Consider the following 56,655-nt stretch of genomic DNA (forward strand, 5'->3'; position numbering starts at 1 on the left):
CTTTCCCTCCAAGGGAAGTCGGGGGCCCGCGTGGGGTTGGGGCCCGTGAGTCGCAGTCAGGGGCCCGACCGGATCCGAATACGCATGCCCCTGACAAGCGCTGAGGGGGAGTATTCGGCCGAACGGCCGGTCGGCACAAGGGGGCCTTTCGGCCGTCGGCCCGGAACGGCCCGAACGCCTTGGAACCGCCCGTACCGGCCCGGTGGACCCCGGGCCGGCTCAGGTGGTGCGGCCCCGCCTCGACCGCCGCCTCCGGCATGTCGACGGGGGTGGGTTCACCGGTGGGGTCGAACCCGCGCGCGGCCGTCCGCGCCGCCGGCTCCCGCGGCGCGAGACCCCGGAAATGTCCGGAAGTCGCCCTTCCGGATAGCTCCCGAGCCGGTGCGTCACGGTCGGCGCGAGCGGTCCGGGGGGCGCCGGGGCCGCCCCGTGCGCTTCTCCTGCCACCGTTCGCAGACCTCGGGTGCGTCCAGCGCCATGCCGTCGGATCCCTTCATCAGCGGCCAACCTTCCCATACCGGACGCGCTCTTCCGGGGTCCGCCCCGCCCTCCGGTTCTCGCTCATGCGTACTGGTCGGCGGGGCGAGTCAGGCCCAGGTGCTCGCGCAGGGTGCTGCCCGGGTAGAAGGTGCGGAACAGTCCGCGGTGCTGGAGCAGCGCCACCGTGCCGTTGACCAGCCGCTCCAGATCACGGCGCGGTACGACGGGGACGAGGTGGAAACCGTCGGTGACACCGTCGGCGTGCCAGCCGGCCATCAGCTCCGCGAGGTCGACCGGGCCGCCCCGGTACAGCGGGCCCCGCACGGTGGGCCGGGGCCCGCCACCGCCGTGTCCGGCCTCCGCCGCGTACTCGCCGTCGCCGAGGTCGACCAGCAGGCTCACCAGGACCAGCAGCGCGTCCGGTCTCCGCCCGAACGAGCGTGCCAGCTCGCGCAGCTCGTCGCGCGCGCCGGCCGCCTGGGCGGGGGACGCGGCCCGCAGCAGGACGACGTCCGCGTACCGGGCGGCGGCCGTGCGGGTGTGGCCGTCGGTGGCATCGGTCACGCGGACGGGGTGGCCGTGCGGCGGCCGGGGCACGGTCCACGGGCCCGGGCCCGGTAACGCGTCGATCCGCCAGCCGGCCCGCCCGCGGCTGAGCCGGTCCAGGGCGGCCACGGCGGCCGGCGCCCGGAAGGGCTCGGCGTGAGTGGCGGCGACCGTCGGCACCAGCCCGATCCGCCGGGTCGCGGACGCCATCCGGCACAGGGTCCCGAGCCCGTCGGGCGCGGAGCGGTCGTGGGAGTCGTCCAGCGTCACGAAGTCCAGCCCGCCCCGCTCGGCGAGCCGGGCCAGTTCGACCGGGGAGCCGGCGTCCAGGCCCCCCGACGGATCGACGGCGGCGGCCAGGTGCAGCAGGCTGCTCATACCCGGCGCCTCCCGGACCCCTGTCCCCGCCCGGCCGGCGGGCACCCACGGCGCCCCGGGGGCCCCTGACCCGCCGCTCGGGCCGTCGGGGAGGTGCCCGGTTCGCCGCTGCCCACGGTCACGGTCCCCACCCTCACAGCACCTTCGCCAGGAACGCCCGGGTCCGCTCCTGTCGCGGGGCACCCAGTACCTGCTCCGGCGGCCCCTGCTCCACGATCCGCCCGTCGGCCATGAACACCACCGTGTCGGCGACCTCCCGGGCGAACGCGATCTCGTGCGTGACGACGATCATCGTCGTCCCCTGGGCCGCCAGGTCCCGGATCACGTCCAGCACTTCGCCCACCAGCTCGGGATCGAGCGCCGACGTCGGCTCGTCGAAGAGCAGCAGTCTCGGCTCCAGGGCGAGCGCCCGCGCGATGGCGACCCGCTGCTGCTGCCCGCCGGACAGCTGCCGCGGATAGGCGTCGGCCTTGTCGCCGAGCCCCACCCGATCCAGCAGCCGGCGGGCGCTCTCGCGGGCCGCGTCCCGGGGCCGCTTCAGCGCGTGCACCGGCGCCTCCACGACGTTGTCCAGCACGGTGAGGTGCGGGAAGAGGTGGAAGTTCTGGAAGACGAACCCGATCCGGGTGCGCTGTTTCAGCACCTCCCGCTCGGGCAGTTCGTACAGCTTGTCACCGACCCGCCGGTACCCGATCAGCGAGCCGTCGACGCTGATCGCACCCCGGTCCACCTTCTCCAGGTGGTTGATGGTGCGCAGCAGCGTGGACTTGCCGGAGCCGGAGGGGCCGAGCACGGCGGTGACCTCGCCGGCGCGCACCTGGAGATCGATGCCCTTGAGCACGTCGAGGGAGCCGAAGCTCTTGTGCACCGACCTGATGTCGACCATGACGCTCATCGCACGGGTTCCTTTACAAGTGAGGTGGTCAGGAAGGACAGCACCGCCCGGGCGGTGGCGTCGTTCTGCCGGAAGGCGGGTCCGCCGGTGCGGGGGCGGGTGAACGCGCCGGCGGTACGGGTCTCGGTGGACGGGCCGAGCGCGAAGCGCCGGGGGTGCGGACGCCCGGCGGCGTCGAGGATCCGGCCGTCGCCGGGGTCGACCCGGAGCAGTCCGTCGGAGGTCTCGGCGGCACCGTCGGCGTGCAGGGCGCGCAGCAGGCTGTCGCGGGCGCGCCCGACGGTGGGCTCGGGCAGGCGGGCCTCCACCAGGGCCCGCGCCTCCACGGCGAAGCCCGGCACGGTGGGGCTCGTGGCCCGGAACACCCCGCGCTCGGCGGTGACGGTCATGCCGGCCCCGACGAACCTGAGCAGTCCGGCCCGGGACAGCGCGAGCATCTGCCGCAGCCGGGGTCCGGGCGGCCCGGACGCCAGGAAGCTGAAGAACCCGTGCCACCAGGACGTGACGTCCCCGAGCCGCACCAGCTGCCCGTAGACGGAGAGAAGTCCCAGGAAGACGGCGAGGTCGGTGCTGTGCGCGGGGTCGTGACGGCGGGTCAGGTCGGCCTCGATGCGGTCCCTGAGCCCGGCCTGGAAGTCCTCGTGGGAGGCGTACCGCACGCCGTCCAGCGGGTGGTCGAGCGCGGCGAGGTCGAGCCGGTCGGCCGGGTCCGGCACGGCGGCGGCGACCAGCGCCCCGGTCTCGGCCGGGCCGCCCGCCGCCGCGTACTTCTCCTCGAAGTCGGCCCAGGCCATCGCGGTGCGGCCGGGGTGCGCGGTGAACAGCCGGTGGTAGTGGGCGAAGCCCAGCTCCTTCTCGATCAGGGGCCACACATCGCGCCGGAAGTCGTAGCCGCCGGGCCGGGCGAGCAGTTCGTCCACCTCGGCCGGGCCCAGGAAGCGGGGCAGCGGGGGCCGCTCGCCGGTCCAGTCGTAGCCGATCTTCGAGTGGTACGGCACACCGCGCCGCGAGCCGACGTACAGCACCGGCTCGCGCCCCGAGGGGTGGTACGCGTCCCCCTCGTACCGTCCGCCGCGTCCCTCGGTGAGCAGCACCATCAGGTCGACGAAGGCCAGTCCGAAGCCGCGTACCAGGACGGGTGCGCCGGGCGGCAGCGCCGAGAGGTCGCTGTCGGCGGTGAAGTCGGGCGGCAGGTGCACGAGGCCGTGCCGCCGGGCGTACTCGGCCAGCCGCGTCTGCTCCGCGTCGGGTTCGGCGTCCAGGTGGCCGAGGGCGAGGATCACCGCGTCGGCCGGGAGCGGGCGGGAGCGGCCCTCGAGCCACACCTGCTGGCGGCCGTCGCGGGGCCCGGCGAGCCGGAGGGCGCGCCGCGGGTGGTGGTGGACGGTGACGTGCGGGGGCAGGTCGGCGAGGATCCGTTCGTACACCCAGCGCAGGTAGCGGCCCTGGAGCCGGCGGTCGGCGAAGGTGCGGCCGTCCAGGCCGGCCCACTCGTGCAGGGTGGGGCCCTCGCGCACCGGGCCGGCCATCGTCACCGTCTCGTCGGTGAACATGGTGACGTCCTCGGCGTGCGAGTTCATCCACAGCAGCGGCGACTGCGCCTGCCGCCAGATGCGCCCGCCGCCCGGCGGGTGCGGGTCGACCAGGTGGATGTCGAGGCCGGGACCGCCGGCGTACAGCTCGGGTGCGTTGGCGGCGATGCGTTCGAGGATGCCGGTCCCCCGCGGCCCGGCTCCCACGATGACCAACTGCTGCCTCATCGGGCGCTCTCCGTGCCGCGCGCGTAGTGCCGCTCGACGAAGGTCTGGCCGATGCCGAGCAGGGAGGTGACCACGGCGTACCAGAGGGTGGCGACCATCAGCAGGGGGATCACCTGGTAGGTGCGGTGGTAGATCAACTGGGCGGAGAAGAGCAGGTCGTTGACGGCGATGACGCTGACGATCGAGGTGCCCTTGAGGGTGCCGATCAGCATGTTGCCGGCGGGCGGCACGATGGAGCGCATGGCCTGCGGCAGCACGATCCGCCACCAGCGCCGCCACCGGCTCAGACCGAGTGCCTGGGCGGCCTCGATCTGCCCGCGGTCGACGGAGAGAATGCCGCCCCGGACGACCTCGGCGGCGTAGGCGGCCTCGTGCAGGGTGAGTCCGATGACGGCGACGGCGACCGGGCTGAGCAGGTCGACGGTCTTCACCCCGAACACCTGCGGGTACAGCGCCCCGATGTTGAACCACAGCAGCAGCTGGACCAGGATCGGGATGGACCGGAACAGCCAGACGTACCCCCAACCGACGGCCCGGAGCACCGGGTTGGCGGACAGCCGGAACGCGGCCAGCAGGGTGCCGAGGGCGAAGCCGAGGACCATCACCACCGCGGTCAGCCACAGCGTGAGCCACAGTCCGCGCAGGACGGAGTCCGAGGTGAAGTAGTCGCCGACGACGTCCCATTGGAACGCCTCGTTGTGGACGACGGAGTTGACGGCGAGCCCGAGCAGGACCAGGACGGCGGCGGCTGCCGCCCACTGCCCGTACCGGCGTCGCGGGACGATCCGCGGGGCGTCCGCGGGCTCCGGGGCCTGCGACGCGGCGGGGATCTTGGCGAGGGTGTCGGATGACATGTGAAGGCTCCGTGACGTGGGGGCCCTCCCGCCCCGGGTGCAGCCGGAAGCGGGGGAGCGTCGTCAGAGACGGGGTGTCGCCTTCACACGGGCAGCGCCGGAAGCGGCGCGGACACGGCCGAGCCCCTCAGCAGGGCCGTGCACCGAGAGTACGGGGGCGTTTCCCTGCGCTGTCAAGGCTGTCCGGACTGTGAGCCGTACATCTCACGGCAGTTGACGCGGAACCGGATGCCTGTTCCACTTGGCCCATGCATCCGCAGCAGTGGCTGGTCACCCGCTCCCACATCGACTTCGGTCGCGTGTGGTCCTGTTCGTGTTGAGCTGACCCCCTGCGCACGCCTGCCCCCGGGGCGGGCGTCCTCGCGTTCTCTTGTTCTCTCGGCCTTCACACGCGCCCCTCCCCTCGCGTTCTCGCACACCCTTCCGTCTCAGGAGACCGCCGTCCGATGCGTACACCCTTTTTTCGCCATTTCATTCCCTTTATTGCCATCAGCTCGGCCGCACTGCTGCTCACCGCCTGCGGCTCCGGGGACGGTGGCGCGGTCGGCACGGACGCCTCCCGGGTGGCGGCCAGGTCCGGTGAGGTGCCCACCACGGACGTGGTCTCGGCCGTGCGGAAGGACGACGCCGTCGCGAGGCTGCTGCCCGCCGGCACCACGAGCCTGACCGTCGCGGTCAGCGTCGGCGGCACCCCGCCCGGCACCACCTACCTCGACGACGGCACGACGCTGACCGGCCAGGACGTCGATTTCACCAAGGCGGTCGCCCGGGTGCTCGGCATCAGGCTGAAGGTGGAGCAGGCGAGCTTCGAGGCGATCCTGCCGGCCCTGGACAGCGGCAAGTACGACTTCGGCGCGAGCAACTTCGGCGTCACGGACGAGCGCCGCGAGACCATCGACTTCGTCACCTACATCAACGACGGCCAGGGCTTCGCCACCCGTGCGGACAGCGAGCTGTCGAAGATCACCGACCTGAGGCAGCTGTGCGGCTTCGACGTCGCGACCGCCGCCGGCACGACCTTCGAGGCCACGCTGGAGGCGAACAAGCACGTGTGCGCCGACGCCGGGAAGAAGGCGTACCAGGTCCAGACGTACTCCGAGTCGAGCGCGATCTGGTCCTCGCTCCAGCAGGGCCGCAGCGACATCGTGATGTCCACGATCAACGGCCTGCGCTACGCCGTCGCGCACCAGCAGGGCCTGAAGTTCCTCAACGAATTCCACCGCCTGGACGTCGGCTTCGCCTTCAAGAAGGGCACGAAACTGGCGCCCGCCTTCCAGGCGGCGGTGAACAAGCTGCTTTCCGACGGCACCTACGACCGGATTCTCAAGAAGTGGGGAACGTCGGGCTCGGCGATCAGCACCTCGCGGATCAGCCCGCCGGAACTGAAGAACTAGGGGGTTTCTCAACAGCCGTCGCACGGGCAGCAGCAGTCACAGCCGCCGGGGCAGGAACAGTCGCACCACTGGCAGCAGCCACTGCGCTTCTTCCGGGACCACGGGCCCTCGTATTCCTCGGCGCAGCACATTCTGCACGTGCAGAACAGGGTGAGGAACATCCCGCAGCCCGCCCAGAAACCGCGCCGGCCCTTGGCGGGCCCGGACCCGGGACCACCCCCGAAACCGCCGCCGTCCCCGCCGAAGCCACCGCCGCCGAAGCCGCCGCCCCCGCCGAAGCCGTCGTTCCCGCCGTAGTGACCGCCACCCCCGTGGGGATGACCGCCCGTATACGGATGACCGCCCGCGGGGTAGGCGCCTCCGGCCTGGGGGTGGCCGCCGGAATGAGGGGCACCGGAGCCATACGGGTTCCCGCCGTACGGGTTCCCGCCGTAGGGATTCCCGCCGCACGGGTTCCCGCCGTAGGGATTCCCGCCGTACGGGTTCCCGCCGTACGGCCCCTGCGGCGTTCCGGCGCCGTGGCCTTCCGGCGAGGGTCCCGGCCGGTGTGCCGCGCACACCGGTGCTGTGCCGAACGCCCGGTCCACCGAGCGCCGCAGCTCGTGGACGAGGAGGAGGTGGACGAGCCTGCCGTCGGTGAACTCGGCCTCCCGCAGGGCGAGCCGGATGCCGTGCAGGGCGTCGTCGGCGAGCCGGCGGGCCTCGGCGAGGGACGTGCCGGTGGCGGTGAGCGGGTTCCAGGCACCCGACAGGGCGTCAGACCCCCGGTCCTCCACGGCGTCCAGCAGGTGCGCGAGCCGTCCGAACAGCCGCCCGGCCTCCGCCAGCGGCTCGGCGTTGCCCGGCCGCCCGGCCAGCACCGCGGTGTGCGCGAAGGCCGCCGCGGTCGCGGTCTCGGTCGGCTCGGTGACCGTCAGGACCGGGGTGCCGGGCCCGGCCAGGGACTCCAGGCCGAGCTGCCGGTCGACGGCGTCGACCAGGACGCCGGTGTCGAAACCGACCGCCGCGCCGCCGTGCTCCCCGGCCCGGCCCCAGCTCGCCGCGACCCGGCGCGCGGCGGCGGCGAGCGGCCTGCGGGCCAGCGCTCCGTCGCGGTCGGCGACGTGGTCGCGCACCTTGGCGGAGGCGAGCACCAGCGAGACGGCGGCGGCGAGCCGCGCCCCCTCCCCCTGGGCGACGGAGGCGGTCCGCATGCCGCGCAGCGCGCACGGCCCGGCCGTGCGCCGGGCGCCGCTCACCGCCCCGGTCTGAGCCTCTGTCAGAACCGATATGAGAAGCCCGTCGTAGTTCGTCACGATCCGCGCGAACTGGCCGTGGTCGCGGCGCAGGGCGAGGCAGAGCCCGCACAAGTGCGCCATCCACTCGGCCTTGAGGCCCTCCCCGAGCCGGTGCGAGCAGGGCCTGACGATTCCGAACACGACATCCCCCGTACTGTGATACGACGTTGATACGGCGTGGACGTTCACCCGTACGCACCGCGCATCACCCGTCCGCCGCGAACAATCATATTTCACTCTCAGTCAGCAGCCGTATGAGTCGGCGCCCTTGGGGCACAAGGACTCTCGACGGATCCGCTGTGCACCAGTACCGTCACAAACCCCCCGCGCGGCGTCTATCCACTTGGCGAGGCGTCCGCATCATGGATGACCATAGGGATGCGGAAAGCAAGAAAGACCGCTGTGAGAGGAGGCGTCCATGGGATCGGTACGCAAGGCGAGTGCGTGGCTCGGCCTCGTCGACGACAACGATGACGAGCGCTACTACGACGACGACTACTCCGAGGGCACCGAGTCCGGGGACGCCTGGGTCACCGACCCGCGGGTGAAGGTGGCCACGGACACGGCCGAGGAGAAGGGCCGCCGGATCGGCACGGTCACCCCGGACAGCTTCCGGGACGCCCGCGCCATCGGCGAGCTGTTCCGGGACGGCGTCCCGGTCATCATGAACCTCACCAACATGGAGCCCGGCGACGCCAAGCGGGTCGTGGACTTCGCGGCGGGGCTCATCTTCGGTCTGCGCGGCTCGATCGACCGGGTGTCCAACCGCGTGTTCCTGCTGACCCCCGCCGACACGGAGATCATCAGCGGTGAGGCGTCCGCGCACCGCTCGGACGGCTTCTTCAACCAGAGCTGAGGCAGGGCCGCTCACCCGGCCCTGCCCCGACGGGGCTCACCGGAAGGCGTCGAGCCCGGTGAGCGCCTTGCCCAGCACGAGCTGGTGCATCTCGACGGTGCCCTCGTAGGTGAGCACCGATTCCAGGTTGGTCGCGTGCCGCATCACCGGGTACTCCAGGGAGATCCCGTTGGCACCGAGGATCGTCCGCGCCGTACGGCAGATCTCGATGGCCTCGCGGACGTTGTTGAGCTTGCCGAAGCTGACCTGCTCGGGACGCAGGCGGCCGGCGTCCATCCGCCGCCCCAGATGGTGGGCGAGCAGGATCCCCTTGTGCAGCTCCACCGCCATGTCGGCGAGCTTGGCCTGGGTGAGCTGGAAGCCACCGATGGGCCGCCCGAACTGCTCGCGCGACTTCGCGTAGTCGACGGCCGCCTCGAAGCTGCTGCGCGCGGCGCCCATGGAACCCCAGACGATGCCGTAGCGGGCGTGCGACAGACAGCTGAGCGGTCCGCGCAGTCCGGTGACCCCGGGCAGTACGGCGGTGGCGGGCAGCCGCACGTCGTCGAGGACGAGCTCGCTGGTGACGGAGGCGCGCAGGGACCACTTGTGCTTGATCTCCGGTGCCGAGAAACCGGGGCTGCCGGCCGGCACCACGAAGCCGCGGATGCCCTCCTCGGTCTGCGCCCAGACGACGGCCACCCCGGCGACCGAGCCGTTCGTGATCCACATCTTGCGGCCGTTGAGCACCCAGTCGTCGCCGTCCCGCTTGGCGTGGGTGCGCATCGAGGCGGGGTCGGAGCCGTGGTCGGGCTCGGTCAGCCCGAAGCAGCCGATCACCTCGCCGGCGGCCATCCGCGGCAGCCACTCCCGCTTCTGCTCCTCGCTGCCGAACCGGTGCAGGGCGTACATCGCGAGGGAGCCCTGCACGGAGACCAGCGAGCGGATGCCCGAGTCGGCCGCCTCCAGTTCCAGGCAGGCCAGTCCGTACTGCACGGCGGTCGCGCCCGCGCAGCCGTAGCCGGTGAGGGACATGCCGAGGGCGCCGATGGAGCCGAGTTCACGGGCCAGGTCCCGGATGCCGGGCAGCTCGCCCTTCTCGTACCAGTCGGCGACGTACGGCAGGACGCGGTCGGCCGCCCAGCTGCGGACGGTGTCCCGGACGGCCAGGTCCTCCGGCTCCAGCAGGTCGTCGATCCCGAGCGGGTCGGCGGCATCGAACGGGGGCAGCTTCGCGGACGCGGACATGGAACACCCTCCGGGACTCAGCAAAACTAGCAGCGCTAGTTACGGCTCTCCGGCCGACGTTACGGGGCAGTGTCCCGCACGTCCAGAGGAGGTCAGGCGGTGACCCGCGGCTTGCCGGGGGCGGGCTCCGCCTCCCGCGGTGCCGGCAGCTCCACCTCGGCCCCGGCCGGTTCCGCGCCGCACTGCATGATCCGCGGCAGGCGCAGCGCCATCACCGCGCCGAGCAGCAGCAGCCCCGCGCTCACCAGCAGGGTCACGTGCAGGCCGTGCACGAAGGAGTCCCGCGCCGCCCGGCGCAGCGCCGTCCCGGCGGACCCGCCGAGCCGGCCGGCGACCTCGTAGGCCTCGCCGAGCGAGTGGCCCGCCGCGTCCGACGCCTGCCGCGGAACGCCGGGCACCGAGCGCAGCCCCGGCGCGTAGGCCGCGTTCATCACGCTGCCCAGCAGCGCGATGCCGATACCGGCCCCCAGCTGGTACGACGTCTCGCCGATCGCCGCCGCGCCGCCGGCCTGGTCGGCCGGCGCCTCGCTGAGCATCGACTCGTAGGCGCCGAAGAGCGTGGTCTCCAGACCGAAGCCCAGCAGGACGAAGCCGGCCAGCAGCAGCGTCGTGTTGTCGCTGCCGCCCATCGCCGTCAGGGTCAGCACCGCGGCCGCCGTCAGGCAGAAGCCGAGGCTCACCATCCGGCGCGGCCCGAAGCGGCGCAGCATCCGCGCGCCCGCGAGGCCGGCCGCCATCGCCGCGACGGTCAGCGGCAGCAGTCTGAGGCCGGTCTCCAGCGGGGACAGGCCGAGCACCAGCTGGAGGTACTGGGCGGCGATCAGCTCCAGGCCGACCAGCGCCAGCATCGCCAGCACGATGCAGCCCACCGAGGTGCTGAACGCCGGCCGGCGGAACATCCCGAGATCCACCAGGGGGTGCGGCAGCCGCCGCTGGCGCCGTACGAAGAAGAAGAGGAGAGCGGCGCCGCCCAGCAGGGGCAGCAGGGTGAAGGGGCTCGCGGCCGCCTCGCCGCCGCCGAGCCGCTTCACACCGAGGACGGCACCGAAGAGCCCGGCCGCCGCCATCAGCGCACCGGCCACGTCCCAGGGTCCCTGGCCCGCGCCCCGGGACTCGGGCAGCAGGGCCCTGCCCACCGGGAGGCTGACCAGCATCAGGGGGATGTTGACCAGGAAGACCGCGCCCCACCAGAAGTGCTCCAGCAGGAAGCCGCCGAGCAGCGGGCCGACCGCGGCGCCGACCGCGGCCACCGCGCTCCAGACGCCGATGGCGAGGGCGCGCTCGCGCCGGTCGGGGAAGACCTGGCGCAGGATGGACAGGGTGGCGGGCATGATCATCGCGCCGCCGACGCCGAGCAGCGCGCGGGCGAGGATGAGCGTCTCGGCGGTCTGCGCGAAGGCGGCCACGGCGGAGGCGACCCCGAACAGGCCGTAGCCGAGCAGCAGGACGCGTCTGCGGCCGACCCGGTCGCCGAGCGTGCCGAAGAGGATCAGCAGCGAGGCGCAGACCAGCGGATAGACGTCGACGATCCAGAGCAGTTCTATGGCGCCGGGCTTGAGGTCCTCGGTGACCGCGGGAACGGCCACGTGCAGCACGGTCGCATCGACCGCGACGAGCAGCAGGCTGACGCAGAGCACGACGAGGACGACCCAGCGGTGGGCACCCGCCCCGGGCTCCCGACGGCGCGGCCGTACGGCAGCCGTGGTCGTCCCGGACATGTACGTACCTCCCAGATGATCCCTCGCGTGGGGCGGACCGACGGGGCGGGGACTCCCTGTCGTACGGCCGGAGAGGAGCGGTGTCTCCGGCCCGCGCGAACCCACTCGGGTGACTCGTCAGCGTACGCGAGTTCACCGCACGGTCACGTGGCGGACCTCTCACACGCACGAGGGAACCCGTGTGGCGTACGCCACGTCGCCCCCTCTTGACCAGGCCCCGGCCGGCGGTCCCGTTCGGCGGGCCCTCGATAATCGAGCCCGTGACCGAACTCGACACGCGCGTGACCGCGCCGGACACCCCCCTGCTGCGGCGGGCGGTGCCGGCCGTCCTGGGCTACGCCGCGGTGCGCGCTCTGGGCCTGGCCGTCCTGGCGGTGTGGAGCACCGCCCGCGGCACCAGCGCGTACACCTTGCTGACCGCGCGCTGGGACTCGCTGTGGTACACGCGGGTCGCCGAGCTGGGCTACGGCTACGAGGTGCGGCTGCCGAACGGGGACGTCCACTCCAACCTGGCGTTCTTCCCCCTGCTGCCCTGGCTGGAGCGGCTGCTGCACGCGGTCACCCCGCTGTCGTACGCGGACGCCGGCTTCGTGGTGAGCCTGCTGGCCTCGCTCGCCGCGGCAGCCGGGATCTTCGCGGTGGCCGACCGGGTGTACGGGCCCCGGGTGGGACTCACCGCCGTACTGCTGTGGGCGGTGCTGCCGGTCGGGATCGTGCAGTCGATGGCGTACAGCGAGTCACTGTTCACGGCGCTGGCGGCCTGGTCGCTCTACGCGGTGATGACCGGGCGGTGGCTGAGCGCCGGCGTCCTGGCCGCGCTGGCCGGGCTGACCCGGCCGGTGGGGGCGGCGGTGGTCGCGGCGGTGTGGGTGGCGGGCGTGATCTCGTTCGGGCGAGAGCGCGGCGCGAGGCACACGCCGGGCGCGCACATCGACTCCCACGCCCCCGCGCCCGCTCCCGGCGGAGCCACCCCTGACCGCGCGCCCTCCTCCGCCCCACGCGCCCCCGCCTGGCGCCGCGCGCTCGGCATGCTGCTCGCCCCGCTCGGCGCCGCCGGGTACGTCCTGTGGGTCGGGCGGCACACCGGCGGGGGCCCGCTCGGCTACCTGGACGTGCAGGCCGGCTGGCGCAACGGGTTCGACGGCGGTTACGCCTTCGCCCGCTTCGTGGCCGACAAGTTCACGTCATTCCCGTCCGCCCTCGCCGGTCTCGGCCTGGTCGCCGCCGTCGCGCTGCTCATCTGGCTGTACGTCACCGGGGTCCGCGGGCGGCAGCCGGTCGAACTCCTCGTGTACACAGGGGTCGTCCTGGCGCTGGCCCTGTGCGCGTCGAGCTACTTCGGCTCCAAGCCCCGGCTGCTGATGCCGGCCTTCCCGGTGCTGCTGCCGCTCGCCGTCGCCCTGGCCCGGCCGCGCCCCTCCCGATCGGCCCTGGTCACGGCGGGCCTGGCGGTGGTGGCGGCGGTCTATGGGGCCTTCTGGCTGAACGGTTCCGGTCCGCCATGATCGACTTCTCGCCCGGTGACACCCGGGAGAATTCCGCACCAGGACCGGGTTAACGCATTCATAAGCGCCATATAAACAACACCCGGCATGATCAAAGGAATTGACCTGAACGGCCTCCCCCGATTGCGGAATCCCGGGAATTCTGGGCGCCCTTGAGAGGTTTCCCACATCACATCGTCATCACAAAGCCCCTGTTTCGACCGGGAACAGAGCTCACTCGCTGTAACGTCGATTGGGTGCGTACCGAACGAAACCTCACCCGGCGTCTGGACCGGGTGTTCGCCAGACTGGACCGTGAGCCGGAACGACCGGCCCACATCGATGTGCCGAGGATGAGCCGGCACCGGGTCGTCCTGTTCTCGGCGACCCTGGCTTTCTACCTGGCGATCGTGTGGGCCGTGGTGACCACCTCCTGGCTCGTCCGGCTGGACTGGCAGGTCATGTTCTTCCGGCCGTACCAGCAGTGGCCGCGGATCCACGCGTTCCTCGACTACTACGTGGTGCTCGGCCAGCGCGGTCCGACCGCCGTGATGGTCGCGGCCTGGCTCGGCTGGCGCTCCTGGCGGCAGCACACCGTCCGCCCGCTGCTCACCCTGGCCACCTCGCTGCTCCTGCTGAACATCACGGTCGGCGCCGCCAAGATCGGCATGGGGCGGCTCGGTCCGCACTACGCGACCGTCATCGGCTCCAACGAGATGGGCCTGGGCGGCGATATATTTCCCAGCGGCCACACCGCCAACGCGGTGGTGACCTGGGGCATCCTGGCGTACCTGGCCTCCACCCCGAGAGCGCGCCGCTGGCTGTCGGCGCTCTCCGCGGTCACCTCCCTGGGCGTCGGCCTCACCACCGTCTACCTCGGTACGCACTGGCTGAGCGACGTGCTGCTGGGCTGGGCCGCGGGACTGCTGATCCTGCTCGCCCTGCCCTGGTTCGAACCGCTGATCGCCAGGACCGAGCTGGCGCTGTTCGACCTGCGCGACCGCTGGCGCTCCCGCCGCGGCCTGCCCGCGCCCGAGCCGGCCGCCGTCCCGGTCACGCCGGTGGTGCTCGCCTCCCGCGGCATCGCGGCGGAGCCGCCGGCGCCGGCCCGCGAGCCGGTCTCCTCGACCCGGGCCTCCCGGGGTCCGGCGCACCTGGCGCCGGGACCGCACACGGCCCGTTCGGAGCGCACCCCGGTCACTCCCGTGGGCAGCCGCCGGCCGCCGCACGCCGACCGCCTCCCGCGCGGCGCCTCCCAGCCGGCCCGCCCCCTGACCGGCGGCTGACGGCGGGGAGAGGGCGGGACCCCGGTACGCACGACCGACCCCCGCGCCCGAGGAAGGCCCCGCTCCCGACGAGGGAGCGGGGCCTTCCCCATACGCGGACGCGGGCGGGCGGCTGGCGGCTGGCGGCTGGCGGCTGGCGGTGGTCAGCCCTTCCAGGCGCGGGCCACCCGGCCGCCGCGCACCTCGAAGTTCAGCCGTCCGGCGCGGTACTCCATGGTGATGACCGTGCCGGGCGGCAACGACCGCACGGTCGACCAGCCGCGCTGCCGGGCGAGCCGCTCGGCGTCCCCGGCGTCGAGGCCGACGTACCCGTCCGGACTGTCCTGGGGCTCCGCCGGCGGAGTGGGAATCTGTGCCATGCGATCACGCTAGGCCGCAACCGGCGGTGACGGAAGCCGGGCACAGGACGGTAAGAGCCGTATCCGTCTCCCGTCACACTTCTGTCACAGCTCCCCCGGTCCCGTTTCGCCCCGCCGGCATCGTCCGCCGCGGCGACGGGCCGTCACACGTACGGGCGTTTCCGTTCCGCCCACCGGGGTAATCGAACAGAATTCACGCGTGTCGGAGGGCCGCTTCCAATTCCCCGGCGGAAAGTGCCGCAGTGGGGATCGGGGCGGGCCCGGGGCGCGATTCCCCGCGCAATCCGGTGCGGTGCCACGGCAGCTGACACCGCATGGGAATTTCACGTTTTCAGCACACAACCGCCGGACGCCCCCTGACGGAGCACACGCCCCCCGGCGAGCATCGTGACGACGGCTCGCGGGTACGCGTGCCGCGGGTCGCGGGGCCCGGGCGCGAGGGACGCGAAGGGGCGAGCGAGCGATGGGGACCGAGACCGCAGGGGCGACGGCAGGGCCGGTGCGCGACAGGCCGCGCGGCGGCCGGCTGGTCGTGGACTGGCTCACCACCACCGACCACAAGAAGATCGGTCACCTGTACCTGATCACGGCGTTCGGGTTCTTCCTGGCCAGCGGGGTCATGGCACTGCTGATGCGCGCGGAGCTCGCCCGGCCGGGCCTCCAGCTCCTGGACAACAACCAGTACAACCAGCTGTTCACGCTGCACGGCACGATCATGCTGCTGCTGTTCGCGACCCCGAGCTTCGCGGGCTTCGCCAACGAACTGATGCCCTTGCAGATCGGCTCGCCGGACGTCGCCTTCCCCCGGCTGAACATGCTCTCGTACTGGCTGTTCACCTTCGGCGGGCTGATCGTGCTGGGATCGCTGCTGGTGCCCACCGGGCCGGCCGCCTTCGGCTGGTTCGCCTACGCGCCGCTCAACGACCTCGCGCACTCCCCCGGCATCGGCTCGGACCTGTGGATCATGGGCCTGGCACTGTCCGGCTTCGGGACGATCCTCGGCGCGGTCAACTTCATCGCCACCATCATCGGGATGCGCGCACCGGGCATGACGATGTTCCGGATGCCGATCTTCACCTGGAACACGCTGTTCACGTCGATCCTGATCCTGATGGCCTTCCCGGTGCTGGCGGCGGCGCTGCTGGTGCTGGAGTCGGACCGGCGGTTCGGCTCGCAGGTGTTCCAGGCGGCGAACGGCGGGGCGCTGCTGTGGCAGCACCTGTTCTGGTTCTTCGGACACCCCGAGGTCTACATCATCGCGCTGCCGTTCTTCGGGATCATCACGGAGATCATCCCGGTGTTCAGCCGCAAGCCGATCTTCGGCTATCTGACGCTGGTCGGCGCGACGATGGCGATCACCGGGCTGTCGATGGTGGTGTGGGCGCACCACATGTTCGCCACCGGGGCGGTGCTGCTGCCGTTCTTCTCCTTCATGTCGTTCCTGATCGCGGTGCCGACGGGCGTGAAGTTCTTCAACTGGACCGGCACGATGATCAAGGGCTCGCTGTCGTTCGAGACGCCGATGCTGTGGGCGCTGGGCTTCCTGGTGACGTTCCTCTTCGGCGGCCTGACCGGGGTGATCCTGGCGTCACCGCCGATGGACTTCCACGTCACGGACTCCTACTTCGTCGTCGCGCACTTCCACTACGTGGTCTTCGGCACGGTCGTCTTCGCGGTCTTCGCCGGCTTCTTCTTCTGGTGGCCGAAGTTCACCGGCCGGATGCTGGACGAGCGGCTCGGGAAGATCCAGTTCTGGACCCTGTTCACGGGCTTCCACACCACCTTCCTGGTGCAGCACTGGCTGGGCGCCGAGGGCATGCCCCGCCGGTACGCCGACTACCTGGCGGCCGACGGCTTCACCGCGCTGAACACGGTCTCCACGATCGGCTCCTTCCTGCTCGGCCTGTCGACACTGCCGTTCCTCCTCAACGTCTGGCGGACCGCCCGGTACGGCGAGAAGGTCGGGACCGACGACCCGTGGGGCTACGGCCGCTCCCTGGAGTGGGCGACGTCCTGCCCGCCGCCCCGGCACAACTTCGTCACCCTGCCCCGGATCCGTTCGGAGTCCCCGGCCTTCGACCTGCACCACCCGCAGTACGCGGCCCAGACGCCGCAGCCCGAGCCGAAACGGCATCAGGCCGGTGACCGGTCCTCCTGACCGGGCGCGGCGGGCGTTGTCGGGGACCCCGGCGCGGGTCCGGGTCCGGCAGGGGACGCGGACAGCCGCCGTCCTCCTCGGGGCGGCGGCCGTCGGCCGGGGTGACCGGTGGTCAGAGCGCGAGGCGCTGGCCGGGCACGATCAGGTCGGGGTCGTCGCCGATGACGGCCTTGTTGGCGGCGTGGATCCGCTGCCAGGTGGTGCCGTGCCGGGCGGCGATGCTGCTCAGGGTGTCACCCTCGCGGACGGTGTAGGTCCCGTGGGACCCGCCGCGGTGGGTGGTGGCGGCCGGGCGGTCCGGGGCCTGGGCCGGGGCGGACTCGGCCGGGGCCGACCTCGTCGTCGCGCCGTCCTGCGTCGCCGCCGTGCCGGAGGAGCCGGTGCGGGCCGCCGCGGGGGCGGCGCCCGAGGCTCCGGCCCGGGCCGAGCAGACCGGCCAGGCGCCCCAGCCCTGGGACTGCTGGACCTTGGTCGCGACGGCGATCTGCGCACTCCTGGAGGCCTGGTCGGCCGTCGGGGCGTAGGCGGTGCCGCCGTACGCGCGCCAGGTCGAGGCGGAGAACTGGAGTCCGCCGTAGTAGCCGTTGCCGGTGTTGATGTGCCAGTTGCCGCCGCTCTCGCACTGGGCGATGCGGTCCCACACCCCGTTGTCCGCCGCGGCGGCGTCGCCGGTCGCGGCCAGCAGTCCCAGCGGGGCCAGCAGGGCGGCTCCGGCGAGCGCGGCCGCCGTACGGGCCCTGCGGGCCCCGTCGGGGCGGGTGCTGTCGGGACGGTCGGTGTTGCGGGTGGTATCGGCACACTCGGACATGTGGTTCCCTCTCCACGAACCCGGGCTCCCCCAAGGCGGAACGCGTCCGGACCGCGTGGCGCGGTCGTTCGCGTCCGCCCCGTCCGCCGTGACCGGTGGCGGCGATCGTGCTCTGCCTGGTGCCGGCCGGCGGACGTACCCGAGCGGTGCTCGTTGCACACGGCGGAGGAATGTAAGGAGGGCGTGCGGCGGGAATCAACCAACCGGCCGTCCGTCCAGGCCAGTTGCCCGTTACCGCAGGTATCGGCGATTTTCGGACACCCACTACATAGCCCGATTTCCCGATTTTTCGACCACCCATCGCCGTGCCGTGTGACCCACCTCACCCATTCAAGTGCCCTGACCTTTCCCGCAGTTGACGGTGAGTGTCCGATTCCGCACCCCAGGTCACCCTGTGCGGCGGAAGGTGCGAACCGGTCCGCCTCGGGGCGTGACCCCCACCACAGGACGCCCGTTGTCTTCTTCATGAGCCCGGAACCCCGGGGCTCATCGGCCGGGAGCCACCCGGCCGACCCCCAGCACCGCATCCCGAGGGAGCCACCCGTGCCGCGCATGCTCGACGTCAGCGACGCCGTACGCGCCGAGATCGGCGACGAAGAAGCCGACCGGCTGCTCGCCGGAGAGAACGCCCCGGGCAGTTACGACTGCACGTCCTGCCGCACCCCGGGCGACTCCGAGCAGGAGCGCACCAGCACCGTTCTGTTCGTCGGCGACGAGACCGCCGTCCTCGCCTTCGCCCACGCCAGCTGCCTGCCCTCGCAGGTCGTCCAGGTCACCGAGGAGCAGCTGCAGGGCGCCGTCCGGTCCATCGGCGCCGCCGGCGGTGACCTGGCCGCGGCCGGTGAGCCCCAGAAGAGCGTGCCCGAGCAGGCGGTGCTCGGTGTGACCAGCGGACTCGTCCTGATCGACGGCGAGTTGCACCCCGCGCTCGTCGTGGAACCGACCTCGGCGATCGTCCGCCCGGGCACCACCGGGACCGGTGACGACTTCCTCCCGCTCCTCATCGAGCAGGGCTTCATGCCGGTGACCGAGCTGGCGTCGGTCCCGCCGGTCCTGCACGGCTGGTCGGTCCTGCTGGCCGTGGGCCAGCTGCACGCGGTGCTCCAGCCGTCGGCGGCCGGGGGCCAGCCGGTGGCCTGGTGGCAGGCGCACCAGCCGCTCCAGGTGACCGACAGCTGGCGGGCCGCCGCCAACAAGCACCAGCAGGTGCTCATGTTCGCGGCGCCGGTGGGGTCGATCGGGCGCCAGCCCCGGGAGGACCTGCTGCGGGACGCGCTGGACAAGGCCGCGGCCAACGGCCAGCTGGTCGCCGCCGCGCTGCCCCTCGCCGGCACGTGAGCCCGGGCTGACGACTCCGGCCGCATCTCTTCGGGGTTCCGGTCGTTTGGACATACGTGCACGCATACGACACTTCTCCCCGCCGGTCGTCCTTCTCCTCCGTCCCGTCCGCGCGGGCGGCGCACGAGCCGTCCGGCGGGCCGTCGGCCACGCCCATCTACGACACGCTCTACGCGGAGTGGGTCAAGACCTTCCGCACGCTGCCGGGCGACCGCAGTGGCGAGGAGGAGCTGGGATTCAGCGCGTTCGGCGACTTCCCCGACGGCACGGGCACGTACGGCGGCCACCGGGCAGGGTCGTTCAGCAGCTCCTACAGCGCCTACAGCGCGGGGGCCTACAGCGCCCGGCAGCAGTCGCAGTGGCAGCGGGTGGGCACGCTCGGACGGCATCAGGACAGCGGCGTGCAGTACGTCCCGGCCGCCGCGCTGCCCCCGGGGCCGCGCCGGGGCGCGTGACGGACGCACGAACGCCGAAGGCGGCCCCCGGAGAGCCGGGGGCCGCCTTCGGGTGTCGTGGCGGTGTCACTTCTTCTTCGCGCCGCGCTTCTCGCGGACCCGCACCGAGATGTGGATCGGGGTGCCGTCGAAGCCGAACTCCTCGCGCAGGCGGCGCTCGATGAAGCGCCGGTAGCCGGCCTCGATGAAGCCGGAGGCGAAGAGCACGAACCGCGGCGGCTTGGTGCCCGCCTGGGTGCCGAACAGGATGCGCGGCTGCTTGCCGCCCCGGACGGGGTGCGGGTGGGCCGAGACCAGCTCGCCGAGGAAGGCGTTGAGGCGGCCGGTGGGCACGCGGGTCTCCCAGCCGGCGAGCGCGGTCTCGATCGCCGGGACCAGCTTCTCCATGTGGCGGCCGGTGCGCGCCGAGACGTTCACCCGGGGCGCCCAGGCGACCTGGGCCAGCTCGGTCTCGATCTCGCGCTCCAGGTAGTAGCGGCGCTCCTCGTCGAGGGTGTCCCACTTGTTGAAGGCGACGACCATCGCGCGGCCCGCCTCGACGGCCATGGTGACGATGCGCTGGTCCTGCACGGAGATGTTCTCGGAAGCGTCGATCAGGACGACCGCGACCTCGGCCTTCTCCACGGCGGCGGCCGTGCGCAGGGAGGCGTAGTAGTCGGCGCCCTGCTGGAGGTGGACACGCTTGCGGATGCCCGCGGTGTCCACGAACTTCCAGGTCTTGCCGCCGAGTTCGATGATCTCGTCCACCGGGTCGCGGGTGGTGCCCGCCAGCTCGTTGACGACGACCCGCTCCTCGCCGGCGACCTTGTTCAGCAGCGAGGACTTGCCGACGTTCGGGCGGCCGATCAGGGCGATGCGGCGCGGGCCGCCGACGCCGGTGCCGAAGGACTGCTCGGGCGCGTCCGGCAGGACCTCCAGGACGGCGTCGAGCATGTCGCCGGTGCCGCGGCCGTGCAGGGCGGAGACCGGGTGGGGCTCGCCGAGGCCCAGGTTCCACAGGTAGGCCGCGTCGGCCTCGCCGCTCGGGCCGTCGACCTTGTTGGCGCAGAGCACGACCGGCTTGCCGGCCTTGCGCAGCAGCCGTACGACCGCCTCGTCGGTGTCGGTCGCGCCGACCTTGGCGTCGACGACGAAGACGACCGCGTCGGCCGCCTCGATCGCGTACTCGGCCTGCGCGGCCACGGAGGCGTCGATGCCGAGGACGTCCTGCTCCCAGCCGCCGGTGTCGACGACCTTGAAGCGGCGGCCGGCCCACTCGGCCTCGTAGGTGACGCGGTCGCGGGTGACGCCCGGCCGGTCCTCCACGACCGCCTCACGGCGGCCGATCATCCGGTTCACCAGGGTCGACTTGCCGACGTTCGGGCGGCCGACGACGGCGAGCACGGGCAGCGGGCCGTGGCCCGCCGCCTCGATGGCGCCCTCGACGTCCTCGATGTCGAAGCCCTCTTCCGCGGCGAGCTCCATGAACTCCGCGTACTCGGCGTCGCCGAGAGCCCCGTGGTCGTACTCGTGCTCAGCCGAGTCGCCGGGCTGGTTCTGGTCGTTCATGAAGTCCGTACCTCGTCGTTCATTCGTGGTGATCGGTGGAGTGACCCCGGTGGGCTGATCCACTACTCAAGTGTCGCCTAGCGCCCGGTCAGGCGCCTGGCGTTTTCCAGGTGGCCGGTGAGCTGCTTGCGGATGCGTTCGGTCGCCTCGTCCAGCGCGGCGCGCGTGCGCCGCCCGGTGCCGTCACCCGCCTCGAACGGGTCGCCGAAGACGACGTCGACGCGGGAGCGCAGCGGGGGCAGCGCCGGTATCAACCGTCCGGGCCGCTCGGAGCTTCCCAGGACGGCCACCGGGACGACCGGCGCTCCGCTGCGGACCGCGAAGTAGGCGAGCCCGGCGCGCAGCGCGGCGAAGTCGCCCTCGCCCCGGGTGCCCTCCGGGAAGATGCCGAGCACTCCCCCGGCCGCCAGCACGCCGAGGGCCTGGGTGATCGCGGTGCGGTCGGCGGACGCACGGTCCACCTTCAGCTGGCCGATGCCGGTCAGGAAGGGGTCCAGCGGGCCGATGAAGGCTTCCTTCTTGATCAGGAAGTGGGTGGGCCGGGGCGCCACGCCCATCACCATCGGGCCGTCGATGTTGTGCGCGTGGTTCACCGCGAAGATCACCGGGCCGGTGGCCGGCACCTTCCAGGCGCCGAGCACGCGCGGCCGCCACAGGCCGTACATCAGGCCGACGCCGATGCGCCGGCCCACCTCGGCGCCCCGCTCGGACGGGAGGTTCACTTCCCGGCCCGCTTCTCCTCGACCAGGGTGACGACGCACTCGATGACCTGGGCGAGGGTGAGCTCGGTGGTGTCCACCTCGACCGCGTCGCCGGCCTTGGCGAGCGGCGAGGTCTTGCGGCTGGAGTCGGCCGCGTCCCGCTTGATCAGGGCCTCGCGGGTGGCGTGGACGTCGGCGCCCTTCAGCTCGCCGCTGCGGCGGGCCGCGCGGGCCTCCGGGGAGGCGGTGAGGAAGATCTTCAGGTCGGCGTCGGGCAGGACGGTCGTCCCGATGTCCCGGCCCTCCACCACGATGCCGTGCTCGGCGCCGGCGGCCAGCGAGCGCTGGAGCTCGGTGATCCGCGAGCGCACCTCGGGCACCGCGCTGACCGCGCTCACCTTGGAGGTGACCTCCTGGGTGCGGATCGGGCCGGCCACGTCGACGCCGTCGACCGTGATGGTCGGGTTCGCCGGGTCGGTGCCGGAGACGATCTCCGGCTTGCCGGCGACGGCGGCGATCGCGGTCGGGTCCTCCAGGTCGATGCCGTTGCTCACCATCCACCAGGTGATGGCCCGGTACTGGGCACCGGTGTCCAGGTAGCTCAGGCCGAGCTGCGCGGCCACGGCCTTCGACGTGCTCGACTTGCCCGTGCCGGAGGGACCGTCGATCGCGACGATCACGGGCTTGGGGGTCGGGGCGGCGCCGTTTTCCACGGGGGGACACCTTCCTGGTGCGGTGCGGGCGGGGTGCGGGGAGCGAGAGCGCCCCGCACAAGGTTACTGGGTACGGGTCACTCGTCCGGACGCACGGGGACCCGCCGCCGGGCTCTACTGCCGCAGGGCCCACCCTCGCTCGCGCAGCGCTCCCCGCAGACCGGCCGCCGCCTTCGGTTCGACCGAGAGCTGCACCAGGCCGGCCTGCCGGCCCGTCGCGTGCTCGATCCGGACGTCCTCGATGTTGACCCCGGCCCGGTCCGCGTCCGCGAAGATGCGGGCCAGCTGCCCGGGCTGGTCGTCGATGAGGACGATGACGGTCTCGTACACGCGCGGGGCGGTGCCGTGCTTGCCGGGTACCCGCACCTGGCCCGCGTTCCCGCGGCGCAGCACGTCCTCGACGCCGGCGGTGCCCTCGCTCCGCTCGGCCTCGTCGCCGGACTGGAGGGCGCGCAGTGCCCGGACCGTCTCGTCGAGGTCGGCGGCGACGTCGGAGAGCAGGTCGGCGACCGGGCCGGGGTTGGCGGACAGGATGTCGATCCACATGCGCGGGTCGGAGGCGGCGATCCGGGTCACGTCGCGGATGCCCTGGCCGCACAGCCGTACGGCGGCCTCCTCGGCGTGCTCCAGGCGGGCGGCGACCAGGCTGGACACCAGGTGGGGCATGTGGGAGACGAGGGCGACGGCGCGGTCGTGGGCGTCGGCGTCCATGACCACCGGGACGGCCCGGCAGTGCGAGACCAGTTCCAGGGCGAGGTTCAGCACCTCGGTGTCGGTGTCCCGGGTCGGGGTGAGCACCCAGGGGCGGCCCTCGAAGAGGTCGCCGGTCGCGGCCAGCGGGCCGGACTTCTCCCGGCCCGACATGGGGTGGGTGCCGATGTACGCGGTGAGGTCGAGGCCGAACGCCTCCAGCTCGCGGCGCGGGCCGCCCTTGACGCTGGCGACGTCCAGGTAGCCGCGGGCCGCGCCGCGGCGCATGGCGTCGGCGAGCACCCGGGCCACGTGGGCGGGCGGGGCGGCCACGATCGCCAGGTCGACCGGGCCCTCGGGGGCCTCGTCGGTGCCGGCGCCGAGCGCGGCGGCGGTGCGGGCCTGCCCGGGGTCGTGGTCGGCGAGGTGGACGGTGACCCCGCGCTGGGCCAGGGCCAGGGCGGCGGAGGTGCCGATCAGGCCCGTTCCGATGACGAGTGCGGTTCTCACTGGGCGATGTCCTTGCGCAGGGCCGCGGCGGCGCCGAGGTAGACGTGGTGGATGTCGGCGCGGGGCTTGTCCGACTCGATGTGCGCGAGGATCCGCACGACCCGGGGCATGGCGCCCTCGATGTCCAGTTCCTGGGCGCAGATCAGCGGGACGTCCACGAGGCCCAGGGCGCGCGCCGCGACGGCCGGGAAGTCGCTGTGCAGGTCCGGGGTGGCCGTGAACCAGATGCTGATCAGGTCGTCGGCGGTCAGGCCGTTGCGCTCCAGCAGGGCGGTGAGCAGGGCCCCGACCCGCTCGCCCATGTGACCGGCCTCGTCCCGTTCCAGCTGGACGGCCCCCCGGACCGCTCGTACCGCCACGACGCTGCTCCTCGCTGACATGCGTGTTCCGTTGTTGGTCCGTCCAGCGTAGTCAGCCCGCGCGGGACCGGCGCACGCCGCTCGCCCGCTGAGACGATGCGACCGTTCCGGTTTCCACCGATTTCGACGTCTGTACGGAGGCGTGACATGACCCAGCCCGCGACGCGGCGCGCGGTTCTCGCCACGAGCGCCGGTGCGCTCGCCCTGGGGTGCGTGGGGTGCGGCGGCGAGAAGGACGGCGGTGCCACGGCCACGGCCGCGCCGGCGTCCTCCGCCGGGAAGGCGGCGCCCGGCGGGGCGCTGGCGCGCACGAGCGACATCCCGGAGGGCGGCGGCACGGTCTTCGACGAGCAGCAGGTCGTGGTCGTCCAGCCGGCGAAGGGCGACTTCAGGGCGTTCTCGTCGATCTGCCCGCACCAGGGCTGCGCGGTGAGCGAGGTGGCGGACGGCACCATCCTCTGCGCGTGCCACGGCAGCGGCTTCCGCATCGCCGACGGTTCGGTGGCCCGCGGTCCCGCGACCAGGCCGCTGGCCGAGAGGCCGATCACGGTGGAGGGGGATTCGATCCGCCTCGCCTGAGGGGCTCGCGTACGCTCCGGGGATGCAGCCGCAGGACCTCGTACGCGACCACACGATCTACGCCTGTGTCATGGGTTCCCGGGCCTTCGGCCTGGCCACGGCCGGCAGCGACACCGACCGGCGCGGGGTGTTCCTCGCCCCCACCCCGCTGTTCTGGCGGTTCGAGAAGCCGCCCACGCACGTGGAGGGGCCGGGCGAGGAGCGGTTCTCCTGGGAGCTGGAGCGGTTCTGCGAGCTGGCCCTGCGCGGCAACCCGAACGTCCTGGAGTGCCTGCACTCCCCGTTGGTGGAGCACGTGGACGACACCGGCCGCGAGCTGCTCGCCCTGCGCGACGCCTTCCTGTCCCGGCAGGCGTACGGCACCTTCACCCGTTACGCCCTCGGGCAGCGCAGGAAGCTCGACGCCGACGTCCGCGCGACGGGCGCCCCGCGCTGGAAGCACGCCATGCACCTGCTGCGTCTGCTCACCAGCGCCCGGGACCTGCTGCGCACCGGCGAGCTGCGGATCGACGTCGGCGCGCAGCGCGAGCCCCTGTTGGCGGTCAAGCGGGGCGAGGTGCCGTGGGCGGAGGTCGAGGCGCGGATGGTCCGGCTGGCGGCCGAGGCCGAGGAGGCCCTCGGGGGCAGCCCGCTGCCGCCGGAGCCGGACCACGCGCGCGTGGCCGCGTTCCTGCACCGGGTGCGCCGGGCCTCAGCCTTCGAGGCGGAGCCGGACCACCAGGTCGTGCAGGGCGTCGTGGGCCCCGGCGGCCTCGGGCAGCACTGAGCCGGCCTGCGCCGCGTCGAGCGCGGTGTGCAGCCGCTCCACGTCGGCCTCCACGCGCGTGTCGTCGACGTCGGCCGTGCCGTGCTCCCGCTCCCGCTTGGCGGCGATCAGCTCGGGCAGGTAGCCGGGCGCGTCGACCTGGTCGAGCAGCGTGGGCAGGTGGGGCTGCACCTCGCCGCTGCGCATGAGGTGGATCCCGGTGAGCAGCGCCCGGAAGGTGTAGAGCAGCGGCTTGAGCTCGCCGGTCTTCTCGAACAGCCGCCACTGGGTCACCGCGAATCCGCGGTAGTGGTGGGCGTGGTGGCTGGTGAGGACGCCGGGGGCCAGGGCGGCCAGCTCCCGGTGGGCGTCGGAGGTGTGCACCACCAGGGGCGAGAGCAGCTGCTCCAGCACGTAGCCGTTGCGGCGGAGCATCAGCCGTACGAACTTGCGCAGGTCGTGGGTGACCAGGTCCAGCTCGACGCCGTACCGGACCCAGGTCCGCGAGCGGGTCTCCTCCGGCTCGCGCAGTCCGACGAGGTCGGCGGCGGGGAGCAGGTGGACGCCGCGCAGGTCGACGTCGGAGTCCTGCGAGGGGAAGCCGTACAGGTGGGCTCCGGAGACGGTGGCGAACAGCAGCGGGTCGGGCTGTTCCGCGACCACCGGGGCGAGGTCTATGTCGAGGTCGTCGATCATGGGCTAAGCGTCCCAGAGCGAGCCGAGGGCCGACAGGTCCTCCCGGTACTCGATCCGCTCGGTCCAGTCGGCGGGCCAGGCGTCCGCGCCGAGCCAGGCGCCCGCGAAGGCGCCGGTGAGGCAGGCGATGGAGTCGGAGTCGCCGGCGGTGCAGGCGGCCCGGCGCAGTGCGGTGACCGGCTCCCCGGGGAAGAGCAGGAAGCACAGCAGTGCGGTGGCGAGGGCCTCCTCGGCGATCCAGCCCTCTCCGGTGGCCAGGCACGGGTCGGCCTCCGGGGAGACGGTCCGTGCGGCCTCCTCGACCCGGTCGAGGACCGCCAGGCACTCGTCCCAGCCGCGCGCGATGAAGTGCTCGGGGTCCGGGTCCTGGGAGCGGGTCCACAGGTCGCCGAGCCAGGTGTGGTCGTAGCGGGTGCGGTTGTCCAGCGCGTACGAGCGCAGCCGTCCGAGGAGTGCGGCCGGTTCGGTGCCCTGGGCGAGCAGGTGGACGGCGCGGGCGGTGAGGTCGGAGGCGGCCAGCGCGGTGGGGTGGCCGTGGGTGAGCGCGGACTGCAACTGTGCGGCGCCGGCGCGCTGTTCGTCGTTCAGTCCCGGCGCGAGACCGATGGGGGCGACCCGCATGTTGGCCCCGCAGCCCTTGGAGCCGACCTGGCTCGCGTCCTGCCAGGCGCGCCCGGCGTCCCGCAGCAGCTCGCACGCGGTCAGGCAGGTGGCGCCCGGGGCCCGGTTGTTCTCCGGCGAGCGGTACCAGTCCACGAACTCCGCGCGCAGCGGCGGCTCCAGCCGGGCCGGCGTGAGGCCGCCGCGCTCCATGGCGGTTCGCAGGGCCCGCCCGAGGGCGAGGGTCATCTGGGTGTCGTCGGAGACGCGGGCGCGCTCGGGCAGCCGCATCTCCCGCCAGGGCCCGAACATCGTGTGGATCAGCGGCACGGTCTTGAACTCGGTCGGGTAGCCGAGCGCGTCCCCGAGGGCCAGGCCCATGAGCGCGCCGGTCGCCGGCTGCTTCGGCATACGGATCGTCCCCCTTTATCGTCACCGTGACAATAAAGGGGGACGGTGATCAGGCGCAAGCCGCGCTCTAGAGGTCGACTTCCTTCATCAGCATGCCCACCTCGGTGTTCGACAGCCGGCGCAGCCAGCCGGACTTCTGGTCGCCGAGAGTGATCGGGCCGAAGGAGGTGCGCACCAGCTTCTCGACGGGGAAGCCCGCCTCCGCCAGCATGCGGCGCACGATGTGCTTGCGGCCCTCGTGCAGGGTCACCTCGACCAGGTAGTTCTTGCCGGTCTGCTCCACCACCCGGAAGTGGTCCGCGCGCGCGTAGCCGTCCTCCAGCTGGATGCCGTCCTTCAGGCGCTTGCCGAGGTCGCGCGGGATCGGGCCGACGATGGCGGCGAGATAGGTCTTCTTCACGCCGTACTTCGGGTGCGTGAGGCGGTGCGCCAGCTCGCCGTGGTTGGTGAGCAGGATGACACCCTCGGTCTCGGTGTCCAGCCGGCCGACGTGGAAGAGCCGGGTCTCGCGGTTGGTGACGTAGTCACCGAGGCACTGCCGGCCCTCCGGGTCCTCCATGGTGGAGACGACACCGGCGGGCTTGTTCAGCGAGAAGAACTGGTACGACTGGGTCGCGACGGTCAGACCGTCGACCTTGACCTCGTCCTTCTCCGGGTCGACCCGGCGGCCCTGCTCCAGGACGATCTCGCCGTTCACCTCGACCCTGGCCTGCTCGATCAGCTCCTCGCAGGCCCGCCGGGAGCCGTAGCCCGCGCGCGCGAGCACCTTCTGGAGCCGCTCGCCCTCCTGCTCGGCGCCCGGGAAGGTCTTGGGCAGCTTGACGTCCTTCTTGCCCGCGTACCGCTCCCGGTTGCGCTCCTCGACCCGCGTCTCGTACTCGCGTGAGCGCGCCGGGGCCGTACGGCCGTCCTGCTGGGGCCGCTTCGGGCCGCCCTTGGCGCCGCCGCGGGCCGCCCCGCCGCGTCCGGCCTTGGGGCCGTCCTTGGTGGCCCCGGGGCCCACGTCGTAGCGGCGCTCCTCGGGGCGGGGCTTGCGGGGACGACCCTGCCCCTGCTTCTGGTCCCTGTCGTTGCCGGCACCGCGGTAGTTACCGCGCCCGCCGCTCTTGCCGCTGCCGCTGCTTCGCATCAAGGTTTCCGTCTTAGTCGTCTGCGTCCTGACCGCCGGGCGCGTCGGGCGCGTCCGGGTCGAACGACGGGACCCCCTCCTGGGTCTCGGCCTCGATCGCCTCCGCCTCGGGGAGGAAGGGCGCGAGCTCCGGAAGCTCGTCCAGGCCGCGCAGGCCCATCCGCTCCAGGAAGTAGTTCGTCGTCCTGTACAGGATCGCACCTGTTTCGGGTTCCGTGCCCGCCTCCTCGACCAGACCGCGCTGGAGGAGGGTGCGCATCACGCCGTCGCAGTTCACCCCGCGCACGGCGGAGACCCGGCTGCGGCTGACCGGCTGGCGGTAGGCGACGACCGCCAGCGTCTCCAGCGCCGCCTGGGTGAGCCGGGCGGTCTGGCCGTCCAGGACGAGCCGTTCGACGGCGGGCGCGTAGGCGGCACGGGTGTAGAAACGCCAGCCGCCGGCGACGAACCGCAGCTCGAAACCGCGGCCCTGCACGGTGTACTCGTCGGCCAGCTCGCGCAGCGCGTCGGCGATCCGCCGCTTCGGCCGCTCCAGGAGCCTGGCCAGGTGCTCCTCGGTCGCCGGCTCGTCGACGACCATCAGCATCGCCTCCAGGGCGGGCTTCAGGTCGAGGTCGGCCGCACTCCGCGGCCCGGCCGGGACCTGCGCGCTCTCCTCGCTCACGCCTTCCTCCCCTCCTCGGGCTTCCCGCCGTCCCGGGGCCTCTCGGGCGGCCGGTCGAACTCGTCCGTGACCATGGGCGCCGCATCGGTGTCCCCGCCGGTCCAGCGCACGGTCAGCCGCCCGAGCGCGGCCTCCTGCTCCAGGGCGACGGCCTTCTCCCGGTACAGCTCCAGCAGGGCCAGGAACCGGGCCACGACGGTGAGCGTGTCGTCGGTGTCCTCGATCAGCGCCCGGAAATCCGCCTCGCCGAGTTCCCGGAGGCGCGCGACCACGACCCGCGCCTGCTCCTGCACGCTGACCAGCGGGGCGTGGATGTGGTCGACGTAGACCTGCGGCCGGGGCTTGGGCTGCATCGCCTTCACCGCGAGCCTGGCGAAGCCCTCGGCGCCGATGCTGATGACGACCTCGGGCAGCAGCTCGGCGTGGTGCGGTTCGAGGCCCACGGTACGGGGCCGGCGCAGGTCCTCCTCGTCCAGGCGCGCGTTGAAGATGTCCGCGATCCGCTTGTACGCGCGGTACTGGAGCAGCCGCGCGAACAGCAGGTCCCGGGCCTCCAGCAGGGCGAGGTCGGCCTCGTCCTCGACCTCGGCCGCGGGCAGCAGCCGGGCGGCCTTCAGGTCGAGCAGGGTGGCGGCCACGACGAGGAACTCCGTGGTCCGGTCGAGGTCCCAGTCCGGTCCCATGGCCCGGATGTGCGCCATGAACTCGTCGGTGACCTTCGACAGGGCGACCTCGGTGACGTCCAGCTTGTGCTTGGAGATCAGCTGGAGGAGGAGGTCGAAGGGCCCCTCGAAGTTGGCGAGGCGGACCGTGAAGACACCGTCGGCGGGTCTGTCCGGCTCCGGGCGCACGCTCTCGGCCGGACGTGCGTCCTCGACCGGATGCGGGCCCTCGGCCGGGCGCGCGCCCTCGGCCGGACCCGTGCTCTCGACCGGATCCATGCCCTCGGCCGGATCCATGCCCTCGGCCGGGCTCACGCTGTCGGCCGGGCTCACGCTGTCGGCCGGGCTCACGCTGTCGGCCTGTCCCGGGTTCTCGGCCGGATCCGCGCTCTCGGCCGGATCCGCGGCCGCGGTCCGCGGCTCGGTCTCCGGCTCGGTCTCCGGCTCGGGCCGCACGGCGCCCGGTCCCCGCCCCAGCGCACGCCGACGACCGGCACCGGCGCCGGGGAGGGGGACGTCAGACGAGGTCATAGCCCCCGCAGGCTACCCCTACCGCCCCCGCAGCCGTCGTACGAGGATGCTCGCGTCCCCGCGGGACTCCAGGTCGGCCAGGACCACGGCCACCGCCTCGCGGACGATCCGGCCGCGGTCGACGGCGAGACCGTGCTCGCCGCGGAGCACGAGACGCGCGTGCTCCAGGTCCATCAGCTCCTCGGCCGAGACGTACACGGTGATCTTCTCGTCGTGCCGTTCCCGCCCGCTGGGCCGCCGGGCCGCCGCCCGCCCGCGCTTGCGCGACGGCGCGGCGGCAGAACCTTCCTGCGCCGGCTGCCGGCGCGCCGGGCGGCTGCGGGACTCGCCCGCCCCGGCCGGGTCGGCCTCCGCGGCCACGTGCTCGGCGCCTTCTCCGTCGCCGCCCTGCACGGGCACCGACTGCGGTGCGTCCTCGGCGGCGGCCGTCTCGTCGCTCTCCCCCGCGGGAGCCGGCACCCGGGCCTCACCGCCCGCCGCGCGCCGGGGAGTCGACGGCTGGAGCGCCATCCCCCCTGTCGTACGGAAGAGTTCGTCGGCCCCCGGCAGACTCACTCGGCGTGACACCGGGCGAGCACCTCCCTGGCGAGCTGGCGGTAGGCGGCGGCACCCACGGAGTTGGAGGCGTACGTGGTGATCGGCTCGCCGGCCACCGTGGTCTCGGGGAAGCGGACCGTGCGGCCGATGACCGTGTGGTAGACGTGGTCGTCGAACGCCTCGACCACGCGGGCCAGCACCTCGCGGCTGTGCACCGTGCGCGAGTCGTACATGGTGGCGAGGATGCCGTCCAGTTCGAGCTCGGGGTTGAGCCGCTCCTGGACCTTCTCGATGGTCTCGGTCAGCAGGGCCACGCCGCGCAGGGCGAAGAACTCGCACTCCAGCGGCACGATCACCTTGTGAGCGGCCGTCAGGGCGTTGACGGTGAGCAGGCCGAGCGAGGGCTGGCAGTCGATCACGATGTAGTCGTAGTCGTCCATCAGCGGCTTCAGCGCCCGCTGGAGCGTCGACTCGCGCGCGACCTCGGAGACCAGCTGGACCTCGGCGGCCGACAGGTCGATGTTGGAGGGCAGCAGGTCCATGTTCGGGACCGCCGTCTTCAGCAGGACCTCGTCCGCGGACATGCCCCGCTCCATGAGCAGGTTGTAGACCGTGAGGTCGAGTTCCATCGGGTTGACGCCGAGACCCACCGACAGCGCGCCCTGCGGGTCGAAGTCCACGAGCAGCACGCGCCGGCCGTACTCCGCGAGCGCGGCACCCAGGTTGATGGTCGACGTCGTCTTGCCGACGCCGCCCTTCTGGTTGCACATCGCGATGATCTTCGCGGGGCCGTGGTCGGTCAGCGGGCCCGGGATCGGGAAGTACGGCAGCGGGCGTCCGGTCGGACCGATGCGCTCACGGCGCTGGCGGGCCGCGTCGGGCGCGAGCGTGGCCGCGTACTCCGGATCCGGCTCGTACTCGGCGTCGGGGTCGTAGAAGTGCCCCTCGGGCAGTTCGTCGTAGTCGGCGAAGTGGTTGTGGGGCGCGCCACTTCCGTCGCCGGCCATGGCGTTCACGTGATGGCCATCCATGCTCTGGTGTGCTGTCCGGGCCGCCTGCGGAACCGGACTCTGGTGGGCTGCGAAGGTGCGCACAGCTACGGAGCCGACAGCCTCGAATCCCTCGGGGCCCTGGCCCCGTGCGGGCATCCCTGGTCGACCACCTCCGGGAGAAAATGTCGACTCATTCACAAGTCGTCTTACCTCCTTGGTGACCAGGAAACTTCTAGACAAGGTCAGCGTGGCACCATGCCGACGGTTGGCGACTCTATGGCGTGTCGGCGGTCCGCAGCAACACAATCCGCCGGACCCGGCTGGATGTGTCGGCAATGAAACATCCCGCTGTCAAGGGCGTACGGCCGTCGCACAGCAGGTTTCACCGGTGTGCGAATCGGTCGAACGGTTACGTTCGAGGCGAGTTGACCGAGAGTCGCAAAGTGACCATACACACATCCGGCCGGACCTTGTCGGGCAAGGTCCGGCCGGGCGCGCGCGGTTGACGAGTCGTGTTGACGAATCGCCTTTTGGCTGGTGGTGACTTGGTGACTCACCTGCTCGTCACCTGGGGGCGGGGTCAGCCGAGCAGGGACTCCAGCTCGATGTGCTCCAGGCCGTGGGCCTCGGCGACCTCCTTGTAAACGACCTTGCCGTCATGGGTGTTGAGGCCCTTGGCGAGCGCGGGGTCGCGGCGCAGCGCCTCCACCCAGCCGTTGTTGGCGAGGGAGACGATGTACGGCATGGTCGCGTTGGTGAGCGCGTTGGTGGAGGTGTTCGGCACCGCGCCCGGCATGTTGGCGACGCAGTAGAAGACCGAGTTGTGGACCCGGAAGGTCGGCTCGGCGTGCGTGGTGGGACGGGAGTCCTCGAAGCAGCCGCCCTGGTCGATCGCGATGTCGACAAGGACACTTCCCGGCTTCATGCGGGACACCAGCTCGTTGGTGACCAGCTTCGGGGCCTTGGCACCCGGGATGAGGACCGCGCCGATGACGAGGTCGGCGTCGAGGACGGCCTTCTCCAGCTCGAAGGAGTTGGACATGATCGCCTTGACCTTCGTACCGAAGATCTTGTCGGCCTCGCGCAGCTTGTTGATGTCGCGGTCCAGCAGGGTCACGTCGAAGCCCATGCCGACGGCGACCTGGGTGGCGTTCCAGCCGGAGACACCGCCGCCGATCACCACGGCCTTGGCCGGGGTCACACCCGGGACACCGCCGGGCAGCACGCCGCGGCCACCGGCCGCGCGCATCAGGTGGTAGGCGCCGACCTGCGGGGCCAGCCGGCCCGCGACCTCGGACATCGGGGCGAGCAGCGGCAGGGCGCGGTTCGGCAGCTCGACGGTCTCGTAGGCGATGGCCGTGGTGCCGGACTCGATGAGGGCGTCCGTGCACTCCTTGGAGGCGGCCAGGTGCAGGTAGGTGAAGAGGATCTGGTCCTTGCGGAGGCGGTGGTACTCCTCCGCGATGGGCTCCTTGACCTTCAGCAGCAGGTCGGCGGTGGCCCACACCTCGTCGGCGGTGTCGAGGATCGCGGCACCGGCGGAGACGTACTCCTCGTCCGTGATCGAGGAACCGAGGCCGGCGCCCCGCTCGACGACGACCTGGTGCCCGTTGCGCACCAGCTCGTGCACACCGGCGGGGGTGATGGCCACCCGGAACTCGTTGTTCTTGACCTCGCGGGGGATGCCGACCTTCACGTCGATCACGGTCCTTGGCTCAGAGGGTATGGGGGTGCATTACAGACGTACCCAGACATGCGAGGGCATACCGGGAGACACCGCAGAGAACGTGCGGCAGAGCCAGTTTAATGAAGGTGTTCCGGCTGTCTAGCCTTTCATTGCATCAATCTTCGTCGGATGCAGTACGGATTTCGCAGGCTTCCGCGTCCTCTACCGGTCTTTCCTCGCCCTCCGGTGCTTCCTCACCCAGCATGCGCTCGGCCGCGGCGCGGTGCAGGGCGGCCGCCGCCGGGTCGCCGAGGCGGTCCAGGGTGTCGGCGAGCCGCAGCTGGAGGGCGGCCTGGAGCCGGACGTCCTCGGCCCGCCGCGCCCACTCCACGGCCTCCTGGCAGGTGCGCAGCGACTCCTCGGGCCGCCCCGCGTACTCCTGCACCCGGGCGATCTCGCTCAACGCCCGTGCGCTGGCGGTGACATCGCCGGCGCGGCGGTAGCCGGCGAGCGCGGCCCGCCAGTTCCTGAGCGCCTCGCCGTACCGGCCGGCGTAGGTGTGCGCCGTGGCGATCCGGCCGTACAGACGCGCGGCCTCCGGGTGCTCGCCCCTGGCCAGCCGTTCGGCCAGCGCCCTGCCGAACCAGTCGGCGGCCCGGTCGTGATCGCCCAGCTCCTGGTGGGCGCCGCCTACGGATTCCATCGCGCGGCCGGTCGCATACGGGTCGTTCGCCTCGCGTCCGGCCTCCAGCGCGGCCCGGTAGCGGGCCAGCGCCTCCCGGGTGCGACCGGTCTGCGCGTCGAGATCACCCAGGTTCAGAAGGGCCGCGGCCTTCTCCCGGGCCAGGCCGCGCCGCTCGGCGACGTCCAGGACCAGGCGGTGCACGCCGTACAGGTCGGGGGCGGCGGCCTGGGTGCCGACGTGCGCCGCCAGGGCCCTGACCAACTGGGACATCAGGCGGCGGGCGAGGGTGTCCAGCTCCCCGTCGGCCACCGCGAGCCGTGCCGAGGCCAGCAGGGCGGGCCGCCGGATGCGCAGCCAGTCGGCGGCGGCGCGCGGGCTGGGGAAGCGCAGCGCGCGGGGCATGCCGTTCAGCTTCTCCCGGGCCTGCGGGCTGTCCGTCTCGGTGATCGCCCGGCAGGACTGGAGCAGCCGTACCGTCCGCTCCAGCATCCGGGCCCGGGCGAGCTGGAGCTCGGCGGCCCGCTCCTGCCTCTCGGCGGCGGCGCGCAGCAGCGGGTACAGGCAGCCGGGCACCTCGTACTGGGGCAGCGGGGAGTCCAGCGCGCGCAGCAGGCCGAGGGCGACGAGGCCGTCCAGGGTGGTGCGGGCGGCGTCGACCGAGCAGCCGGCCAGCGCCGAGGCGGTGTGCGGGTCGGCCAGGCCGGCCGGCGCGAGGCTGAGCAGTCGCAGTATCCGGGCGGACGGGGCGGGCAGCTGGTCGTAGACGAGGCGGAAGACACGGGCCAGCGGAGTGCCGTCGGCGCCGTCCGCGCCGTCCGCGCCGTCCGCGGTGTGGGCGTGCATCCGCCTGGCGAGGTCGGAGACGGCGGTCTGGGGGCGGGCGGCGAGCCAGCCGCCGGCCAGCGCCAGCGCGGCCGGGTGCCCCTGGCAGGCCTCCACCAGGCTCTCCGCGGAGCGCGGGTCGACGGTGATCCGGACCGAGCCGGTGTAGCCGGTGAGCAGCTCCACCGCGGACTTGGTGTCCAGGCCGCCCAGCGTGCAGGGCCTGACGTCCGCGATGCCGGTGAGCGGGCCCGAGGAGACCGCCACCACCAGGCAGTCGGGGTCGTCCGGGAGCAGCGCGTCGACCTGCTCGGCACCGGCCGCGTCGTCCAGCAGGAGCAGTGCGCGGCGGCCGGCGAGGGCGGTGCGCAGGGCCGCGGTGAGGTCGTCCTCGGCGGCTCCGGCGGGTGCGGGCAGCCCCAGGGCGGCCAGCAGCTCGCCGGCGGCCCGGGCGACGGGCACCGGCGTGCCGTCGGGCTCGCCGAGCCGGGCCCGCAGCACTCCGCCCGGGTAGCGCCCGGCGACCTGCCGGACGAGCTCCTCGGCGAGCCGGGTCCGGCCGGACCCGGGGCGGCCCGCGATCAGGAGCACGCGCGCGCGGGGGGCCTTGCGGCCGGAGAGGGTGTCCAGGCCGGCGCGCTCGATGTCGGCGCGCAGTTCCTTCAGCTCCCGGGTACGGCCCAGGAAACGGTCCTCCGTGGCCGGCCGCGCGGACAGCTCCGCACCGTCTGTGTCCACCGCCTGATCCGTCACGGGCCACACTCCCGTCCCACCGCACGCGCAAGCCCGCCGGTGTCTTCCGTACGGGCGTGAAGAGCCTAGTTGACGCTCTGCGACGTTCCCGGAGGAGCGCGGCGCACGCATCGCCCGATCGGATCAGGCGATGGTCACACCAGTACGCCGGACGGGTGGGTCAGGACGCGAAGGGACGCGCCGGCCAGGGGGCGTCGGCGGGCCGCAGGGCGTCGAGTCCGTCCCCGCTGCGGGCCGCCGCCAGCGAGAGCACACCGACCACCAGGCAGTTGTTGTGCACGTCTCCGGCCAGGACCCGGCGCACCAGCTCCTCCACCGGCACGCGCGCGAGCTGCATGTCGGTCTCCTCGTGCTCCGCCGCGAAGCGCTCCCCCTCGGCGTCGGACAGGCCCCGGGCGAGGAAGATCCGTACGGCCTCGTCGCAGCCGCCGGGGGTGGTGTACACGTCGGTCAGCACCCGCCAGTCCTCGGCCTTGACGTGCGCCTCCTCGTACAGCTCCCGCTGGGCGGCGTGCAGCGGGTTCTCGCCGGGCACGTCGAGCAGGCCGGCCGGGATCTCCCACAGCTTGTGCCGCACCGGGTGCCGGTACTGGTTGATCAGCAGGACCCGGTCCTCCTCGTCCAGCGCGAGGACGGCGACCGAGCCGGGGTGGACCTGGTAGTCGCGGCGGACCACCGAGCCGTCGGGCATGACCACGTCGTCCGTGCGCACGGAGGTCTTGTTGCCCACGAAGGGGGTGTCCGTCGCCCGGATCTCCCACTCCTCGGGGGTGTCCTTGATCGTCATGCCCTGTCCTTCCACACGCCGTACCGGAGACCGGTCACAAGAAAACCGGGGTGCCCACCTGTGAAGGTATGCACCCCGGCCACCGTACAACCGGTGTGTTACTTGCCGTTCTTCCGCTCGACGGCGGCCTTCACCAGGCCGGCGAAGAGCGGGTTGGCACGGGTCGGCCGGGAGCGCAGCTCGGGGTGCGCCTGGGTCGCGACCAGGTACGGGTGGACGTCGCGCGGGTACTCCACGTACTCGACGAGCTTGCCGTCCGGGGAGGTGCCGGAGAAGACGATGCCGGCCTTCTTCTCCAGTTCCGCGCGGTAGGCGTTGTTGACCTCGTAGCGGTGGCGGTGGCGCTCCTCGACGTACTCCTTGCCGTCGTAGACCTCGCGGACGATGGAGCCCTCGGCGAGCTTGGCCGGGTACATGCCCAGACGCATCGTTCCGCCCATGTCGCCCTCGCCGGCCACGATGTCGAGCTGCTCGGCCATGGTGGAGATCACCGGGTGGGCGGTGGCCGGGTCGAACTCGGTGGAGTTGGCGTCGGGGATGTCGGCCAGGTTGCGGGCGGCCTCGATCACGATGCACTGCAGGCCCAGGCACAGGCCGAGCAGCGGGATCTTGTTCTCCCGGGCGTAGCGGATCGCGCCGACCTTGCCCAGCACCCCGCGGTCACCGAAACCGCCGGGGATGCAGATGCCGTCCACGTCCGACAGCTGGGCCTTGGCCCCGGCCGGCGTCTTGCAGTCGTCGGAGGTCACCCACTTGATCTTCACCCGGGCGCGGTTGGCGAAGCCGCCGGCGCGCAGCGCCTCGGTGACCGACAGGTAGGCGTCGGGCAGGTCGATGTACTTGCCCACCAGCGCCAGGGTGATCTCGTGGTCGGGGTTGTGCACCCGGTCCAGCAGGTCGTCCCAGGTCGTCCAGTCCACGTCGCGGAACGGCAGGTCGAGCTTGCGCACCACGTAGGCGTCCAGGCCCTCGGCGTGCACGACCTTGGGGATGTCGTAGATCGAGCGGGCGTCGGGGCAGGCCACCACGGCCGCCTCGTCCACGTCGCACATCAGCGAGATCTTCCGCTTGATCGCGGTGGGGACCTCCCGGTCGCAGCGCAGCACGATCGCGTCGGGCTGGATGCCGATGTTGCGCAGCGCGGCCACCGAGTGCTGGGTCGGCTTGGTCTTCAGCTCGCCCGACGGGCCGATGTAGGGCAGCAGCGAGATGTGGACGACGAAGACGTTGTCCCGGCCGACCTCGTGCCGCACCTGGCGGACGGTCTCCAGGAACGGCAGCGACTCGATGTCGCCGACCGTGCCGCCGACCTCGGTGATCACCACGTCCACCTCGTCGGTGGCCATGCGCCGGATGCGGTGCTTGATCTCGTTGGTGATGTGCGGGATGACCTGCACGGTGTCGCCCAGGTACTCGCCGCGCCGCTCCTTGGCGATCACGGTGGAGTACACCTGACCGGTGGTGACGTTGGCGGTGCCGTCCAGGTCGCGGTCGAGGAAGCGCTCGTAGTGGCCGATGTCCAGGTCGGTCTCGGCGCCGTCGTTGGTGACGAACACCTCACCGTGCTGGAAGGGGTTCATCGTGCCCGGGTCGACGTTCAGGTACGGGTCGAGCTTCTGCATCACGACACGCAGGCCCCGCGCCTTGAGCAGCATGCCCAGGCTGGAGGCGGTCAGACCCTTGCCGAGCGAGGAGGCGACACCCCCGGTGACGAAGATGTGCTTGGTCGTCGTGGCTGTGTTGCTTCGAAAAGCCGTGGTCGGCATGGCCAAGAGGGGGCTCCCGTGGTCGCTGTCTGTGATGCGGGGCGGCTGCCGTCCCGGAGGCTTTCCGGGGGTGCCGTCGCTGCGGTTCGGGGGGCCCCTGTCGGTTTTCCCTGTCGGGGTGACTCCCACCGGTCCACGGGCTACCAGGGTATCAGCGCCTGGACGGGATGGCTTCCGGCCACGCTCCGCGCTCGGCCGGGCACAGCCGGACTCCACTGCGGTCACTCACGTCACATCCGGCACCACCGGGACACACGGCTCTCACCCGGCTCTCACCCGGCGCTCACTCGTTCGGCCCACACCGGTTGTCCGGAGCGGCACGCACATCATCTACGTGCGTCGTATCCTGCTCGGACACTCGCTGCCGAGCCCGGCCGGAACGACGGCACACCCCCGCTGCATCACCCGGAACAACGAGAGCGCGGCAGTTCGTTGAGCAAGGACTGTCGTTTTGCCTCAGGGCTCGGCGGGCTGCTTTGCTTCACCGCTCAACGACGCACAACAACGATCCCTTGACCGCACTAAGCGACAGCCCCCTGCGCGGGGGTGTGACGTGGCCGTTCGACTGGAGTTGCACGTGGCCGGGCGCATCGAAGACTACGCACTCATCGGAGACATGCAGACCGCGGCGCTGGTCTGCCGGGACGGCACGGTGGACTGGCTGTGCCTGCCCCGCTTCGACTCGCACGCCATCTTCGCCGGCCTGCTGGGCACCGAGGAACACGGGTTCTGGCGGCTCGGCCCGGCGCACGCCGCCGACGTGAAGCCGCCCGTGGCCGCCCGGCGCAGCTACCGCGGCGACTCGCTGATCCTGGAGTCGGAGTGGGACACCCCGCGCGGCACCGTGCGCGTGACCGATTTCATGCCGCCGCGTGACGGTGCCCCGCAGCTGATCCGGATCGTGGAGGGCGTCACCGGCCGGGTCCCCATGCGCTCCGCCCTGCGGATGCGGTTCTCCTACGGCCGGGTGGTGCCGTGGGTGCACAAGCACGAGGGCCGCACGGTGGCCGTGGCCGGGCCGGACTCGGTGTGGTTCGACACCGAGGCGGAGACCTACGGCAAGGCGCTCACGACGTACGCCGACTTCACCGTCTCCCCGGGCGAGCGGATCGTCTTCACCATCTCCTGGCAGCCCTCGCACAAGGAGCCGCCGCCGCTGCCGGAGCCGGAGACCTCGCTGGAGGCCACGGAGGACTTCTGGCGCGAGTGGGTCGAGCACTGTACGTACCACGGGCCGTACCGCGAGGCGGTGGTCCGCTCCCTGATCACCCTGAAGGCGCTGACGTACGCCCCCACGGGCGGCATCGTCGCCGCGCCCACCACCTCCCTGCCGGAGGACATCGGGGGCGTGCGCAACTGGGACTACCGCTACACCTGGCTGCGGGACGCGGCGATCACCCTGTCCTCGCTGCTGCGCACGGGGTACCGCGAGGAGGCCCGTGCCTGGCGCGAGTGGCTGCTGCGGGCGGTGGCCGGCGACCCGGAGAACCTCCAGATCATGTACGGCATCGCCGGCGAGCGGGAGCTGGGCGAGGCGGAACTGGACTGGCTGCCCGGCTACGAGAACTCCGCCCCGGTCCGGGTCGGCAACGGCGCCGCGCACCAGCTCCAGCTGGACGTCTACGGCGAGGTCACCGAGGCGCTGCACCTGGGTCACATGACCGGCCTGGCCCGCAACGACTACGCCTCGCTGCTCCAGCTGAAGCTGATCCGCTACCTGGAGGACCACTGGCAGGAGCCGGACGAGGGAATCTGGGAGGTGCGCGGCCCGCGCCGGCACTTCGTGCACTCCAAGGTCATGGCCTGGGTCGCCGTGGACCGCACGATCAAGCTGATCGAGTCCGGTGACGCCGACGGCCCGCTGGAGCGCTGGCGCGAGCTGCGGGACGACATCCACCGGGACGTGTGCGAGAAGGGCTACGACAAGGAGCGCAACACCTTCACCCAGTCCTACGGCTCGCAGGAGCTGGACGCCTCCCTGCTGCTCATCCCGCAGATGGGCTTCCTGCCGCCGGACGACAAGCGGGTGATCGGCACGATCGAGGCGATCCAGCGCGAGCTGTCCACCCCGGACGGGTTCATCCTGCGTTATCCGACGGAGGGCCAGGACGCGGGCGTCGACGGCCTGCCGGGTGACGAGGGCGCCTTCCTGGCCTGCTCGTTCTGGATGGCCGACGACCTGGCGATGATCGGCCGGGTGGACGAGGCCCGGAAGCTGTTCGAGAAGCTCCTCGGGCTGCGCAACGACCTCGGTCTGCTGGCCGAGGAATGGGACCCGCGGCTCAAGCGCCAGGTGGGCAACTTCCCCCAGGCGTTCAGCCACGTCCCGCTGATCGACACCGCCCTGCGGCTGACGGCGTCGGGCGCCTACGGGGGATAGCCGCTCCGTCCGCCCGCGGATCCGCGCCCCTCGGCGGGGGCGCGGATCCGCTCTAGGCTGAAGACGGACGGATGCCCCTGTACGGAAGGGGGCGGCATGGCTTCCCGATCCAAGGCGGGCGCGGCCCTCGCCGCGCTGCGCGAGGACCTGGTCGGCGCGGTCCACGCCCCGGGGGACGAGGGGTACGACGAAGCCCGTACGGTCTTCAACGCGATGATCGACAGGCGGCCGGCGGTGATCGCCCAGTGCGCGGACGCGACCGACGTGGTGCGGGCCGTGCGTTTCGGCAGGGAGCTGGACCTGCACATCGCGGTGCGCGGCGGCGGTCACGGCGTGGCCGGTACGGCGCTGGGCGACGGGGCGCTCGTGGTGGACCTGCGCCGGATGCACCGGGTGACGGTGGACCCGGTGGCCGAGGCGGTCCGGGTGGAGGGCGGTGCCACGGCGGGCCGGCTCGACCGGGCCACCCAGCCGTACGGGCTGGCGACGACCGGCGGGCGGGCCTCCACCGCCGGCGTGGGCGGCTTCGTCCTCGGCGGCGGCACCGGCTGGCTTGACCGGGCCTTCGGCCTCGCCGTCGACAATCTCCTGGGCGTCGAGCTGGTGACGGCGGACGCCGAGCGGGTGCGGGCGAGCGCCGAGGAGAACCCGGAGCTGTTCTGGGCGCTGCACGGCGGCGGCGGCAACTTCGGCATCGCGACCTCCCTCACCCTGCGGCTGCACGCGCTGCCGGAGTTCTCCGTCGTGCTGCTGCTGTTCCCGCCGGAGTCCGGCCCCGCCGCGGTCCGCGTCTTCCGCGAGGTCGTCGGCGGCGGGCCCGACGAGCTGGGCGGCGCGGTGCTGTACCTGACCGGTCCGCCGGCGCGGTTCGTACCGGATGCGCTGGTGGGCACGCTGCTGTGCGCGGTGCTGCTGACGTACGTGGGCGGCGAGGACGGTCTGCGCGAGCTGGCGGCGCCGCTGCTCGCGCTGCCGCACGAGGTGGAGCTGGCCGGTGACATCCCGTACGCCGACGCGCAGTGCATGTTCGACGTCCCGCCCGGGCTGCGGAACCACTGGTCGGCGGAGTGTCTGACCGGGCTGCCGGACGAGTCGGTGGACGTCTTCTGCGCCCGCGCGGGCGGCATGCCGGTGCCGGCCGGCACACGGTGCCTCCTGGTCCCGCAGGGCGGGGCGGTCGCCGCCGGCCCGCACGCGTACCCGGTGGCGTACCGGGACGCCCCCTGGGCCGTGCACCCGTTCGGGATCTGGGCGGACCCGGCCGGCGACGAGCGGACGGTCGACTGGGTGCGGGGCGTGCGCGCCGGTCTGCGGCCGTGGAGCTCGGGTGCCGTCTGTCTGAACCTCATCGGCGACGAGGGCCCCGAGCGGGTCCGGGCGGGCCTGGGCGCCGGGAACACCCTGCGCCTGGAGAAGGTGAAGCGGCGGTACGACCCCGACAACGTCTTCCGCTTCAACCACAACATCAGGCCCGTCTGACCCCGGCGGTCAGCGCAGCTTCGCGATCACCTCCTTCGCCGCCCGCTCGCCCTCGGTCGCGCCGCCCTCCATGAACCCCTGGAAGTCGTAGGAGCAGTGCTCCCCGCCGATGTGGACGTTGCCCTGGGCGGTGCCCTCGTAGCCCGCGTAGCGGTGCAGGTAGCCCACCGGCCAGTAGGAGTAGGCGCCCAGGGCGTAGGGGTTGAGGTGCCAGGCGGAGAGCTGGGCGCGGCCGGTGAAGGCCGCCGACGTGCCGGGGAAGAAGGCGTCGATGCCCTTGAGGTACCGGCCGGCGAGGTCGCGCACGTAGGGGTCGGTCTCGTCGGAGAAGGGGCCCGCCGGGGTCAGCGACTTCGCCCGGCTGCCGCCGCCGTACTGGATGAGGATGCCGCCCGTGCCCGGCTGGACCTTGGTGGTGTCCCAGGTCTGCTGGACCTCGGCGTCGGTGAAGCAGTCGCCCGCCGAGACGCCCGGCCAGGCGCCGGTGCCGCGCCAGGGCCGGCTGGTGAACTGCATGTTGAGCTTGGTGCAGTACCCCATGCGGGCGTCGCGCAGCAGGCTGGTCATGCGGCTGTCGAACCCGGCCCGGCTCAGGTCGAGCCGCTGGAGGACCGGCAGCGGGACGCACAGGACGGTGTGGTCGGCGGTGACGGTCCGGGTGCTGCCGCCCTCGCCGAAGGTCAGGGTCTGCGTGCCGTCGGCGTTGGCCCGCACCGCCTGCAGCGACCAGCCGTGCCGGATCGTTCCGCCGGGCAGAAAGTCCGCGATGGCGTGCGGGAGCCGGTCGTTGCCGCCGACGACGTGGTAGCGCTCGTTGGACAGGCCCCAGATGTTGAAGTCGCCGGGATTGGTCTGGTAGCCCATCAGCAGCACCAGGGCGAGCGAGGACTGGTCGGTGGTGTCGGCGCCGTACTCGACGTTGTAGGCGACGTCGAAGAGCCGGCCCAGCCGGGAGGTGTGGCCGCCGGGCACCCGGGTCTCGATCCAGTCGTACAGGGACATGTCGTCCAGGGCGGTGCCGGCCGGGGTGGTGCGGTTCCACCTGACCTCGCCGGCCGCCTGGAGATCGCCGTGCAGGGCCTGGTAGACGGCCTTGAAGTCCTCGTCGGCCTGCTCGCGCGGGTAGTAGCCGCCGTCGAACCAGAAGACCTCCTCGGCCCCGTTGGGACCGCCGCCGAGGAAGTCCTCCAGGGGCAGGGAGAAGCGGCGGCACAGCTCCTGCATCTTCTTGTGACCGGTGTCGATCAGCTCACCGCCGATCTCCGAGATCTGCCCCCAGGCCCAGTGGTCGCGCTGGGAGTACATCCGTCCCCCGACCCGGTCCGGGTGGGCCTCGTAGAGCGTGCAGGCGTAACCGGCGTCGTGCAGGGTGAGCGCGGCGGTGAGCCCGGCGATCCCGGCGCCGACGACGGCGATCCGGGGCGCGGTCGCGGCGGCGGTCCGCGCGGGGGCGGTCGCGGCGGCGGCCGGCGCCGGGGCGGTGGCGGCGGTCGCCGCGGCGGTGGCGAGGGCGCCCTTGAGGACGCTGCGGCGGCGGACCCGGCGGGCCTCGGCGACGGGCAGGCCGAGTCGCCGGGCGGCGGTGTGGTCGGCCGTGAGGGTACGCAGGGCGTGCATCAGCTGGGTACGGGACACGGTGCGGCTCCTCAGGCGTGGGCGGGGGATTCCTCGACGTCGTCCGTGCGCTCGGCCGCGTCCTCCAGGACGATCCGGCCGATGATCTCGTAGCGTTCCGGTCGCCGGGACCTCAGGTAGAGGCCGAGGCCGAGGCCGCCGAAGAAGACCAGCCCGACGACCCACGGGATGGCCTCGAAGAAGAGCGAGCCGGCCGCCGTACCGGCCGCGGTGTCCATGTTGACGACCAGCAGCACCACCACGGCGGTCATGCCGATCCCGCCGAGCAGCGGGGCGGTGAAGGTGCGGAACCAGTGCCGGTCCTCGGGGTGGTGGGTGCGGAAGTAGCCGATGACGGCGAACGAGCACAGCGTCTGCACGATGAGGATCGCCATCGTGCCGAGGATCGCCAGCAGCGTGTAGAGGTGGATGTAGGGGTCCTGGCCGGTCGCCCAGAAGGCGCCCACGAGGAGGACGGCGATGGCGGACTGCACGACGGACGCGAGGTGGGGCGAGCCGTGCCGCGGGTGGGTGCGGCCGAGGGCCGGGTGCAGGAAGCCCTCGCGGCCGATGGCGTACAGGTAGCGGGCCGCGCACTGGTGGAAGGCCATGCCGCAGGCGAAGGAGCCGGTGATGAGCAGCCACTGGAAGGCGTGCACGGCCCAGGACCCGATGAAGCTGCGCGCCGGGTCGAAGAACAGGTCGAGCGGGCTGGTGCCGGCGGAGACCTCGACCGAGCCCTTCAGGCCGTTGCCGGCGATGGTCATCCAGGAGACGTAGATGTAGAACAGGCCGACGCCGACCACGGAGACGAGGGTGGCGCGCGGGATGACCCGCTTGGGGTCGCGGGACTCCTCGCCGTACATGGCGGTCGACTCGAAGCCGACCCAGGACCAGAAGGCGAAGAAGAGGCCGAGGCCCGCGGAGGCGCCGGTGAAGGCGTTCTCGGGGTTGACGGGCTCGAGGGGGATGCCGTCCGGTCCGCCGCCGTGCAGCAGGACGGCGGTGGCCACCGCGAAGAGGACGGCGATCTCCGCGACCAGCATCACGCCGAGGGCCTTCGCGGTGAGGTTGATGTCGAAGTGGGCCAGTACGCCGGTGACCAGCAGCATGGCCGCCGCGTACAGGATCCACGGCAGGTCGGCGCCGAGCTGGTCGTGGACGGTGGTCCTCGCGAAGTAGGCGAAGACGCCGACGATGGACGCCTCGAAGACGATGTACGCCAGCACCGCGAGCAGTCCGGAGGCCATTCCGGCGATGCGGCCCAGGCCGTGCGAGATGTAGCCGTAGAAGGCGCCGGCCGCGGTGATGCGGCGGGCCATGGCGACGTAGCCGACGGAGAAGACGGTCAGCACGAGCGTCGCGAAGAGGTAGCCGGCCGGGGCGCCGGTCCCGTTGCCGAAGCCGACGGCGATCGGCAGGTTGCCGGTCATCGCGGTGATCGGCGCGGCGGTGGCCACGGCCATGAACACCACGCCCACCAGTCCGACGGAATTCGCCTTGAGGCGCTGCACTTCCCGCGTGGGTCTTTCTGTCATTTCCGCCCCTCTTCTTGTCCTGTGCAACGAAATCCGAAGATCAAACGGGGATTCCTGTGCGGATGCGACAGTGTTCCGAGAGAGTGACGTACGCCACAACAGACAGGCGGTCGGGTAATCCGGCGTCAGGCGCGACGCAGTGTCGCGCGGGGGGCCGGGTGATCGCCGTCGTGCGCGACGCGGAGATGTCGCCGGAACGTGCGCACCGGTAGCGTCCGCTGCATGGACAGCCGTACGGACCACCGATTCGACACCCAGGGCGCCGGCATCACCGTGCAGCGGGCGCTGGAGCTGCCCGGACTGCGCAGCGGGCTGCCGGAGATCCTCGCGGGTGCGGACCGGCTCGGCCGCGCCGTGCGCTGGGTGCACGCGGGCGAGGTGCCGAACATCGCGTCGCTGCTCAAGGGCGGGGAGCTGCTGCTCACCACCGGCTACGGCCTCGGCACCCGCCCGGCCGAGCAGCGGGCGTTCGTGCGGACCCTGGCCGAACGGGGGATCGCCGCCCTCGTGGTGGAGCTTGGCCCGAGGTTCGGCCGGCTGCCCGCCGCCCTGGTGGACACGGCCCGGGCGGCCGGTCTGCCGCTGGTCCAGCTGCACCGCGAGGTGCCGTTCGTGACGGTGACCGAGGAGATCCACACCGAGATCGTCAACGGCCACTACGCGCTGCTCCAGCGCGCGGAGGAGGTGCACCGGCGCTGCACCGAGGCCCTGCTGGCCGGCGGCGGGATCCCGCAGGTGCTGGGCATCCTGGCCGACTTCAGCGCCAACCCGGTGTTCCTGGAGACGGCCGACGGCCGGCTGCTGTACGCGGCGGGGGCCGGGCCGGAGGGCGCCGACCCGCTCCAGGTGTGGGAGGGGCTGCGCGGCCCGCACAAGGAGGCCCCGCCGCCCGCCGGTTCGGTGCTGGTGGACGTGCCCGGCGGCGGCCCCGGTACGGCGGGCTCGGTGCGCGCCCGCCTGGTGCTGCTGCCGGTCCGCTCCCCGCTGGCCCCGGTCCACCGGATCGCCGCCGAGCGGGCCGCGGGCATCCTGGCCGTGGTGCTGATGCAGGCCCGGCAGGAGGAGGAGCTGGCGGCGCGCGGGCGCGGCGACTTCCTCACCGACCTCGCCGAGGGCCGGATCGCGGCGGAGGACGCCCCGGCGCAGGCCCGGGTCCTCGGCTTCAAGCCCGGCGACGGCCCGCTGCTGCCCGTGGTGATGCGGATCGGGGACAGCCTCTCCCCCGGCGGGGGCTGGGCGGTGCTGGCCCGGGCGGTCTCCGAGGAACTGGCCGCGGTCGGGGTGCCGGTGCTGCTGGGCGTCCGGCCGGTGGAGGGCCGGGTGCCGGTGCTGCTGGGGCTGCGCTCGGAGTCGGAGCGGGCGGCGGTCGCGGACCGGGTGGCGGCGGCGCTGCGGGCGGGTGTGGAGCGCGCCGGTATGCGGCGGCCGGGCTCCCCGCCGCCGGTCGTGGTCGTCGGGGTGGCCGGCGGCTGGGCGGCCGCGTCGGCCGGGCTGCGGCACGCGGCGGAGACGGCGACGGCGGCGCAGGGCCTGACCGACCGCCCCTGGTACGACGCCCGCCGCCTGGACATCGACCTCCTTCTGTGGCGGCTGCGCGACCACCCGGACCTGGCGGCCTTCGTGGACCGCGCGATCGGCCCGCTGCGCGACCACGACCACCGGTCCAAGCCGCCGCTGCTGCCCACCCTGGAGACGTATCTGGCGCACGCCGGCCGCAAGGCGGAGACGGCCCGCGAACTGCACCTCAACCGGCAGACGCTGTACAACCGGCTGGCCCGCATCGGGGAACTGCTGGGCACCGACCTCGACGACCCGCAGACGGTCCTGGCCCTGAGCCTGGCCCTGCGCGCCCGCCGCCACGTGCCCCAGAGCCCGGCGCATCGGTGAGACACGCCCCTGGCAGGGGGCTCACCCCTCAGGGCAGCGGCCTGGGCTGGGTCAGCTCGTCGTAGACGCTGAGCACTTGGGCGACGGTCTCGTCCTCCGTCGGCCAACTCGCGGCCTGCCGCGTCCCGAGCTCGCGCAGCAGCGCGCACCGCTCGGGGTCCGCGAGCAGCCGTACGACGGTGTCGGCCAGGGCTCCCGGGTCGCCGTACGGGACGAGTTCCGCAGCGTCGCCGACGAGGTCCGGGATGCCGCCGACCCGGGTCGCGACGAGCGGCACGCCCGCGTGCAGGACCTCCTGGGCGAAGACCGACCGCGACTCCCAACTGCTCGTCAGCAGGGCGACGTCGGCGGCGGCGAGCAGCTCGGACACGTCCTCGCGGCGCCCGATGAGCCGCACCGGCAGCTCCTCGTCCTCGATCCGCCGCTGGAGCACCGGCCGCAGCGGCCCCTCCCCCGCGACGACCACCTGCGGCACGGGGTCCAGGTCCCGCCACGCACGGGCCGCGTCCAGCAGCAGTTCGTAGCCGCGCTGCCGGTCCAGGGAGCCGATCGCGAGGAGCAGGGGACGGCCGGTGGCACCGAGTTCGGCGCGGATCTTGGGCCGTAGCCGGTCGGGGTCCTCCAGGTCCGCCAGATCGCCGGTCCGGCGCCGGGCCGGCAGGGCGACGGCCGCGAGCCGGGCGTCCCGGGCGCCGGTGCGCCGGGCCCGGTGAACCAGGTCGGGGCTGGTGCCGAGGACCACGGCCGCCGTCTTCACCACCCGCCGCTCCAGCATCCGCAGCAGGTGCCCCCGCGGTCCCTCGGCGTGGGCGCGGTTGTGCCAGGTGACCACCAGCGGAGTGGTGCGGCCGCCGAGGGCGAGCACGGTCCGGAAGGAGGCGTGCAGCCCGTGGGCGTGCACCAGGTCGGCGTTGGCGCAGGCCGTCCGGAGCGCGGCGACGGAGACCGGGTCGCTGCTGCGCGGCACGTGCACGTGTTCGGCACCGGTGCCCGTGAAGTCGTAGGCGCGTTCCGCCTCCAGCGGGGCGCACACGGTGACCCGCACGCCCCTCGCCACGAGCCCCTCCGCCAGGGAGCGCACGTGCGCGCTGCTGCCGGCGTTGCCCCCGCCGAGCACCTGCACGGTGCGCAGCGGCGACTGGCCGTGCGGTGCGTTGCTGCTCACGGGGGTCACGGGGCCGGGGCTCCTGGTTCACGTGGGGCGGTCACGAGGAAACGTACAGAAGGTAGCGGGCCCAGGGGGGCTGGAGGACTCACCCCGCGCGCCTGCCGGGCGGACCGTCCGGACCCGCTGCCCGCCCCGTGTTCCCTGCCAAGCATGCCAGCCCGTACGGCCGTTCAGGGACATCCCGGAGGGCGCACCGTGCGGCGGGCCGGGGCAATGCGCCGGAGCACATCACCCACACGGGTGAGGCGAAGCCCGTCGGGGCCGAACGGTGCGGCAGGGCATACGACGAGGTCAGCCCGTCACAGCGTGCGCGCCCACGCGCTCACCCGGTCTCCGTACCGGGCCGCGGCCACCAATGCGACGGCGTGCGCGAGCAGCCCCGCGCGCCGGTTTCCCGCTACGGCGGCCGCCCCCAGCGCGGCACCGAGGGCGTGCGCCCCCGTGTCGCCGAGCATCGTGAGCTCCCCCAGGTCCTCCGGCAGCACGGCCGCGGCCGCCCCCGCCGCCGCGGCGGCCAGCCGCGCCCCGGGCCCCGTCCGCAGCAGCCCCGGCGCACCGAGCGCGAGCACCGCGCCGGCGGCCCGCCCGGGCCGTACGTCGACGAGGTTGACGAGATGGGCGGTGCCCGCGATCACGACCCCGGCGAGCAGCCGGTCGAGCGGCCGCTCCTTCATCAGCGCCCCCGCCGCCAGCCCCGCGGCCGATATCCCGAACAACTTCACGGTGCCACTGGTGACGTCGCCCTCGCGCAGCGCCCGCAGATGCGCCCGGAAGCCCCGGCGGTGGTCCCCGGCGACATCGTCGTACGCCCCGCAGCCGCCCGCGGCCAGCACCGCGAACCCGGCCGCCGGGTGCACCCGCCCCGCGGCGACCGCCGCCCCCAGCACCGCGGCGGGCCCGGCGTACAGCCCGACGGGCCGCCCCGCGTGGTTGGTCCGCTCCCAGCGCCGCCGGCCGCCGGGCGGCGCCGCGTGCAGCAGCGCCGCGCCGGCCCGGGTGAGCGCTGCGGACAACAGGAGGGAGCGGGACGTTCGCCTGACGGTCATCCCGCCACCCTAGGGGCGGGACATCCCCAGGGAACCGCTAAAGGTCCGCCCTGGCCGTCGCCAGCAGCTCCTCCGCGTGGGCGCGGGCCGTCTCGGAGTCCTCCTGGCCCGCGAGCATGCGGGAGAGCTCGCGGACGCGGTCCTCGCCCTCCAGGACCTTCACCCCGGAGCGGGTGACCGAGCCGTCGTCGGTCTTCTCCACCAGCAGCTGCCGGTCGGCGAACGCGGCGACCTGGGGCAGGTGGGTGACCACGACGACCTGCGCGGTCCTGGCGAGCTTCGCCAGGCGCCGGCCGATCTCGACCGCGGCCTTGCCGCCGACACCCGCGTCGACCTCGTCGAAGAGGTACGTCGGCACCGGGTCGGTGCCCGCGAACACCACCTCGACGGCCAGCATCACCCGGGACAGCTCACCGCCGGAGGCACCCTTGGCGATGGGCCGCGGCGGGGCGCCCGGGTGCGGGGCGAGCAGCAGCTCGACCTCGTCCACGCCGGACGGGCCGTAGGCCACCGGCCGCCCGCCGACCTCGACCCCCTCGGGGTCCTCGGTCTGCCGGATATCGAAGGAGACGCGCGCGTGGGGCATCGCCAGCGAGGCCAGCTCGGCGGTCACGGCGGCCGCGAACCGCTCGGCGGCCTCGGCCCGCGCGTCGGTCAGCGCCTGGGCCAGGCCGCCCAGTTCGGTGCGCAGCGCGTCCCGCTCGGCGGTCAGCTCCGCGATCCGCTCGTCGTCGCCGTCCAGCTCGGTCAGGCGCGCGGCGCTCTGCTCGGCCCAGGCGAGGACCGCGGTCACGTCCTCGCCGTACTTGCGGGTCAGCGCGGTCAGCGCGGCCCGGCGCTCCTCGACGGCGGCCAGCCGCAGCGGGTCGGCGTCGAGATCGTCGGCGTACCCCGCCAGCTCGCCCGCCACATCGCCGAGCAGGATGCTGATCTCCCCGATCCGGTCGGCGAGCGCGGCCAGCGCCGGGTCGTGCGCCCGCACGGCCTCCAGCGCCCGGTGGGCGCCCGCGACGAGCGTGGCCGCGTCGATCCCCTCGGGGTCCTCGGGATTGCCCGCGAGGGCGGCGTGCGCGGCCGTCGCGGCGGACGCCAGCGCCTCGGCGTGCCCCAGCCGCTCGGCCTCCTCGGCCAGCTCGACGTCCTCACCGGCCCGCGGCTCCACGGCGGCGACCTCGTCGAGGCCGTACCGCAGCATGTCGGCCTCCTGCGCCCGCTCACGCGCGCGCGTGGTGATCTCCTCCAGCTCGGCGGAGACGGCCCGCAGCCGCTTGTACGCCTCGGTGTACTTGGCGAGCGGCACGGCGACGGCGTCGCCCGCGTACCGGTCCAGTGCCTGCCGCTGCCGGGACAGCTTCAGCAGCCCCTGCTGATCGGTCTGCCCGTGCACGGCCACCAGGTCGTCGGCCAGCTCCGCGAGCAGCCCGACGGGGACGCTGCGCCCGCCCAGGTGGGCCCGGGAGCGGCCCTCGGCGGAGACGGTACGGCTGATCAGCAGGGCCCCGTCGTCCAGCTCGGCCCCGGCCTCCTCGGCGCGTACGACGGCGGGGGCGTGCGCGGGAACGGTGACCCGTCCCTCCACGACCGCCTTCTCCGCGCCGATCCGCACGAGCGCCGGGTCCGCCCGGCCGCCGAGCAGCAACCCCAGGCTGGTGACCACCATGGTCTTGCCCGCACCCGTCTCACCGGTGACCGCGGTGAACCCCGGCGACAGCTCGACGACCGCGTCGTCGATGACCCCGAGCGACCGTATCCGCATCTCCTCCAACACGGAACAGACCATACGAGGTCCGGGGCGGGGAGCGCACATGGCCCGCCCGTGTCACTCCGAGGAGTGGTGCGGCGCCCCCCGCCATCCCGTGGTGGGCAGCGCGAACTTCGCCACCAATCGGTCGGTGAAGGACGAATGGTGCAACCGGGCCAGCCGCACCGGCACCGCGCCGCGCCGCACCTCGACCCGCGCCCCGGGCGGCAGCTCCACGGTCCGCCGCCCGTCGCACCAGAGGACACCGGGCGGGATGTGCGGCAGCACCTCCACCGCGAGCACCGAGTCCGGGGAGGTCACGAGCGGCTTGGCGAACAGCGCGTGGGCGCTGATCGGCACCATCAGCAGCGCCTCGACCTCCGGCCACACCACCGGCCCGCCGGCCGAGAAGGCGTACGCCGTGGACCCGGTCGGCGTGGACAGCACCACGCCGTCGCAGCCGAACCCCGTCACCGGCCGCCCGTCGATCTCCAGCACGACTTCCAGCAGCTTCTCGGCGCCGGCCTTCTGCACGGCCGCCTCGTTCAGCGCCCAGTCGGTGTGCACGATGTCCCCGTTGCGGTGCACGACGACATCGACGGTCATCCGCTCCTCGACCTCGTACGACCGCGCCACCACCCGGTCGACCACCCGGTCGAGGTCGTCCCGCTCCGCCTCGGCGAGGAACCCGACACGGCCGAGGTTGACGCCGAGCATCGGCACCCCGGAGGCCCGCGCGAACTCCGCCCCGCGCAGCAGCGTGCCATCGCCGCCCAGCACGATCAGCAGCTCGCACCCGTCCAGGCACTGCGGAGTCGCCTCCTTGACGAGGACCACCTCGTCCGGCAGCGGCAGGTCGCGCGCCTCCTCCTCCAGCACCCGCACCCCGATGCCATGCCGCAGCAGGCCCTTGACGACGAGTTCCGCACTGCGGATCGCCGCGGGCCGCCCGGTGTGGGCGAGCAGGAAAACAGTACGCGCCAGGTTCTGTGTCAACGCGGCCCCTCCGCCACTGCACGGTCGACGTCGGCCGGGTCCACCTCGGGTGCCCCCGCCCGCAGCCAGAGAAAGTACTCGACGTTCCCCGAGGGCCCGGGCAGCGGACTCGCGGTGACGCCTCGCACCCCGAGCCCCAGCTCCCACGCCTTCTCGGCCACTCCCCGCACGGCCTCCGCCCGCAGCTGCGGACTCCGCACGACACCCCCGCTGCCGAGCCGCTCCTTCCCCACCTCGAACTGCGGCTTGACCATCATCACCAGGTCGGCGTCCGGCGTCACGCACCGCTTCAGGGCGGGCAGCACCAGCCCGAGCGGGATGAAGGACAGATCGCCCACGACAAGATCCACAGGTTCCCCATCGATCGCCTCAAGCGTCAACTCGCGTACGTTCGTACGATCCTTGACGGTGACGCGTTCATCGCTCTGCAGCGACCAGGCGAGCTGGCCGTAGCCGACGTCCACGGCGACGACCCGGGCGGCGCCCGCGCGCAGCAGGACGTCGGTGAAGCCGCCGGTGGACGCCCCGGCGTCCAGTGCCCGCCGGCCCTCGACGACCAGCCCCTGCGGCACGAAGACCGCGAGCGCGCCGGCCAGCTTGTGCCCGCCGCGGGAGACGTAGTCCGGGTCGCCCTCGTCGGCCTGGACGACGATCGCCGCCGCGGTCTCCACCTGGGTGGCCGGTTTGGTCGCGACGGTCTTGCCGACGGTGACCCGTCCGGCGGCGATCAGCTGGCTGGCGTGCTCGCGCGAGCGGGCGAGCTTCCGGCGGACCAGCTCCGCGTCGAGACGGCGGCGTGCGACTCCTGCCACGTTCGGTTCAGCTCCTGCTCTGGTGCGACGTCCGGGACGCCGGGTACGGAGGTGGGGGCACCGGAGGTCCCGGGCGGGCGTCGAGCGCGGTGAGCGCGTCGCGCAGCCCCCGGTGTACATCCTCGTACACCTCGACATGGCCGTCGGTGGCGAGGTGGTCGGCGTCGCCCAGCCGGGCGAGCCGGGCGTCGACCTCGGCGTTGCCGGTGGGGGTGCGCGGGACGTTCAGGGGGGCGGGGGCCGCGGGGTCGTACGCGGGCGCCGCCTCGGTGCCGTCCTGGGGCTCGGGCACGGACTCGCTCATGCCCAGACGCTACCCCGAACGGCTGGGGTACCGTCGTGGGCGATGGCCACGATCGAGGAGTGCCGCGCCGCACTGGGGAAGCTTTCGGACAACATGCAGGGCGCCGAGGGGGAGACCCGCGCGGCCGCCGCCCTGGACCGCTCGGTGAGCTGCCACATCACCGACCTGGACGTCACCTTCGCGGGCCGGATGACCGGCGGCCGGATCGAGGTGGACACGACCCGGCCCGGGCCGCCCCGCGAGAAGGCGCAGATCCGGCTCGCCATGGCCGGGGACGACCTGGTGGCCCTGGTGGACGGCGAGCTGAACTTCGCCACCGCCTGGGGCTCGGGCCGGGTACGGCTGGAGGCGAGCCTGCTGGACCTGTTCCGGCTCAGGAAACTGCTGTGACCCGCTCCGCGCGTGCCCTGCGGGCCGCCGGCACCACCAGCGGGGTCCCCGTCTCCGGGTCGTCGATGACCTGGCAGCGCAGCCCGAAGACCTCTTCCACCAGCTCGGCGGTGACGATGTCGTTCGGGGCACCCTCGGCGATCACCCGGCCGCCGCGCAGCGCGATGAGGTGCGTGGCGTAACGGGCCGCGTGGTTGAGGTCGTGCAGGACGGCGACGAGCGTGCGGCCCTGCGTCTCGTGCAGTTCGGCGCACAGGTCGAGGACGTCGATCTGGTGCTGGATGTCCAGGTAGGTGGTGGGCTCGTCGAGCAGGAGCAGCGGGGTCTGCTGGGCCAGAGCCATGGCGATCCACACCCGCTGCCGCTGGCCGCCGGACAGCTCGTCCACGTACCGCTCCGCCAGCTCGGCGACCCCGGTCTGCCGCATCGACTCCCGCACGACCCGCTCGTCCTCGTCCGACCACTGCCGCAGCAGGCCCTGGTGCGGGTAGCGGCCCCGCCCGACGAGGTCGGCGACCGTGATGCCGTCGGGCGCGACGGACGACTGCGGCAGCAGGCCCAGGGTCCGCGCGACCTTCTTGGCGGGCATGGACTGGATGGTCTGCCCGTCCAGCAGGACCCGGCCGCGGCTGGGCTTGAGCATCCGTGACAGCGCCCGCAGCAGCGTGGACTTGCCGCACGCGTTCGGACCGACGATCACCGTGAAGGAGTTGTCGGGGATCTCCACCGACAGCTGCTCGGCGATGACGCGCTGGTCGTAGGAGAGGGTGACGTTCTCGGCGGACAGGCGGTTCACTGTGCTCCTCGTGGTGTTCATGGTCGTGCCCCCCGTCTGCGGGCCCTGCGCGCGCCTCATATCCGGCCCGCCCGGCGCTCGGTGGCCAGCAGCCACAGCAGGTACGCGCCGCCGAGGACGCCGGTGACCACGCCGACGGCCAGCTGGTCGGCGCCGAAGAGGCGCTGGGAGGCCCAGTCGGCGGCGACCAGCAGGGTGGCGCCCATGCAGAGGGAGGGCACCAGGTTCGGCCCCGGCGAGCGGGTCAGGCGGCGGGCGAGCTGCGGCGCGGTCAGCGCGACGAAGCTGACGGGCCCCGCGGCGGCCGTGGCGGCGGCGGTGAGCAGGACGGAGGAGACCACCAGCACGAGCCGGACGCGCTGGACGCGCACCCCGAGCGCGTTCGAGATGTCGTCGCCCATCTCCATCATCCGCAGGCCGCGCGCATTGGCGAGGACGAGCGGGACGAGAACGGCGCACAGCGCGAGCAGCGGCCAGACCTGCTGCCAGTCGCGGCCGCTCAGCGATCCGGTCATCCACACCACCGCGCGGGCCGCGTCGACCAGGTCGGCCTTGGTGAGCAGGTAGCCGTTGACCGCCGTGGCGACGGCGTTGACGCCGATGCCGACCAGCACCAGCCGGTACCCGTGCACACCGCGCTTCCAGGCGAGCACGTAGATGGCGACGCCGGTCACCAGGCCGCCGACGAGGGCGCCCATGGTGACCTGGAAGGCGCTGCCCGACATCAGCACGATCACGGACAGCGCCCCGGCCGTCGACCCCTGCGAGAGGCCGAGCATGTCCGGGCTGCCGAGCGGGTTGCGGGAGACGGACTGGAAGAGGGCGCCGCCCAGGCCGAGCGAGGCACCGACCAGCAGACCGACCAGGACGCGCGGCAGCCGGAGTTCGTTGACGATGAAGTCCTGGTAGGCGGTGCCGTTCCCGGCGAGCGTCCGCAGCACGTCGGCCGCCGGGATGTTCGCCTCCCCGGTGCCGATCAGCGCGACGCCGGCGGCACCGGCGGTGGCCAGCAGCGCGACGACCACGACGAGGGCACGCGGGTCCAGGCGCAGGGAGAGACCGCCGGGCATGCGTACGGCACGGCTCCTGGAGTGAGTCTTCACAGCTGGGCCGTCCTCCGCCGTCGTACGAGAAAGATGAAGACCGGGCCGCCGATGACCGCGGTGACGATGCCGACCTGGAGCTCCGCCGGGCGGGTCGCCACCCGGCCTATGACGTCGGCGCCGAGCAGCAGCACGGGCGCCAACACCGTCGCGTACGGCAGGATCCAGCGCAGGTCGGGGCCGGTGAACGAGCGCACGACGTGCGGCACCATCAGGCCGACGAAGACGATCGGACCGCAGGCGGCGGTCGCGGCACCGCTCAGCACCACGGCGGCCAGCATGGCCAGCGCCCGGGTGCGGTTGAGGTTCGCGCCGAGGGCGCGGGCGGTGTCGTCGCCCAGCTCCACGGCGTTCAGCGGCCGGGCCAGCACGAGCGCGAGGACCGTGCCGGCCGCGAGGAACGGCAGCACCTGCATGATGGTCGCGTCGGAGGCCGAGGCCAGCGAACCCACCGTCCAGAAGCGCATGCGGCCCAGCGCCGCGCCGTCCGTGATCATCACGGCCTGCAGATAGCCGTACAGCGCCGCGCTGACCGCCGTGCCGGCGAGGGCGAGCCGGACCGGGGTGGCTCCCCGGCTGCCGCCCAGGAACCACACCAGCGCGCCCACCGCCGCGGCGCCGGCGAACGCGAACCACACGTAGCCGCTGAGGCTGGTGACACCGAAGAAGGTGATGGCCGTCACGACGGCGGCGGAGGCGCCCGCGTTGATGCCGAGCAGCCCGGGGTCGGCCAGCGGGTTGCGGGTCAGCGCCTGGAGCACCGCGCCGGAGAGACCGAGCGCGGCACCGGTCAGCAGCCCGAGCACCGTGCGCGAGAGCCGCGCGTCCACGACCACGTCACCGTAGGTCCCGGAGTCGTGGAACAGACCGTGCCAGACTTGGTCCAGCGACAGCGCTTTCGCTCCGATCGCGATGCTCGCCAGAGCGACGAGCAGCAGGAGCAGGACCGAGAGCAGGAGCCCAAAGGCTCGCGCCGCCCGGCGGGTTGGGGGCGCGGGGGCGGTCTCCGCGCGCTGTTCCGGAGGACTGTCGACCAACACGAGGTTAGGTTAGCCTACCCTCGCATTCGATCACGATCCCCGGTTGCCGTGAGCTTCCCGCCCCCGCCGTGCCGAGGATCCGTCAGAGACCGAGCCTGGCCAGCGCCTTGCCCCCGTCCAGCGCGCACGCGTCGTCTCCGGCCGCCGTCCAGGCCGCCGCGCACAGCGCCCGCAGCCCGTCCAGCGCCTCACCGTCGCCCGCCAGCTCCAACCGGTCCGCGCCGGCCGACGCCGTCCACCCGCCGCACCGGAAACCCTCACCCTCACGGGTGATATCCGGCTGCCCGGTGAGCATGCCGCGCAGATCGGCGTCCACGTACGTCGGCCGGTGCCGCGGCGGCGCGGCGAGCAGCTGCGCCCCGTCGGTGACGCCGGTGAGCACCAGCAGCGAGTCGACCCCGCCGTTGAACGCGCCCTCGATGTCCGTGTCCAGCCGGTCCCCGACCACCAGCGGGCGCTCGGCACCGGTCCGGATGATCGTCTCCCGGTGCATCGGGGGCAGCGGCTTGCCCGCGACCTGCGGTTCGGCGCCGGTCGCGATC

The 56,655-nt window shown here is 73.0% G+C and carries 50 protein-coding genes (1 of these 50 only partly in view); 13 read left to right on the top strand and 37 right to left on the bottom strand.

The annotated features are described in order from the left end of the window. Window positions 1-561: 561 nt before the first annotated feature. The 4 genes from ABZ576_RS24500 to ABZ576_RS24515 form a co-directional block, all read right to left on the bottom strand. Entirely contained in the window at window positions 562-1,404 is an 843-nt protein-coding gene (locus ABZ576_RS24500; RefSeq protein WP_360744635.1) for an LLM class flavin-dependent oxidoreductase, read from the bottom strand. Between the two features lie 133 nt (window positions 1,405-1,537). Continuing rightward, the gene (locus tag ABZ576_RS24505) at window positions 1,538-2,299 is read right to left on the bottom strand and encodes an amino acid ABC transporter ATP-binding protein (RefSeq protein ID WP_360744637.1); all 762 of its coding nucleotides are present in this window, start codon (window positions 2,297-2,299) and stop codon (window positions 1,538-1,540) included. Beyond that, window positions 2,296-4,059, bottom strand: coding sequence for an FAD/NAD(P)-binding protein (locus ABZ576_RS24510; protein WP_360744639.1), 1,764 nt, complete (start codon window positions 4,057-4,059; stop codon window positions 2,296-2,298). The genes ABZ576_RS24505 and ABZ576_RS24510 overlap by 4 nt, the downstream gene beginning before the upstream one ends. Beyond that, window positions 4,056-4,913, bottom strand: coding sequence for an amino acid ABC transporter permease (locus tag ABZ576_RS24515; RefSeq protein ID WP_360744642.1), 858 nt, complete (start codon window positions 4,911-4,913; stop codon window positions 4,056-4,058). Before ABZ576_RS24515 ends, ABZ576_RS24510 begins: the two co-directional genes overlap by 4 nt. Before the next feature lie 446 nt (window positions 4,914-5,359). Here ABZ576_RS24515 and ABZ576_RS24520 point away from each other — a divergent pair, with 446 nt between their 5' ends. Next, complete coding sequence (locus ABZ576_RS24520) at window positions 5,360-6,307, top strand: ABC transporter substrate-binding protein (protein WP_360744645.1); 948 nt, start codon at window positions 5,360-5,362, stop codon at window positions 6,305-6,307. Between the two features lie 8 nt (window positions 6,308-6,315). On the opposite strand, the gene ABZ576_RS24525 is transcribed toward ABZ576_RS24520, so the two are convergent. Next, on the bottom strand, window positions 6,316-7,725 hold the full coding sequence (locus ABZ576_RS24525) for a DUF5685 family protein (protein WP_360744648.1): 1,410 nt from the start codon (window positions 7,723-7,725) through the stop codon (window positions 6,316-6,318). Window positions 7,726-8,002: 277 nt separating this feature from the next. On the opposite strand from ABZ576_RS24525, the gene ABZ576_RS24530 reads away from it, so the two are divergent. Beyond that, window positions 8,003-8,440, top strand: coding sequence for a cell division protein SepF (locus tag ABZ576_RS24530; RefSeq protein ID WP_059248508.1), 438 nt, complete (start codon window positions 8,003-8,005; stop codon window positions 8,438-8,440). Between the two features lie 36 nt (window positions 8,441-8,476). Here the strand turns inward: ABZ576_RS24530 and ABZ576_RS24535 are convergent, their stop codons facing one another. Beyond that, window positions 8,477-9,667: an acyl-CoA dehydrogenase family protein gene (locus ABZ576_RS24535; RefSeq protein ID WP_360744651.1), complete on the bottom strand. Its 1,191-nt coding sequence runs from the start codon at window positions 9,665-9,667 to the stop codon at window positions 8,477-8,479. Between the two features lie 92 nt (window positions 9,668-9,759). After that, window positions 9,760-11,385 (bottom strand): MFS transporter, encoded by a 1,626-nt coding sequence (locus ABZ576_RS24540; RefSeq protein WP_360744654.1) that lies wholly within the window; start codon window positions 11,383-11,385, stop codon window positions 9,760-9,762. Window positions 11,386-11,645: 260 nt separating this feature from the next. On the opposite strand from ABZ576_RS24540, the gene ABZ576_RS24545 reads away from it, so the two are divergent. Continuing rightward, complete coding sequence (locus tag ABZ576_RS24545; RefSeq protein ID WP_360744656.1) at window positions 11,646-12,890, top strand: glycosyltransferase family 39 protein; 1,245 nt, start codon at window positions 11,646-11,648, stop codon at window positions 12,888-12,890. Window positions 12,891-13,126: 236 nt separating this feature from the next. After that, on the top strand, window positions 13,127-14,155 hold the full coding sequence (locus tag ABZ576_RS24550; RefSeq protein WP_360744659.1) for a phosphatase PAP2 family protein: 1,029 nt from the start codon (window positions 13,127-13,129) through the stop codon (window positions 14,153-14,155). 143 nt (window positions 14,156-14,298) lie between these two features. On the opposite strand, the gene ABZ576_RS24555 is transcribed toward ABZ576_RS24550, so the two are convergent. Continuing rightward, window positions 14,299-14,514: an I78 family peptidase inhibitor gene (locus ABZ576_RS24555; RefSeq protein WP_360744662.1), complete on the bottom strand. Its 216-nt coding sequence runs from the start codon at window positions 14,512-14,514 to the stop codon at window positions 14,299-14,301. Window positions 14,515-14,977: 463 nt separating this feature from the next. Between ABZ576_RS24555 and ctaD the strand changes: the two genes are divergently transcribed. Continuing rightward, complete coding sequence (ctaD, locus tag ABZ576_RS24560) at window positions 14,978-16,672, top strand: cytochrome c oxidase subunit I (RefSeq protein WP_360744664.1); 1,695 nt, start codon at window positions 14,978-14,980, stop codon at window positions 16,670-16,672. Window positions 16,673-16,784: 112 nt separating this feature from the next. On the opposite strand, the gene ABZ576_RS24565 is transcribed toward ctaD, so the two are convergent. Beyond that, window positions 16,785-17,480 (bottom strand): transglycosylase family protein, encoded by a 696-nt coding sequence (locus tag ABZ576_RS24565; protein WP_360744667.1) that lies wholly within the window; start codon window positions 17,478-17,480, stop codon window positions 16,785-16,787. 543 nt (window positions 17,481-18,023) lie between these two features. Here ABZ576_RS24565 and ABZ576_RS24570 point away from each other — a divergent pair. Next, complete coding sequence (locus ABZ576_RS24570) at window positions 18,024-18,818, top strand: hypothetical protein (protein ID WP_360744670.1); 795 nt, start codon at window positions 18,024-18,026, stop codon at window positions 18,816-18,818. Window positions 18,819-18,874: 56 nt separating this feature from the next. Then, window positions 18,875-19,273, top strand: a complete 399-nt coding sequence (locus ABZ576_RS24575; protein ID WP_360744673.1) for a hypothetical protein — start codon at window positions 18,875-18,877, stop codon at window positions 19,271-19,273. Window positions 19,274-19,339: 66 nt separating this feature from the next. On the opposite strand, the gene der is transcribed toward ABZ576_RS24575, so the two are convergent. The 5 genes from der to aroH all read right to left on the bottom strand — a co-directional run bounded on the left by der (window position 19,340) and on the right by aroH (window position 23,794). After that, on the bottom strand, window positions 19,340-20,821 hold the full coding sequence (gene der, locus ABZ576_RS24580) for a ribosome biogenesis GTPase Der (protein WP_360744676.1): 1,482 nt from the start codon (window positions 20,819-20,821) through the stop codon (window positions 19,340-19,342). Between the two features lie 77 nt (window positions 20,822-20,898). After that, window positions 20,899-21,486, bottom strand: a complete 588-nt coding sequence (locus tag ABZ576_RS24585; RefSeq protein ID WP_360744778.1) for a lysophospholipid acyltransferase family protein — start codon at window positions 21,484-21,486, stop codon at window positions 20,899-20,901. 53 nt (window positions 21,487-21,539) lie between these two features. Then, entirely contained in the window at window positions 21,540-22,235 is a 696-nt protein-coding gene (gene cmk / locus ABZ576_RS24590) for a (d)CMP kinase (protein WP_360744679.1), read from the bottom strand. Window positions 22,236-22,349: 114 nt separating this feature from the next. Further along, the gene (locus tag ABZ576_RS24595; RefSeq protein WP_360744682.1) at window positions 22,350-23,435 is read right to left on the bottom strand and encodes a prephenate dehydrogenase; all 1,086 of its coding nucleotides are present in this window, start codon (window positions 23,433-23,435) and stop codon (window positions 22,350-22,352) included. Continuing rightward, window positions 23,432-23,794: a chorismate mutase gene (gene aroH / locus ABZ576_RS24600; protein WP_360744685.1), complete on the bottom strand. Its 363-nt coding sequence runs from the start codon at window positions 23,792-23,794 to the stop codon at window positions 23,432-23,434. The genes ABZ576_RS24595 and aroH overlap by 4 nt, the downstream gene beginning before the upstream one ends. A 147-nt stretch (window positions 23,795-23,941) precedes the next feature. Between aroH and ABZ576_RS24605 the strand changes: the two genes are divergently transcribed. Further along, window positions 23,942-24,373: a Rieske (2Fe-2S) protein gene (locus ABZ576_RS24605; protein ID WP_360744688.1), complete on the top strand. Its 432-nt coding sequence runs from the start codon at window positions 23,942-23,944 to the stop codon at window positions 24,371-24,373. A gap of 22 nt (window positions 24,374-24,395) precedes the next feature. Beyond that, window positions 24,396-25,139, top strand: a complete 744-nt coding sequence (locus tag ABZ576_RS24610) for a nucleotidyltransferase domain-containing protein (protein ID WP_360744691.1) — start codon at window positions 24,396-24,398, stop codon at window positions 25,137-25,139. Here ABZ576_RS24610 and ABZ576_RS24615 read toward each other — a convergent pair. From ABZ576_RS24615 to ABZ576_RS24665, 11 genes are all read right to left on the bottom strand, one after another. Further along, on the bottom strand, window positions 25,065-25,814 hold the full coding sequence (locus ABZ576_RS24615; RefSeq protein WP_360744694.1) for a nucleotidyltransferase domain-containing protein: 750 nt from the start codon (window positions 25,812-25,814) through the stop codon (window positions 25,065-25,067). The two genes, ABZ576_RS24610 and ABZ576_RS24615, sit on opposite strands and share 75 nt — an antisense overlap. A gap of 3 nt (window positions 25,815-25,817) precedes the next feature. Then, the gene (locus tag ABZ576_RS24620) at window positions 25,818-26,825 is read right to left on the bottom strand and encodes an ADP-ribosylglycohydrolase family protein (RefSeq protein ID WP_360744697.1); all 1,008 of its coding nucleotides are present in this window, start codon (window positions 26,823-26,825) and stop codon (window positions 25,818-25,820) included. Window positions 26,826-26,892: 67 nt separating this feature from the next. Further along, window positions 26,893-27,954: a pseudouridine synthase gene (locus ABZ576_RS24625; RefSeq protein ID WP_360744700.1), complete on the bottom strand. Its 1,062-nt coding sequence runs from the start codon at window positions 27,952-27,954 to the stop codon at window positions 26,893-26,895. Window positions 27,955-27,967: 13 nt separating this feature from the next. Further along, on the bottom strand, window positions 27,968-28,618 hold the full coding sequence (gene scpB, locus ABZ576_RS24630; protein WP_360744703.1) for an SMC-Scp complex subunit ScpB: 651 nt from the start codon (window positions 28,616-28,618) through the stop codon (window positions 27,968-27,970). Further along, on the bottom strand, window positions 28,615-29,811 hold the full coding sequence (locus ABZ576_RS24635; RefSeq protein ID WP_360744706.1) for a segregation/condensation protein A: 1,197 nt from the start codon (window positions 29,809-29,811) through the stop codon (window positions 28,615-28,617). The genes scpB and ABZ576_RS24635 overlap by 4 nt, the downstream gene beginning before the upstream one ends. 18 nt (window positions 29,812-29,829) lie before the next feature. Beyond that, the gene (locus ABZ576_RS24640; protein ID WP_360744709.1) at window positions 29,830-30,378 is read right to left on the bottom strand and encodes a hypothetical protein; all 549 of its coding nucleotides are present in this window, start codon (window positions 30,376-30,378) and stop codon (window positions 29,830-29,832) included. Beyond that, complete coding sequence (locus ABZ576_RS24645; RefSeq protein WP_360744711.1) at window positions 30,363-31,496, bottom strand: ParA family protein; 1,134 nt, start codon at window positions 31,494-31,496, stop codon at window positions 30,363-30,365. Before ABZ576_RS24645 ends, ABZ576_RS24640 begins: the two co-directional genes overlap by 16 nt. A 424-nt stretch (window positions 31,497-31,920) precedes the next feature. Beyond that, window positions 31,921-33,045, bottom strand: a complete 1,125-nt coding sequence (ald, locus tag ABZ576_RS24650) for an alanine dehydrogenase (RefSeq protein ID WP_360744714.1) — start codon at window positions 33,043-33,045, stop codon at window positions 31,921-31,923. Between the two features lie 136 nt (window positions 33,046-33,181). Further along, complete coding sequence (locus ABZ576_RS24655; protein WP_360744717.1) at window positions 33,182-35,266, bottom strand: tetratricopeptide repeat protein; 2,085 nt, start codon at window positions 35,264-35,266, stop codon at window positions 33,182-33,184. A 160-nt stretch (window positions 35,267-35,426) separates the two neighbouring features. Then, on the bottom strand, window positions 35,427-36,053 hold the full coding sequence (locus ABZ576_RS24660; protein ID WP_360744720.1) for an NUDIX hydrolase: 627 nt from the start codon (window positions 36,051-36,053) through the stop codon (window positions 35,427-35,429). A gap of 98 nt (window positions 36,054-36,151) precedes the next feature. Then, window positions 36,152-37,819: a CTP synthase gene (locus tag ABZ576_RS24665; RefSeq protein ID WP_360744781.1), complete on the bottom strand. Its 1,668-nt coding sequence runs from the start codon at window positions 37,817-37,819 to the stop codon at window positions 36,152-36,154. A 577-nt stretch (window positions 37,820-38,396) separates the two neighbouring features. On the opposite strand from ABZ576_RS24665, the gene ABZ576_RS24670 reads away from it, so the two are divergent. Next, complete coding sequence (locus ABZ576_RS24670) at window positions 38,397-40,199, top strand: glycoside hydrolase family 15 protein (RefSeq protein WP_360744784.1); 1,803 nt, start codon at window positions 38,397-38,399, stop codon at window positions 40,197-40,199. A 96-nt stretch (window positions 40,200-40,295) separates the two neighbouring features. After that, entirely contained in the window at window positions 40,296-41,678 is a 1,383-nt protein-coding gene (locus ABZ576_RS24675) for an FAD-binding oxidoreductase (protein WP_360744723.1), read from the top strand. Window positions 41,679-41,687: 9 nt separating this feature from the next. On the opposite strand, the gene ABZ576_RS24680 is transcribed toward ABZ576_RS24675, so the two are convergent. Together ABZ576_RS24680 and ABZ576_RS24685 are read right to left on the bottom strand one after the other, a co-directional pair. After that, the gene (locus ABZ576_RS24680) at window positions 41,688-43,313 is read right to left on the bottom strand and encodes an NAD(P)/FAD-dependent oxidoreductase (protein ID WP_360744726.1); all 1,626 of its coding nucleotides are present in this window, start codon (window positions 43,311-43,313) and stop codon (window positions 41,688-41,690) included. 11 nt (window positions 43,314-43,324) lie between these two features. Further along, window positions 43,325-44,830: an APC family permease gene (locus tag ABZ576_RS24685; RefSeq protein WP_360744729.1), complete on the bottom strand. Its 1,506-nt coding sequence runs from the start codon at window positions 44,828-44,830 to the stop codon at window positions 43,325-43,327. Between the two features lie 222 nt (window positions 44,831-45,052). Between ABZ576_RS24685 and ABZ576_RS24690 the strand changes: the two genes are divergently transcribed. Then, the gene (locus tag ABZ576_RS24690; protein WP_360744732.1) at window positions 45,053-46,717 is read left to right on the top strand and encodes a PucR family transcriptional regulator; all 1,665 of its coding nucleotides are present in this window, start codon (window positions 45,053-45,055) and stop codon (window positions 46,715-46,717) included. 28 nt (window positions 46,718-46,745) lie between these two features. Here ABZ576_RS24690 and ABZ576_RS24695 read toward each other — a convergent pair whose 3' ends face one another. The 6 genes from ABZ576_RS24695 to ABZ576_RS24720 form a co-directional block, all read right to left on the bottom strand. Further along, complete coding sequence (locus ABZ576_RS24695; protein WP_360744735.1) at window positions 46,746-47,891, bottom strand: glycosyltransferase family 4 protein; 1,146 nt, start codon at window positions 47,889-47,891, stop codon at window positions 46,746-46,748. A 293-nt stretch (window positions 47,892-48,184) separates the two neighbouring features. Further along, a complete protein-coding gene (locus ABZ576_RS24700; RefSeq protein WP_360744739.1) occupies window positions 48,185-48,931 on the bottom strand; it encodes a hypothetical protein in 747 nt (248 codons plus the stop codon). A gap of 37 nt (window positions 48,932-48,968) precedes the next feature. Continuing rightward, entirely contained in the window at window positions 48,969-50,711 is a 1,743-nt protein-coding gene (gene recN, locus ABZ576_RS24705; RefSeq protein ID WP_360744742.1) for a DNA repair protein RecN, read from the bottom strand. 39 nt (window positions 50,712-50,750) lie between these two features. Continuing rightward, a complete protein-coding gene (locus ABZ576_RS24710) occupies window positions 50,751-51,668 on the bottom strand; it encodes an NAD kinase (RefSeq protein ID WP_360744745.1) in 918 nt (305 codons plus the stop codon). Further along, a complete protein-coding gene (locus ABZ576_RS24715) occupies window positions 51,665-52,480 on the bottom strand; it encodes a TlyA family RNA methyltransferase (RefSeq protein WP_360744748.1) in 816 nt (271 codons plus the stop codon). Before ABZ576_RS24715 ends, ABZ576_RS24710 begins: the two co-directional genes overlap by 4 nt. 7 nt (window positions 52,481-52,487) lie before the next feature. Then, window positions 52,488-52,784: a hypothetical protein gene (locus ABZ576_RS24720; RefSeq protein WP_360744751.1), complete on the bottom strand. Its 297-nt coding sequence runs from the start codon at window positions 52,782-52,784 to the stop codon at window positions 52,488-52,490. A 42-nt stretch (window positions 52,785-52,826) separates the two neighbouring features. Here ABZ576_RS24720 and ABZ576_RS24725 point away from each other — a divergent pair, with 42 nt between their 5' ends. Continuing rightward, window positions 52,827-53,174 (top strand): SCP2 sterol-binding domain-containing protein, encoded by a 348-nt coding sequence (locus ABZ576_RS24725; RefSeq protein WP_360744754.1) that lies wholly within the window; start codon window positions 52,827-52,829, stop codon window positions 53,172-53,174. Here the strand turns inward: ABZ576_RS24725 and ABZ576_RS24730 are convergent. The 4 genes from ABZ576_RS24730 to ABZ576_RS24745 all read right to left on the bottom strand — a co-directional run. Further along, a complete protein-coding gene (locus ABZ576_RS24730) occupies window positions 53,158-53,991 on the bottom strand; it encodes an ABC transporter ATP-binding protein (RefSeq protein ID WP_360744757.1) in 834 nt (277 codons plus the stop codon). The two genes, ABZ576_RS24725 and ABZ576_RS24730, sit on opposite strands and share 17 nt — an antisense overlap. Before the next feature lie 35 nt (window positions 53,992-54,026). After that, the gene (locus tag ABZ576_RS24735; protein ID WP_360744760.1) at window positions 54,027-55,040 is read right to left on the bottom strand and encodes an iron chelate uptake ABC transporter family permease subunit; all 1,014 of its coding nucleotides are present in this window, start codon (window positions 55,038-55,040) and stop codon (window positions 54,027-54,029) included. Window positions 55,041-55,069: 29 nt separating this feature from the next. Continuing rightward, the gene (locus tag ABZ576_RS24740; protein WP_360744763.1) at window positions 55,070-56,113 is read right to left on the bottom strand and encodes an iron chelate uptake ABC transporter family permease subunit; all 1,044 of its coding nucleotides are present in this window, start codon (window positions 56,111-56,113) and stop codon (window positions 55,070-55,072) included. A gap of 82 nt (window positions 56,114-56,195) precedes the next feature. After that, window positions 56,196-56,655, bottom strand: the end of a protein-coding gene (locus tag ABZ576_RS24745; RefSeq protein WP_360744766.1) for an HAD-IIA family hydrolase. Its footprint extends 569 nt past the window's final position; the window shows 460 of its 1,029 coding nt (coding positions 570-1,029); its start codon lies beyond the right edge, outside the window; its stop codon occupies window positions 56,196-56,198.

The sequence above is a fragment of the Streptomyces sp. NPDC013455 genome, assembly GCF_040632975.1.
GTDB lineage: Bacteria > Actinomycetota > Actinomycetes > Streptomycetales > Streptomycetaceae > Streptomyces.

Excerpts from the sequence above, each read along its gene's own strand:
- ABZ576_RS24735 (WP_360744760.1), bottom strand. The coding sequence starts at position 55,040 with ATGCCCGGCGGTCTCTCCCTGCGCCTGGACCCGCGTGCCCTCGTCGTG.
- ABZ576_RS24585 (WP_360744778.1), bottom strand. The coding sequence starts at position 21,486 with ATGTACGGCCTGTGGCGGCCGCGCGTGCTCGGCGCCTGGAAGGTGCCG.
- ABZ576_RS24505 (WP_360744637.1), bottom strand. The coding sequence starts at position 2,299 with ATGAGCGTCATGGTCGACATCAGGTCGGTGCACAAGAGCTTCGGCTCC.
- ABZ576_RS24520 (WP_360744645.1), top strand. The coding sequence starts at position 5,360 with ATGCGTACACCCTTTTTTCGCCATTTCATTCCCTTTATTGCCATCAGC.
- ABZ576_RS24515 (WP_360744642.1), bottom strand. The coding sequence starts at position 4,913 with ATGTCATCCGACACCCTCGCCAAGATCCCCGCCGCGTCGCAGGCCCCG.
- ABZ576_RS24530 (WP_059248508.1), top strand. The coding sequence starts at position 8,003 with ATGGGATCGGTACGCAAGGCGAGTGCGTGGCTCGGCCTCGTCGACGAC.
- ABZ576_RS24690 (WP_360744732.1), top strand. The coding sequence starts at position 45,053 with ATGGACAGCCGTACGGACCACCGATTCGACACCCAGGGCGCCGGCATC.
- ctaD (WP_360744664.1), top strand. The coding sequence starts at position 14,978 with ATGGGGACCGAGACCGCAGGGGCGACGGCAGGGCCGGTGCGCGACAGG.
- ABZ576_RS24605 (WP_360744688.1), top strand. The coding sequence starts at position 23,942 with ATGACCCAGCCCGCGACGCGGCGCGCGGTTCTCGCCACGAGCGCCGGT.
- ABZ576_RS24725 (WP_360744754.1), top strand. The coding sequence starts at position 52,827 with ATGGCCACGATCGAGGAGTGCCGCGCCGCACTGGGGAAGCTTTCGGAC.
- ABZ576_RS24720 (WP_360744751.1), bottom strand. The coding sequence starts at position 52,784 with ATGAGCGAGTCCGTGCCCGAGCCCCAGGACGGCACCGAGGCGGCGCCC.
- ABZ576_RS24665 (WP_360744781.1), bottom strand. The coding sequence starts at position 37,819 with ATGCCGACCACGGCTTTTCGAAGCAACACAGCCACGACGACCAAGCAC.
- ABZ576_RS24645 (WP_360744711.1), bottom strand. The coding sequence starts at position 31,496 with ATGCCCGCACGGGGCCAGGGCCCCGAGGGATTCGAGGCTGTCGGCTCC.
- ABZ576_RS24615 (WP_360744694.1), bottom strand. The coding sequence starts at position 25,814 with ATGATCGACGACCTCGACATAGACCTCGCCCCGGTGGTCGCGGAACAG.
- ABZ576_RS24635 (WP_360744706.1), bottom strand. The coding sequence starts at position 29,811 with ATGACCTCGTCTGACGTCCCCCTCCCCGGCGCCGGTGCCGGTCGTCGG.
- ABZ576_RS24620 (WP_360744697.1), bottom strand. The coding sequence starts at position 26,825 with ATGCCGAAGCAGCCGGCGACCGGCGCGCTCATGGGCCTGGCCCTCGGG.
- ABZ576_RS24675 (WP_360744723.1), top strand. The coding sequence starts at position 40,296 with ATGGCTTCCCGATCCAAGGCGGGCGCGGCCCTCGCCGCGCTGCGCGAG.
- ABZ576_RS24555 (WP_360744662.1), bottom strand. The coding sequence starts at position 14,514 with ATGGCACAGATTCCCACTCCGCCGGCGGAGCCCCAGGACAGTCCGGAC.
- ABZ576_RS24700 (WP_360744739.1), bottom strand. The coding sequence starts at position 48,931 with ATGACCGTCAGGCGAACGTCCCGCTCCCTCCTGTTGTCCGCAGCGCTC.
- ABZ576_RS24660 (WP_360744720.1), bottom strand. The coding sequence starts at position 36,053 with ATGACGATCAAGGACACCCCCGAGGAGTGGGAGATCCGGGCGACGGAC.
- ABZ576_RS24625 (WP_360744700.1), bottom strand. The coding sequence starts at position 27,954 with ATGCGAAGCAGCGGCAGCGGCAAGAGCGGCGGGCGCGGTAACTACCGC.
- recN (WP_360744742.1), bottom strand. The coding sequence starts at position 50,711 with ATGGTCTGTTCCGTGTTGGAGGAGATGCGGATACGGTCGCTCGGGGTC.
- ABZ576_RS24540 (WP_360744654.1), bottom strand. The coding sequence starts at position 11,385 with ATGTCCGGGACGACCACGGCTGCCGTACGGCCGCGCCGTCGGGAGCCC.
- ABZ576_RS24500 (WP_360744635.1), bottom strand. The coding sequence starts at position 1,404 with ATGAGCAGCCTGCTGCACCTGGCCGCCGCCGTCGATCCGTCGGGGGGC.
- ABZ576_RS24610 (WP_360744691.1), top strand. The coding sequence starts at position 24,396 with ATGCAGCCGCAGGACCTCGTACGCGACCACACGATCTACGCCTGTGTC.
- ABZ576_RS24535 (WP_360744651.1), bottom strand. The coding sequence starts at position 9,667 with ATGTCCGCGTCCGCGAAGCTGCCCCCGTTCGATGCCGCCGACCCGCTC.
- ABZ576_RS24685 (WP_360744729.1), bottom strand. The coding sequence starts at position 44,830 with ATGACAGAAAGACCCACGCGGGAAGTGCAGCGCCTCAAGGCGAATTCC.
- ABZ576_RS24565 (WP_360744667.1), bottom strand. The coding sequence starts at position 17,480 with ATGTCCGAGTGTGCCGATACCACCCGCAACACCGACCGTCCCGACAGC.
- der (WP_360744676.1), bottom strand. The coding sequence starts at position 20,821 with ATGAACGACCAGAACCAGCCCGGCGACTCGGCTGAGCACGAGTACGAC.
- ABZ576_RS24730 (WP_360744757.1), bottom strand. The coding sequence starts at position 53,991 with ATGAACACCACGAGGAGCACAGTGAACCGCCTGTCCGCCGAGAACGTC.
- ABZ576_RS24510 (WP_360744639.1), bottom strand. The coding sequence starts at position 4,059 with ATGAGGCAGCAGTTGGTCATCGTGGGAGCCGGGCCGCGGGGGACCGGC.